At 74.9% G+C, this 55,544-nt stretch carries 49 protein-coding genes and 1 riboswitch (2 of these 50 running past the window's edge); of the genes, 26 read left to right on the plus strand and 23 right to left on the minus strand.

Going from position 1 to position 55,544, the window contains the following annotated elements:
* The 5 genes from A2CP1_RS08750 to A2CP1_RS08770 form a co-directional block, all read left to right on the plus strand.
* Nucleotides 1-861 carry the 3' portion of a PKD domain-containing protein gene (locus A2CP1_RS08750; RefSeq protein WP_012633011.1) on the plus strand. Its footprint begins 1,047 nt before the window's first position, so the window shows 861 of its 1,908 coding nt (coding positions 1,048-1,908); its start codon lies off the left edge, out of view; its stop codon occupies nt 859-861.
* 138 nt (nt 862-999) lie between these two features.
* Nucleotides 1,000-1,932 carry a DMT family transporter gene (locus A2CP1_RS08755; protein ID WP_174315304.1) on the plus strand — a complete coding sequence of 311 codons (933 nt, stop codon included), beginning with the start codon at nt 1,000-1,002 and terminating at the stop codon, nt 1,930-1,932.
* Nucleotides 1,933-1,944: 12 nt separating this feature from the next.
* Nucleotides 1,945-2,952, plus strand: coding sequence for a LysR family transcriptional regulator (locus A2CP1_RS08760; protein ID WP_012633013.1), 1,008 nt, complete (start codon nt 1,945-1,947; stop codon nt 2,950-2,952).
* Between the two features lie 55 nt (nt 2,953-3,007).
* Complete coding sequence (gene trxA, locus A2CP1_RS08765) at nt 3,008-3,340, plus strand: thioredoxin (RefSeq protein ID WP_012633014.1); 333 nt, start codon at nt 3,008-3,010, stop codon at nt 3,338-3,340.
* 157 nt (nt 3,341-3,497) lie between these two features.
* Nucleotides 3,498-6,050, plus strand: coding sequence for a hybrid sensor histidine kinase/response regulator (locus tag A2CP1_RS08770; protein ID WP_012633015.1), 2,553 nt, complete (start codon nt 3,498-3,500; stop codon nt 6,048-6,050).
* Between the two features lie 3 nt (nt 6,051-6,053).
* On the opposite strand, the gene A2CP1_RS08775 is transcribed toward A2CP1_RS08770, so the two are convergent.
* Nucleotides 6,054-6,254 (minus strand): hypothetical protein, encoded by a 201-nt coding sequence (locus A2CP1_RS08775; RefSeq protein ID WP_012633016.1) that lies wholly within the window; start codon nt 6,252-6,254, stop codon nt 6,054-6,056.
* Nucleotides 6,255-6,436: 182 nt separating this feature from the next.
* On the opposite strand from A2CP1_RS08775, the gene A2CP1_RS08780 reads away from it, so the two are divergent.
* Entirely contained in the window at nt 6,437-8,044 is a 1,608-nt protein-coding gene (locus tag A2CP1_RS08780; RefSeq protein ID WP_012633017.1) for an SDR family NAD(P)-dependent oxidoreductase, read from the plus strand.
* Nucleotides 8,045-8,540: 496 nt separating this feature from the next.
* Here A2CP1_RS08780 and A2CP1_RS08785 read toward each other — a convergent pair whose 3' ends face one another.
* Nucleotides 8,541-9,023 (minus strand): CBS domain-containing protein, encoded by a 483-nt coding sequence (locus A2CP1_RS08785; RefSeq protein ID WP_012633018.1) that lies wholly within the window; start codon nt 9,021-9,023, stop codon nt 8,541-8,543.
* A 163-nt stretch (nt 9,024-9,186) separates the two neighbouring features.
* Here A2CP1_RS08785 and A2CP1_RS08790 point away from each other — a divergent pair, with 163 nt between their 5' ends.
* From A2CP1_RS08790 to A2CP1_RS08815, 6 genes are all read left to right on the plus strand, one after another.
* Nucleotides 9,187-10,089, plus strand: coding sequence for a LysR substrate-binding domain-containing protein (locus tag A2CP1_RS08790; protein ID WP_012633019.1), 903 nt, complete (start codon nt 9,187-9,189; stop codon nt 10,087-10,089).
* Between the two features lie 67 nt (nt 10,090-10,156).
* Nucleotides 10,157-10,939, plus strand: a complete 783-nt coding sequence (locus A2CP1_RS23935) for a translation initiation factor 2 (RefSeq protein ID WP_280959889.1) — start codon at nt 10,157-10,159, stop codon at nt 10,937-10,939.
* A gap of 12 nt (nt 10,940-10,951) precedes the next feature.
* Nucleotides 10,952-12,205 (plus strand): RIO1 family regulatory kinase/ATPase domain-containing protein, encoded by a 1,254-nt coding sequence (locus A2CP1_RS08800; protein ID WP_012633021.1) that lies wholly within the window; start codon nt 10,952-10,954, stop codon nt 12,203-12,205.
* A gap of 214 nt (nt 12,206-12,419) precedes the next feature.
* The gene (locus A2CP1_RS08805) at nt 12,420-14,666 is read left to right on the plus strand and encodes a cytochrome c biogenesis protein CcsA (RefSeq protein WP_012633022.1); all 2,247 of its coding nucleotides are present in this window, start codon (nt 12,420-12,422) and stop codon (nt 14,664-14,666) included.
* 70 nt (nt 14,667-14,736) lie between these two features.
* Nucleotides 14,737-15,237: a rubrerythrin family protein gene (locus tag A2CP1_RS08810; RefSeq protein ID WP_012633023.1), complete on the plus strand. Its 501-nt coding sequence runs from the start codon at nt 14,737-14,739 to the stop codon at nt 15,235-15,237.
* A gap of 207 nt (nt 15,238-15,444) precedes the next feature.
* Nucleotides 15,445-17,979 (plus strand): hybrid sensor histidine kinase/response regulator, encoded by a 2,535-nt coding sequence (locus A2CP1_RS08815; protein ID WP_012633024.1) that lies wholly within the window; start codon nt 15,445-15,447, stop codon nt 17,977-17,979.
* 88 nt (nt 17,980-18,067) lie between these two features.
* Here A2CP1_RS08815 and A2CP1_RS08820 read toward each other — a convergent pair whose 3' ends face one another.
* The gene (locus tag A2CP1_RS08820) at nt 18,068-18,538 is read right to left on the minus strand and encodes a nuclear transport factor 2 family protein (protein ID WP_012633025.1); all 471 of its coding nucleotides are present in this window, start codon (nt 18,536-18,538) and stop codon (nt 18,068-18,070) included.
* A gap of 205 nt (nt 18,539-18,743) precedes the next feature.
* Here A2CP1_RS08820 and A2CP1_RS08825 point away from each other — a divergent pair, with 205 nt between their 5' ends.
* A complete protein-coding gene (locus A2CP1_RS08825; RefSeq protein WP_012633026.1) occupies nt 18,744-19,868 on the plus strand; it encodes a helix-turn-helix transcriptional regulator in 1,125 nt (374 codons plus the stop codon).
* A gap of 60 nt (nt 19,869-19,928) precedes the next feature.
* Here the strand turns inward: A2CP1_RS08825 and A2CP1_RS08830 are convergent, their stop codons facing one another.
* Entirely contained in the window at nt 19,929-20,486 is a 558-nt protein-coding gene (locus A2CP1_RS08830; protein ID WP_245530020.1) for a hypothetical protein, read from the minus strand.
* 316 nt (nt 20,487-20,802) lie between these two features.
* Between A2CP1_RS08830 and A2CP1_RS08835 the strand changes: the two genes are divergently transcribed.
* The 5 genes from A2CP1_RS08835 (at nt 20,803) to nifW (ending at nt 26,037) form a co-directional block, all read left to right on the plus strand.
* Nucleotides 20,803-21,657 (plus strand): MaoC family dehydratase, encoded by an 855-nt coding sequence (locus tag A2CP1_RS08835; RefSeq protein ID WP_012633028.1) that lies wholly within the window; start codon nt 20,803-20,805, stop codon nt 21,655-21,657.
* Nucleotides 21,658-21,798: 141 nt separating this feature from the next.
* Nucleotides 21,799-21,881: riboswitch (cyclic di-GMP riboswitch) on the plus strand.
* Nucleotides 21,882-21,989: 108 nt separating this feature from the next.
* A complete protein-coding gene (locus A2CP1_RS08840) occupies nt 21,990-23,306 on the plus strand; it encodes an acetamidase/formamidase family protein (RefSeq protein ID WP_012633029.1) in 1,317 nt (438 codons plus the stop codon).
* Between the two features lie 85 nt (nt 23,307-23,391).
* Nucleotides 23,392-25,053: a methyl-accepting chemotaxis protein gene (locus A2CP1_RS08845; protein ID WP_012633030.1), complete on the plus strand. Its 1,662-nt coding sequence runs from the start codon at nt 23,392-23,394 to the stop codon at nt 25,051-25,053.
* A gap of 8 nt (nt 25,054-25,061) precedes the next feature.
* A complete protein-coding gene (locus tag A2CP1_RS08850) occupies nt 25,062-25,637 on the plus strand; it encodes a chemotaxis protein CheW (protein WP_012633031.1) in 576 nt (191 codons plus the stop codon).
* A 142-nt stretch (nt 25,638-25,779) separates the two neighbouring features.
* Nucleotides 25,780-26,037: a nitrogenase-stabilizing/protective NifW family protein gene (gene nifW / locus A2CP1_RS08855; protein WP_012633032.1), complete on the plus strand. Its 258-nt coding sequence runs from the start codon at nt 25,780-25,782 to the stop codon at nt 26,035-26,037.
* A gap of 12 nt (nt 26,038-26,049) precedes the next feature.
* Here the strand turns inward: nifW and A2CP1_RS08860 are convergent, their stop codons facing one another.
* The 6 genes from A2CP1_RS08860 to A2CP1_RS08885 all read right to left on the minus strand — a co-directional run bounded on the left by A2CP1_RS08860 (nt 26,050) and on the right by A2CP1_RS08885 (nt 32,790).
* A complete protein-coding gene (locus A2CP1_RS08860; RefSeq protein ID WP_012525741.1) occupies nt 26,050-26,772 on the minus strand; it encodes a YebC/PmpR family DNA-binding transcriptional regulator in 723 nt (240 codons plus the stop codon).
* A gap of 183 nt (nt 26,773-26,955) precedes the next feature.
* Nucleotides 26,956-27,900 carry a DMT family transporter gene (locus tag A2CP1_RS08865; RefSeq protein ID WP_012633033.1) on the minus strand — a complete coding sequence of 315 codons (945 nt, stop codon included), beginning with the start codon at nt 27,898-27,900 and terminating at the stop codon, nt 26,956-26,958.
* Nucleotides 27,897-28,613 carry an ABC transporter ATP-binding protein gene (locus A2CP1_RS08870; protein WP_012525743.1) on the minus strand — a complete coding sequence of 239 codons (717 nt, stop codon included), beginning with the start codon at nt 28,611-28,613 and terminating at the stop codon, nt 27,897-27,899. Before A2CP1_RS08870 ends, A2CP1_RS08865 begins: the two co-directional genes overlap by 4 nt.
* A gap of 13 nt (nt 28,614-28,626) precedes the next feature.
* The gene (locus tag A2CP1_RS08875) at nt 28,627-30,585 is read right to left on the minus strand and encodes a branched-chain amino acid ABC transporter ATP-binding protein/permease (protein ID WP_012633034.1); all 1,959 of its coding nucleotides are present in this window, start codon (nt 30,583-30,585) and stop codon (nt 28,627-28,629) included.
* A gap of 12 nt (nt 30,586-30,597) precedes the next feature.
* Complete coding sequence (locus A2CP1_RS08880) at nt 30,598-31,476, minus strand: branched-chain amino acid ABC transporter permease (protein ID WP_012633035.1); 879 nt, start codon at nt 31,474-31,476, stop codon at nt 30,598-30,600.
* A gap of 81 nt (nt 31,477-31,557) precedes the next feature.
* Complete coding sequence (locus tag A2CP1_RS08885; RefSeq protein ID WP_012633036.1) at nt 31,558-32,790, minus strand: ABC transporter substrate-binding protein; 1,233 nt, start codon at nt 32,788-32,790, stop codon at nt 31,558-31,560.
* 304 nt (nt 32,791-33,094) lie between these two features.
* On the opposite strand from A2CP1_RS08885, the gene A2CP1_RS08890 reads away from it, so the two are divergent.
* The 4 genes from A2CP1_RS08890 to A2CP1_RS08905 all read left to right on the plus strand — a co-directional run bounded on the left by A2CP1_RS08890 (nt 33,095) and on the right by A2CP1_RS08905 (nt 37,514).
* The gene (locus tag A2CP1_RS08890; protein WP_012633037.1) at nt 33,095-33,868 is read left to right on the plus strand and encodes a sulfite exporter TauE/SafE family protein; all 774 of its coding nucleotides are present in this window, start codon (nt 33,095-33,097) and stop codon (nt 33,866-33,868) included.
* A gap of 185 nt (nt 33,869-34,053) precedes the next feature.
* Nucleotides 34,054-34,770 carry a PilZ domain-containing protein gene (locus A2CP1_RS08895; protein ID WP_012633038.1) on the plus strand — a complete coding sequence of 239 codons (717 nt, stop codon included), beginning with the start codon at nt 34,054-34,056 and terminating at the stop codon, nt 34,768-34,770.
* A 1,014-nt stretch (nt 34,771-35,784) separates the two neighbouring features.
* The gene (locus tag A2CP1_RS08900) at nt 35,785-36,615 is read left to right on the plus strand and encodes a 1,4-dihydroxy-6-naphtoate synthase (protein WP_012633039.1); all 831 of its coding nucleotides are present in this window, start codon (nt 35,785-35,787) and stop codon (nt 36,613-36,615) included.
* 185 nt (nt 36,616-36,800) lie between these two features.
* Complete coding sequence (locus A2CP1_RS08905) at nt 36,801-37,514, plus strand: hypothetical protein (protein ID WP_012633040.1); 714 nt, start codon at nt 36,801-36,803, stop codon at nt 37,512-37,514.
* 40 nt (nt 37,515-37,554) lie between these two features.
* Here the strand turns inward: A2CP1_RS08905 and A2CP1_RS08910 are convergent, their stop codons facing one another.
* From A2CP1_RS08910 to A2CP1_RS08935, 6 genes are read right to left on the minus strand one after another with little or no spacing between them, the layout of a single operon-like run.
* Nucleotides 37,555-38,982 (minus strand): NarK family nitrate/nitrite MFS transporter, encoded by a 1,428-nt coding sequence (locus A2CP1_RS08910; RefSeq protein ID WP_012633041.1) that lies wholly within the window; start codon nt 38,980-38,982, stop codon nt 37,555-37,557.
* A gap of 3 nt (nt 38,983-38,985) precedes the next feature.
* Nucleotides 38,986-39,669, minus strand: a complete 684-nt coding sequence (locus A2CP1_RS08915) for a respiratory nitrate reductase subunit gamma (RefSeq protein ID WP_012633042.1) — start codon at nt 39,667-39,669, stop codon at nt 38,986-38,988.
* Nucleotides 39,666-40,214 carry a nitrate reductase molybdenum cofactor assembly chaperone gene (locus A2CP1_RS08920; protein WP_012633043.1) on the minus strand — a complete coding sequence of 183 codons (549 nt, stop codon included), beginning with the start codon at nt 40,212-40,214 and terminating at the stop codon, nt 39,666-39,668. Before A2CP1_RS08920 ends, A2CP1_RS08915 begins: the two co-directional genes overlap by 4 nt.
* 4 nt (nt 40,215-40,218) lie before the next feature.
* Entirely contained in the window at nt 40,219-41,688 is a 1,470-nt protein-coding gene (gene narH, locus A2CP1_RS08925) for a nitrate reductase subunit beta (protein WP_012633044.1), read from the minus strand.
* 23 nt (nt 41,689-41,711) lie between these two features.
* Complete coding sequence (locus A2CP1_RS08930) at nt 41,712-45,338, minus strand: nitrate reductase subunit alpha (protein WP_012633045.1); 3,627 nt, start codon at nt 45,336-45,338, stop codon at nt 41,712-41,714.
* Nucleotides 45,335-46,051 (minus strand): hypothetical protein, encoded by a 717-nt coding sequence (locus A2CP1_RS08935; protein WP_012633046.1) that lies wholly within the window; start codon nt 46,049-46,051, stop codon nt 45,335-45,337. Before A2CP1_RS08935 ends, A2CP1_RS08930 begins: the two co-directional genes overlap by 4 nt.
* A 500-nt stretch (nt 46,052-46,551) precedes the next feature.
* Here A2CP1_RS08935 and A2CP1_RS08940 point away from each other — a divergent pair, with 500 nt between their 5' ends.
* Together A2CP1_RS08940 and A2CP1_RS08945 are read left to right on the plus strand one after the other, a co-directional pair.
* Entirely contained in the window at nt 46,552-46,986 is a 435-nt protein-coding gene (locus A2CP1_RS08940) for a PAS domain S-box protein (RefSeq protein ID WP_012633047.1), read from the plus strand.
* 2 nt (nt 46,987-46,988) lie between these two features.
* On the plus strand, nt 46,989-47,537 hold the full coding sequence (locus A2CP1_RS08945) for a hemerythrin domain-containing protein (RefSeq protein WP_012633048.1): 549 nt from the start codon (nt 46,989-46,991) through the stop codon (nt 47,535-47,537).
* A gap of 2 nt (nt 47,538-47,539) precedes the next feature.
* Here the strand turns inward: A2CP1_RS08945 and A2CP1_RS08950 are convergent, their stop codons facing one another.
* The 3 genes from A2CP1_RS08950 to A2CP1_RS08960 all read right to left on the minus strand — a co-directional run bounded on the left by A2CP1_RS08950 (nt 47,540) and on the right by A2CP1_RS08960 (nt 49,567).
* Nucleotides 47,540-48,061: a 1-acyl-sn-glycerol-3-phosphate acyltransferase gene (locus A2CP1_RS08950; RefSeq protein WP_012633049.1), complete on the minus strand. Its 522-nt coding sequence runs from the start codon at nt 48,059-48,061 to the stop codon at nt 47,540-47,542.
* 133 nt (nt 48,062-48,194) lie between these two features.
* Nucleotides 48,195-48,605 (minus strand): bactofilin family protein, encoded by a 411-nt coding sequence (locus A2CP1_RS08955; protein WP_012633050.1) that lies wholly within the window; start codon nt 48,603-48,605, stop codon nt 48,195-48,197.
* Between the two features lie 551 nt (nt 48,606-49,156).
* Nucleotides 49,157-49,567: a hypothetical protein gene (locus A2CP1_RS08960; RefSeq protein ID WP_012633052.1), complete on the minus strand. Its 411-nt coding sequence runs from the start codon at nt 49,565-49,567 to the stop codon at nt 49,157-49,159.
* A gap of 57 nt (nt 49,568-49,624) precedes the next feature.
* On the opposite strand from A2CP1_RS08960, the gene A2CP1_RS08965 reads away from it, so the two are divergent.
* Nucleotides 49,625-50,470, plus strand: a complete 846-nt coding sequence (locus tag A2CP1_RS08965) for a putative RNA methyltransferase (RefSeq protein ID WP_012633053.1) — start codon at nt 49,625-49,627, stop codon at nt 50,468-50,470.
* A 33-nt stretch (nt 50,471-50,503) separates the two neighbouring features.
* On the opposite strand, the gene A2CP1_RS08970 is transcribed toward A2CP1_RS08965, so the two are convergent.
* The 3 genes from A2CP1_RS08970 to A2CP1_RS08980 form a co-directional block, all read right to left on the minus strand.
* A complete protein-coding gene (locus tag A2CP1_RS08970; protein WP_012633054.1) occupies nt 50,504-51,391 on the minus strand; it encodes a hypothetical protein in 888 nt (295 codons plus the stop codon).
* A gap of 103 nt (nt 51,392-51,494) precedes the next feature.
* Nucleotides 51,495-52,727 carry a DUF4032 domain-containing protein gene (locus A2CP1_RS08975; protein WP_012633055.1) on the minus strand — a complete coding sequence of 411 codons (1,233 nt, stop codon included), beginning with the start codon at nt 52,725-52,727 and terminating at the stop codon, nt 51,495-51,497.
* Nucleotides 52,724-53,662 carry a ketopantoate reductase family protein gene (locus A2CP1_RS08980; RefSeq protein ID WP_041450478.1) on the minus strand — a complete coding sequence of 313 codons (939 nt, stop codon included), beginning with the start codon at nt 53,660-53,662 and terminating at the stop codon, nt 52,724-52,726. Before A2CP1_RS08980 ends, A2CP1_RS08975 begins: the two co-directional genes overlap by 4 nt.
* Nucleotides 53,663-53,752: 90 nt before the next feature.
* On the opposite strand from A2CP1_RS08980, the gene A2CP1_RS08985 reads away from it, so the two are divergent.
* A complete protein-coding gene (locus tag A2CP1_RS08985; protein ID WP_012633057.1) occupies nt 53,753-54,208 on the plus strand; it encodes a thioesterase domain-containing protein in 456 nt (151 codons plus the stop codon).
* A 216-nt stretch (nt 54,209-54,424) separates the two neighbouring features.
* On the opposite strand, the gene A2CP1_RS08990 is transcribed toward A2CP1_RS08985, so the two are convergent.
* Nucleotides 54,425-55,544 carry the 3' portion of an ABC-F family ATP-binding cassette domain-containing protein gene (locus A2CP1_RS08990; protein WP_012633058.1) on the minus strand. The gene runs 527 nt beyond the window's last position, so only the last 1,120 of its 1,647 coding nucleotides appear in the window; its start codon lies off the right edge, out of view — the gene reads right to left on this strand; its stop codon occupies nt 54,425-54,427.

The following is a 55,544-nucleotide window of genomic DNA, read 5'->3' on the forward strand; positions in this document are numbered from 1 at the left end:
GTCGCCGGGACGGAGACGTCGGTGGCGCTCCCGAAGGCGGCGCTCGCGGTGAGCGTCTCGCCGGACGGCCGCTACGCCGCGGTCGGCCACGACGCCCTGGTCTCGTACGTGAGCCTCGACGCGCCGCCGGCGCTGCTCGGCACGTTCACCACCAGCGTGATCCCGTCCGACGTGGTGCTGGCGGGCAACGGCTGGATCTACCTGTTCCCGACCACGTGGGACCAGATCCACGGCATCCGGATCTCGACCGGCGTGGACACGCCGAGCACCGGCTGGAGCCCGTTCGACGGCACGAAGGCGAGGCTGCACCCGGGCGGCGCCGCGCTCTACGGCGCCGACAACTTCGTGTCGCCCGCCGACATCCGGAAGTTCTCGATCGCGAGCGGGGTGGCCTCGTTCCTGTACGACTCGCCGTACCACGGCGACTACGCCATGTGCGGCGATCTCTGGATCACCGAGGACGGGCTGCGCATCGTGACGGCGTGCGGCAACACGTTCCACTCGAACACGACCCAGGGCTCCACCGCCGGCTCGGACATGACCTACGCCGGCGCGCTGGAGGGCACCGGGCAGGTGAAGTGGGCGGACCACTCGGCCGCGGCCGGCCAGATCCTGGTGGTGACCGGCCTGCCGTACTGGCCGGCGGATCCCGACGCGGACGCCGAGCTCCGGCTGTTCGGCGACGACTTCCTGGCGCTCCAGGAGACCATCCCGCTGACCCGCATCGGCGTGGGCGGCAAGGGCTACGTCTCCCACGGGCGCTTCGCGTTCTTCTCCGCCGACGGGACCCGCCGCATCGCGCTGGTCCAGGTGGACGCGAGCTCGGGCCTGCTCGCGCCCGACGCGGTGGTCGTCTACTGACGGTCGCCCCGGGCTTCGGGAGGCGCGAGAACGCCCACCCCCGGCGCGCGGATGCGCGCGCCGGGCGCTTGCCCTCGCGCGCGGCGCCGACTATTCGTGCGGCTCGCGCCGGACGTGGGCGGCGCCAAGGAGACCCGGGTGACCCGCCGAGGCTGGATCCTGTTCGTCGCGCTGGGCGTGCTGTGGGGCATCCCGTACCTGCTCATCAAGGTCGCGGTGCGCGACCTCTCGCCCGCCAGCCTCGTGTTCCTCCGGACCGCCGCCGGGGCGGTGCTGCTGCTCCCGTTCGTGCTCGTCCGCGGGAACCTGCGGCCGGTGCTGGCGCGCTGGCGCCCCATCGCCCTGTTCACGTTCGGCGAGATGGCGGTCCCGTGGCTGCTGCTCGCCGACGCCGAGCGCCACGTGACGAGCTCGCTCGCGGGGCTCGTCATCGCGGCCACGCCGCTGGTCGGCGCGGTCGCCTCGCGCCTGAGCGCGGGCCACGAGCCGCTCGGCGCGCGCCGCATGTCGGGCCTCGCCGTCGGCCTCGCGGGCGTGGTGGCGCTGCTCGGGCTCGACCTCGGCCGCGGCGACGCGCGGGCGGTGGCGGAGCTCGCGGTGGTCGTGGTCGGGTACGCGCTCGCGCCGCGGATCGTGGCGCGCCGCCTCTCGGATCTCCCCGCGCTCGACGTGGTGGCGGTGTCGCTCGCGATGTGCGCGCTCGCGTACGCGCCGTTCGGGATCGCGCAGCTGCCCGGCGCCTGGCCGCCCGCCGAGGCGGTCGGCGCGGTGGCGGGGCTCGGCGTGCTCTGCACCGCGCTCGCGTTCACGCTGTTCTTCCAGCTCATCGCCGAGGTGGGCCCGGTCCGCGCCACGGTGGTGGCGTACGTGAACCCGGCGGTGGCGGTGGCGGCGGGCGTGACGCTCCTCGGCGAGCCGTTCACCGTCGGCACCGCGGTGGGGTTCGCGCTGATCCTGGGCGGCTCCTGGCTGGCGACCTCCGGCGCCGCGCGCCGCGCGGCGTCCCCGATTCCGGCCCGGGGCTCCGCGCCGGGCGCGGTCGCGCCGGCCGCCGCCGAGCGGGCGGGGTGACGCCCTCGCGCCATGATCGCGGCTGACGCGAGCCTGGACGACCTCCGGCTGCTCGTGGAGGTGGTGGCGACCGGCGGCCTCACGGCGGCGGCGGCGCGCCTCGGCCTGCGCAAGTCCACCGTGAGCCGCCGGCTCGCCGCGCTCGAGGAGCGCCTCGGCGTCCGGCTCCTGGAGCGGAACGCGCGCCGGCTGCGGCTCACCGAGGCGGGCCGCGCGTACCACGCCCGCGCCGCGCGGCTCGTGGCCGAGGCCCGCGCGCTCGACCGGGAGACCGCCGAGGCCCGCGGCGCGCCGCAGGGCACGCTGCGGATCGCGACGCCGGCCCTGCTCGGCGAGCTGCTCGCGCCCGCGGTGGCCGAGCTGCTGCTCCGCCACCCGCGCCTGGGGGTCGAGCTCGCGCTCGCGCCGCCGCACGTGGACCTGCTCGCGGAGGAGCACGACCTGGCGCTGCGCACCGGCCCGCTCGCCGACTCCTCCCTGGTGGCGCGCCGCCTCGGGACCCTGCGCACCGGCTGCTACGCGAGCCCCGCCTACCTGGCTCGCCGCGGCACGCCGGCCACGCCGGACGCGCTGCGCGACGAGGCGGAGGCGCACGATTGCATCCTGCTCGCCGAGGCCGGCACCGACGAGATCTGGTTCTTCGGCGCGGGCGCCACGGCGCGGACGGTGCGCCCCGCCGGCCGCCTGCGCGTGCCCAGCGTGCACGCCGGGCAGCTCGCCGCCCGCGCCGGGCTCGGCGTGGTGCGCCTGCCGGCGGCGCTCGTCGCGGACGACGTGCGGTCCGGGCGGCTCGTGGCGGTGCTCGAGGCGGAGACGCCGCCGGGCATGCCGGTCCACGCGGTCTACCCGAGCGGCCGGCACCTCGCGCCCAAGGTGCGCGCCTTCCTCGAGCTGGTGTCGGGCGGCGCCGCGGCGCTGCCGTGGGATCCGCCGGGGCGCGCGCCGGCCGTGGGGCCGGGGGACGCCGCGGAACGCAGCGTTCCGGCGCGGCCGGTCGCCCCGGCGCGCCGCCGCGGGTAGATCCGGTCCGCGCGGCGGCCGGGCACTCCGCCCGGCGGCGCGGGCGGAGGCGGCCATGGCGAGCGGCGTGATGGACATCGGGGACGCGGAGTTCGAGCGCGAGGTGCTGAGCGCGGCCGAGCCGGTGCTGGTGGAGTTCACCGCGGCGTGGTGCGCGCCCTGCAGGGCGCTCGCGCCCACGCTGGAGGCGCTCGCGAGCGGCTACCGCGGCCGCGTGAAGGTCGCGGCGCTCGACGTGGAGCGGCACCCGGCCACCGCCGAGCGGTACGGGATCCGCGCGATGCCCACGCTGCTCTTCTTCAAGGGCGGCGCGGTGGCCCGGCAGCTCGTCGGCGCGGTGCCGCGCGCGCGCCTCGAGGACGTGGTGCGCGAGCTGCTGCCGCGGTAGGCGGGCGCACGGCCGGGTGGGAGCCCGAACCACCTCCCGCGCCGGGCGCGGGCCTGCGCGCGCCGGCGCAGGTCGGCGCTTCCGACGCCGGCGCCCGGAGGGTACTCTCGCTGCTCGACCGGGGGCGCGTGGCCCCCGGCGCCCCCGGAGCGCGAGCGTGAGCGGCGAAGAACAGCGGACCCCGGTCCCGGCCTGGGCGTCGTCGCGGGCGGCCCCGGCGCTGGTGGTGGCGGTCGCGATCATCGACCTGCTGGCCGTCCTGCTGGTCGGGTCCTCGGTCGAGCAGAGCCGGCTCCACCAGCACGAGCGCGCCACCGCGGCCACCCAGAACCTGGCCGCCGCGCTGGAGCAGTACCTCGGCGGCATCTTCGAGAAGGTCGAGCTGACGCTGCTCACGGTGGCCGACGAGTATGCGCGCGAGTCGGCCGCGGGCCGGCTGGACGCGCCGGTGTTCGACGACTTCCTGGCGCGCCAGCGCGGACGCATCCCGCAGGTCCACGCGCTCGAGGTCTTCGACGCGAACGGGGTGCTGGCGCACGGCCGCGACGCGCCCCCCGGGGTCATCAGCGACATCTCCGACCGCGAGTACTTCCGGCGGCTGCGGGACGACCCCGGCCTCGGCGTGCTCGTCTCGAGCCCGCTCGTGGGACGGCTCACCGCCCGCCCGCAGCTGGTCATGGCCCGCGCGCTCCGGCGCGCGGACGGCGGCTTCGCCGGCGTCGCGGTCGCGAGCGTGCTGCTGGAGGACCTGGCCCACGCGCTGGAGGGCTACGACGTGGGCGCGCGGGGCGTCATCGTGCTGCGCGATCCCGACCTGGGCGTGGTGGTGCGCCGCCAGAGCTCCGGCGCGCCCATCGCGCTCGGCGACCGCACCGTCTCGCCCGAGCTGCTGGCGCTGCTCCGCGACGGCCACCGCGCCGCCACCTACTCCGGCGTGGCGGTGGACGGCGTCGAGCGCACCTTCACGTTCCGGCGGATGGCGCGCACCGGGCACCTCGTCATCGTGGGGCTCGCGTGCGACGACTACCTCGCCGGCTGGCGCCGCTCCACGCTGCTCGCCACCGCCGTGCTCGCCGCCTTCGGCCTGCTCACCGCCGCCGCGGCCTGGCTGACGCTGCGCGCCTGGCGCCGGCACCAGGCGGCGGTGCAGGACCTCGCCGAGCAGGAGACCCGCTTCCGCCTGCTGGCCGAGAGCGCCACCGACGTGATCTGGATGGTGGACGCGGCGCGCCGCCTCACCTACGTGAGCCCGGCGGTGCAGCGCCTGGCAGGGTGGACGCCGGAGGAGGCGTGCCGCGTCCGCTGGCCGCGGCTCCTGTCGCGGCCGTCCATCGAGCGGATCCGCTCGGCGCTCGCCCGGCTCGGCGCGGTGGCGCCGCACGCGCAGCCGTTCGCCGATGCGCTCATCGAGCACGAGGTGGTGGCCAAGGACGGCCGGCGGGTCCACGCGGAGTCGCGCTTCAGCCTCCTGTGGAGCGCCGACGGGCAGGTGCTCGGCGCCATCGGCGTGACCCGCGACGTCACCGAGCGGCGGGAGATGCAGGCGCGGGTCCAGGTCGCGGAGCGCATGGCGTCGCTCGGGACGATGGCGGCCGGCGTCGCCCACGAGGTGAACAACCCGCTCACCTACGTGTACGGCAACGTGGCGTTCGCGCTGGAGCGGCTGCGGTCGGTGGACGTCGCGCGCGGCCGGCAGGGGCCGGTCGACGAGGCGCTCCAGGCGCTGCGCGAGGCGCTGGCCGGCGCCGACCGCGTCCGCCACATCGTGCGCGACCTGAAGGCGTTCTCGCGCGCCGAGGACGGCCGGCTCGAGCCGGTGGACGTGGGGCAGGTCATCGAGGGCTGCCTCAAGATGACCGCGACGCTCACCGGCGACCGGGCGCAGGTGAGCGTGCGGCTCGGGCCGGTCCCGCGGGTCCTGGCGAGCGAGGCGCGGATCGGGCAGGTGATGCTGAACCTGATCGTGAACGCCGCGCACGCCATCCCCGAGGGCGACCCCGACGCGAACCGCATCGAGGTCTCCACCGCGCTCGCCGCGGACGGGCGCGTCGAGGTGGTGGTGACCGACACCGGCACGGGCATCGCGCCCGAGGTGCTGCCCCGCATCTTCGACCCGTTCTTCACCACCAAGGGCGTGGGGGAGGGGACGGGGCTGGGCCTGTCGATCTGCCACGGGATCGTGAAGGGGCTGGACGGCGAGATCGACGTCGAGACGGCGGTGGGACGGGGGAGCCGGTTCCGCGTGCTGCTCCCGCCGGCGCCGGAAGGCGCCGTGGCCGCGCCGGCGGAGGCGCCCATCGCGCCCGCCGCGCCGCCCCGGCGGCGGGTGCTGGTGCTCGACGACGATCCGCTGGTGGCGCGCGCCATCGGCCGGACGCTCTCGCGCGACTGCGCGGTGGACGTGAGCACCGACCCGGTGCAGGCCCTCCGGCGCGTCCACTCGGGCGAGCGCTGGGACGTGATCCTCTGCGACCTGATGATGCCCGAGCTCGCCGGGATGGACGTCCACGCGTCCATCCAGGAGATCGATCCCGGCCAGGCGGCGCGCATCGTGTTCATGACCGGCGGCGCGTTCACCACCCGGGCGCGCGAGTTCCTGGAGCGCGTCCCGAACGCCCGGCTCGAGAAGCCCCTCGACCCGGCCACGCTGGCGCGGGTGCTCGAGGCGGGCGGCCGCGGAGCGCCGGGCGACGGGACGGCCGGACGCTGAGGCTCAGGCCGGGCGCAGTCGCCCGAGCAGCACCGGCGCGCACGGGGGCGGCGGGGCCCGCTGGTCCCGGCGCTCCGACTCCCGCTCCGCCAGCACGGCCTGGCAGGCGGGGCAGGACACGGTGACGGGCACGATGGTCCAGAACCGGCCGTTCTCCGCCCGGCACGCCGCGCCGCCCGCCGCCTCCTCGTAGAAGTGGATCATCGCGTCCCCCCTGGTCGGCTAGACCCTCGACCGTGCCCAGCGTCGCCCGCCGGCGCTCGCGGCGGAAGTCGCGCGAGCGCCCGACCCGCACCGCCGGGACGCGCGGACGGGGGACAGATGGGGCACGCCGCCACGCGGCGGGGGTGGGCACGCGCCCGCAGCCGGGGTATGGATGCGCCCCCATGGCGACCCCTGGCGACCGCGGCGGGCCCGACCTCGATCCGGCCGACCTCGCGGCGGCCCTCCGCGTGCTGGCGCGGGTGGCCGACGACCGCACCGTGCTCGCGCGCGTGGACGCGGACGCGCGCGTGGCGCTGCAGCGGCTCGCCGGCGAGGTGGCGCGGCCGGATCTCAAGGCCCGCAAGAAGCTGCAGAAGGCCCTGCTCAAGCAGGAGCACCGCGCGCGCCGCTCCCGGGACGCCGACCTGCGCCGGGACACCGGCATCCAGCGGCTCCGGCAGGCGCCGGTGTTCGTGGCGCCGCTCCCCGAGCTGCCGCCGCCCGGCGCCGACGCGTCCGGCTGGTGGCCGCGGCTGCCGGGCGCGGGCGACGCCGCCGCGGGCGCGGACACCGCCGCGGAGAACACCGGGCCGGAGCTGTCGGAGCCGCGCAAGTGCTACGTGTGCAAGGCGACGTTCCGCCGCCTGCACCCGTTCTACGATCAGCTGTGCCGCGCCTGCGGCGACGAGAACCAGGCGCGCCGCACCGCCGGCGTGGACCTGCGGGGCCGGGTGGCGCTCGTCACCGGCGCGCGCGTGAAGATCGGCTACCAGGCGGCGCTGCTGCTGCTCCGCGCCGGCTGCACCGTGGTGGCGCTGACCCGGTTCCCGCGCGACGCCGCGGCGCGCTACGCGCGCGAGGCGGACTTCGAGCGCTGGCGGGACCGGCTCTCCATCCACGGCGTGGACCTGCGCCACACGCCCAGCGTGGAGCTGCTCTGCCAGCGCCTCGACGCGACGCTGCCGCGGCTCGACTTCCAGCTCCACAACGCCTGCCAGACGGTGCGGCGGCCGCCCGGGTTCTACGCGCACCTGCTCGAGGCCGAGCAGGTGGCGCCCTCCGCGCTGCCGCCGGCCGAGCGCGCGCTGCTGCGCGACTGGGAGGCGCTCCGCGACGCGCTCCGCGGCCAGGGCGGCGCGGCGGGCGTGACCGGGCCGGCGCTCCTCTCGCAGGCGCGCAGCGACGCGGACCTGCTCCTGCCCGGGAAGAGCGCGTTGGAGCTGTTCCCGCGCGGCGTGCTCGACCAGGACCTGCAGCAGGTGGACCTGCGCACGCACAACTCCTGGCGCCTCCGGCTGCACGAGGTGCCCACGCTGGAGCTGCTGGAGGTGCTGCTGGTGAACGCGACGGCGCCGTTCGTGATGGCGTCGCGGCTGAAGCCGCTGATGACGCGGGCGCCCGGGGCGCCCGAGGGGACCGCCACCAGCGGCGACGCGGCCCGCCACGTGGTGATGGTGTCGGCGATGGAGGGGCAGTTCTACCGCGAGCACAAGACCGACCGGCACCCGCACACCAACATGGCCAAGGCGGCGCTCAACATGCTGGTGCGGACCAGCGCGGCGGACTACGCGAAGGACGGGATCTTCCTGAACGCGGTGGACACCGGCTGGGTCACCGACGAGGACCCGGCCCACCTCGCCGCGCGCAAGGTGGAGGAGCACGCGTTCTCGCCGCCGCTCGACGTGGTCGACGGCGCGGCGCGCATCGTGGCGCCCATCTTCGACGGCTTCCGCACCGGGCGGCATCCGGCCGGGCAGTTCTTCAAGGACTACCGGCCGGTGCCGTGGTGAGGTCGGGGCGGGGCGCAGCCCCGAGCGCGGCAAGGCCGCGCCCGCGGGGACGTCGTGCGAGCCCGCGCAGGCGGGCGCACGAGGTCACGGGACCCGCGCAGCAAGGTGGGGCGGGGCGCAGCCCCGTACGCGCGGCAAGGCCGCGCCCGCGGGGACGTCGTGCGAGCCCGCGCAGGCGGGCGCACGAGGTCACGGGACCCGCGCAGCAAGGTGGGGCGGGGCGCAGCCCCGTACGCGCGGCAAGGCCGCGCCCGCGGGGACGTCGTGCGAGCCCGCGCAGGCGGGCGCACGAGGTCACGGGACCCGCGCAGCAAGGTGGGGCCCCGCGGAGCTCCGCTCCGTGGGGCGGGGCGCAGCCCCGTACGCGCGGCAAGGCCGCGCCCGCGGGGACGTCGTGCGAGCCCGCGCAGGCGGGCGCACGAGGTCACGGGACCCGCGCAGCAAGGTGGGGCCCCGCGGAGCTCCGCTCCGTGGGGCGGGGCGCAGCCCCGTCGGATCAGTAGGCCGAGTTCGCCGCGTGGCTGAACATCGTGGTGATGGGCTCGCTCAGCTGGTGGGCGCGGCCGCCGCGGATGTAGCTCTCGAGCTGCTCGATGTCCGACTGCTTCTCCTCGACCACGAGGTCCACCAGGTCGAGCATCGAGATGACGCCGACCACCACGCCGCCCTCGCGCACCGCAAGGTGGCGGGTGCGGCGGGTGCGCATGAGCTGGGCGCACTCGGCGTCGGTGGCCTGCGGCGCGACGGCGGGGAAGTCGGGGCGCAGCACCGCGGCGAGCGGCGTCCTGGCGGGATCGACCCCGCGCGCGATGGCGGCGACCAGGTCGCGCTCGGTCACCAGGCCCGTGAGCGCCCCGCCGCGGCGCACGCCGACCGAGCCGATGCCGCGGTCGGTCATGAGGCGGGCGGCCTCGGCGCAGCTGGCGGTGTCGTCGAGGGCGACGACGGTGCGGGTGACGCGGGTCTGGATCGAGGCCATGTGCGGTTGCCCTCCGGGGCTGAGCGGCCGGGCGCGGCCCGGCGTGTTCCGGAGGCGATGATGCGCCCGCGGGCGCGCCGCGCCTCCACGCAAGATCGGATGGACCATAGGCAGAGCTGATGGCCGGCTCCCGGCCGCGCAGGGGATCTGATAGCCTGCGCGGGTGCGCCGCCTCGATCCCCGCAAGCTCGAGACCTTCCGCGTGGTCGCGCAGGCCCGGAAGATCTCCACCGCCGCCAAGCTGCTCCACCTGTCGCAGCCGGCGGTGACCGCGCAGATCCGCGCGCTCGAGGAGGAGTGCGGCCGCGCGCTGCTGGTCCGCTCGTCGAAGGGCGTCACCCCCAACGACTGGGGGCTGCGGCTGCTCGACACCGCGAAGCAGGTGCACGCCCTGCTCGGCGAGGTGGAGGGCGCGTTCCAGGACGAGCCGGGCGTGGGCGAGGAGGTGGTGCTCGGCGCGAGCATGACCACCGCCTCCTACGTCGTCCCGCCGCTCGTCGCCGGCTACCGGGCGGTGCACGGGCGCGCCCCGTTCCGGATGCAGGTCGCGAACACCGCGCGCGTGCTGGAGTGGGTGGCCGACGGGAAGGTGCCGCTCGGGATCGTGGAGGGCCGGCTGCGCTCGCCCCGCGTCCACCTGGAGCGATACCTGGAGGACGAGCTGGTGGCGGTCGCCGCCGCGTCCGCCCGCGATCTCCTGCGCATCTCCCGCGCGGCCGACCTCGCCTCGGCCCCGCTGCTGCTGCGCGAGCCCGGGTCCAACACCCGCGCGCTGGTGGAGGAGGCGCTGGCCGGCGTCCTCGGGGCTCGCTCGGTGCGGCGGTCGGAGCTCCTGTTCGGCTCCAACCAGTCGATCAAGATGGCCGCGGTGGCGGGGCTGGGCGTCGCGTTCGTCTCGCGCTGGAGCGTCCAGCTGGAGGTGGCCGCCGGCACGCTGCGCATCCTTCCGCTGCGCGACCTGCGGCTCACCCGGTCCTTCTCCTGGGCGACCGCCTCGCCCCGCCTCCAGGGGGCCGCCGGACGGTTCCAGGCCTGGGCCCGCCAGCACCCGCCGCCCAGGCCCTAGCCCGGCGCGGAGCCGGGTCCCCGCGGCGCTTTGTCGGCGCCGGCCGATGGTGTATGGCTACGGCCCCATGAAGACCCTGACCGAGCTGAGCGGCACCCTCATCCGGACGGCGGCGGCGGCGATCGCGGCCGCGCGGCGCAACCTCCCGGCCGAGCCCGAGCCCGTCGCGGCGGCGCCTGCCCCCGCGGCCACGACCGAGGCGGCGCCCGATGCCGCTCCCGAGGCGGCACCGGCCGAGGCGGCACCGGCCGAGGCGGCACCGGCCGAGGCGGCACCGGCCGAGGCGGCACCGGCCACCGACGCGCAGCCCGAGGCGGCCGCGGCGGCCGCTGCGCCCGCTGCGCCGGCGCCCCAGGGCGAGAGCGAGGCCGTGAAGGCCGCGCTCGACGCGGCGGTGTCCGGGGCGACCGGGGTGTCCGGCGATCGCCTGGCGCTCCTCCGCGCCGCGGTCGAGGTGGTGGGACGCCGCGCCGAGGACGTCCGGCTGGTCCGGGTCTTCGGGGTCGAGGAGCCCGTCGCCGGCGCCAAGACGCTCGGCGACCACCAGTTCCTGGTGGACCTGTTCCCCGCGAGCATGAAGCAGACGGCCGGTGGCGACCGCGACGATCGCGGCGGGCGCCGGGGTGGTCGCGGCGGCCGGGGCGGGGGAGGCGGCGGCCGCGGCGGTGGCGGCGGCGGCAAGGGGGCCGGGGCGGCGACCGGCGGCTTCTCCATGGACTCGCTGCGCGAGGACCGCCGCAACGAGCGCGGCGGCGGGCGCGGGCGGCCGGGCGGCGGCGGCCGGCGGCCGGGTGGCCCGGGCGGCGGGCGCGGTCCCGGCGGCCCCGGCGGCGGCGCGCCGAAGAAGTAGCGCCTCTCGCGCATGCACGACCCCCTCGCACCGCTCCTCGCCGACGGCGTGGTCGAAGCCGTCGGCGCGCGCCTGAAGACCGGCAAGGAGGCCGAGGTCTGGCTCGTCCAGTCCGGCGGCGAGGTGGTCGCGGCCAAGGTCTACAAGGCCCGCCAGACCCGCACCTTCCGCAACGACGCGGCCTACCGCGAGGGCCGCCGCGTCCGCGACAGCCGCACGCAGCGCGCCATGGACCGCGGGAGCCGCTTCGGCCAGGCGGCCGCGGAGGAGGCGTGGAAGGCGCGCGAGGCCGACGCGCTGCACGCGCTCCACGCCGCGGGCGTGCGGGTCCCGCGCCCGGTGCTGTTCTACGAGGGCGTGCTGCTCATGGAGCTGGTGGTCGGGCCCGACGGCCACCCCGCGCCGCGCCTGGTGGACGCGCGCGTGCCGCGCGAGCGCGCCGCCGCGCTCTACGCCGACCTGCGCGCGCAGGCGGTGCGCATGCTCTGCTGCGACCTCATCCACGGTGACCTGTCACCGTACAACGTGCTGCTCGGGCACGACGGCCCGGTGGTGATCGACTTCCCGCAGGTGGTCGGCGCCGCGCACAACGGGCAGGCGGAGGCGTTCTTCCGCCGCGACCTCGAGAACCTGCGCCGCTTCTTCGCCGCCCTCGATCCCGCGCTCCACGCCGCCGCCGGGGACGCACGGGAGATCTGGCGCGCGTATGTCCGGCGCGAGCTGACCCCCGACTTCGTCCCGTCCGGCCGCGCCCCGGAGCCCGCGCCCCGCGCGCCCGCGCACCCGTCCGCCCGCGCCGGGGGTCATGGACAGCCGCCGCGGCCGCACGCCGCGGCCCCGCGCGCCGCACCCGCGCACCCGGCGCCTGGCCCCGCGCACCCGACGCCCGCGCCCACGCACCCGGCGCCCCCGCGCGCTGCGCCCGCGCATGGCGACGCGCCGCAGCGGCGCGGGCCCGGGAACCGGCAGCGCGGACCGGGCGCCGGCGACCGCGGCGGCCGCCCGAGCGACCGCGGCGCCCGCCCTGCAGACCGCGGGGGCCGCCCAGCCGATCGCCGCGAGCACGGAGGGGATCGCGGCGGCGAACGGCGCCGCGCCGGCGCCGCCGCCGGACCCGAGGTGATCCGCGTCGAGCGCCTGCCGCTCGCCGCCCCCCGCGACCGGCCGGGCCACGCGCAGCCGCGCCCCGGGTCAGGGGCGCCCTCCCAGCACGGTCGCGGGCCCGGGCCCCGGCCCGGGGCCCCGCGGCGCGGTCCGCGGCGCTGACGGGCCCCTGCGTGCGGCGCGATGTCGCGCCCCGCCCACGCCCGCCAGAAGAGCCCTCGCCTCCGCCACTTACCCCTGCGCCGCGCCGGCCGTCGGCGGCGGGTTCGGTGCGCGTCCGGGACGCCCCTGGTGGTACCATGCCGCCGCTTTCCCCCGAAAGCGCCGCGCCGGCACACACCCCGGCCCGGAGCCCTTCCGCTGCAGAGGTCGTTCGATGCCGAAGCTCCTCGCCCTGCTGTCCTCCCTCAAGCTCGCCGTGATCCTGCTCGTGCTGCTGCTGCTCGGGCTGTCGGCGGGCACGATCATCGAGTCGCGGTCCGGCGTCGAGGTGGCGGGTCGGCTCGTCTACTACGCGCCCTGGTTCCTGGCGCTCCAGGCGCTGTTCACGGTGAACGTGGTCGCGTCGCTGGTCGCGCTGTTCCCGTACGGGAAGATGCGGATCGGCTACCTGCTCACCCATGGCTCGCTGGTGCTGATCCTGGTCGGCGCGCTCGTCACCTACTTCTTCAAGGTGGAGGGGACGCTCGGCCTGTGGGAGGGCCAGACCGGCAACGAGATCGACCAGGTGGAGAACGGCCAGCTGGTGGCGCGACACACGCTGCCGTTCTCGGTCCGGCTGATGGACTTCCAGATCGACCACTACCCGGGGACGATGCGCCCGGCGCAGTTCCGCAGCTACGTGGTCATCCTCGATGCGCAGACCGGGGCCGGCACGCCCGGCGCGCTCTGGATGAACCACCCGCTGGAGGTGGCGGGGTACACCATCTTCCAGTCGAGCTACCAGCAGGAGAACGGGCGCGAGGCGTCGGTCTTCTCGGTGTCGAAGGACCCGGGCCAGCCCATCGTCTTCGCCGGCTACGTGCTGCTGGTGCTGGGCATGTGCGTGGTGTTCGGCACGCGCATCGTGCAGCGCCGCCGCGCCGCCGCGCTGCTCGCGAGCCTGGCCGTGCTCGCGCTGGCGCGCCCCGCCGCCGCCGAGGATCAGGTGACGAAGGCCGATCTGGAGGCGCTGCGGCGCCTGCCGGTGCAGGCCGACGGGCGCCTCATGCCGCTCGACACGTGGGCGCGCGAGAACGTCTGGAAGATCACCGGCCGGCGGCAGTGGCAGGGCCGCGACTCGGTGGTGGTCGCGGCGGGCTGGCTGGCGAACCCGCAGGCCGCCGCGAACGAGCCGGTGATCGCGCTCGACGACGCGAAGCTCGCCGAGGCGATCGGGCTCCCCGGCGCCACGCACGCGGCGCTGGTGCAGGTGGCGCGCAGCCCGCAGTTCGGGCAGCTCATGCGGCAGGCCTCCGAGCAGGAGGCGCACAACGAGCCGCGCCGCGGCGTCCTCGCCGACGTCGAGAAGCTCTACGAGCGCGCCCAGCGCATGGGCGACCTCATCTCCGGCGGCGTGCGACCGGTGCCGGTGGGCGGGCCCGCCGAGGCGCGCTGGAACCCGGCGCCGCAGCCGGGGCTTCCGGGCCTGCTCGAGGTGGCCCGCGGGCCGCGCCTGGAGGGCTGGCCGTCGGCCGCCGCAATGGATCGCGAGGTCTCGTACAACGCCACGCGCCCGAGCCGCATCGCCTGGATCGTGCTGGTGGGTGCGCTGGTGGCCGCGATCGCCGGCTGGCGCACGCGGAACCGCACGCTCGACGCGGCCGCGGCGGTGCTGCTGGTGATCGGGTTCGGGGTGATGACCTGGGGCCTCGGCACCCGGTGGGCCGTCGGTGGCCGCGTGCCCGCGTCCAACATGTACGAGTCGATGCTGTTCCTGGCGTGGGGCGTGGGCCTGTTCGCGCTCGTCGCGCTCGTGTTCATCCGCAACCGGCTGGTGCTGGTGAACGCGAGCGCCGGCGCCACGCTCACCATGCTGCTGGTGGACCTGCTGCCCATGGACGGCTTCATCCACCCGATGCCGCCGGTGCTCACCGGCACGCCCTGGCTCGCCATCCACGTGCCCATCATCATGGTGAGCTACGCGGTGCTGGCGCTGGGGGTGATCATCGCGCACATGCAGATCGCGTTCGGCGCGCTGGCGCCCAGGCGCGAGGACCTCATCGAGAAGATGGCCGACCTGAACTACTGGTACACGATGGTCGGGTCGATCCTGCTCATCGCCGGCATCCTCACCGGCTCGATCTGGGCGGCGTCGTCGTGGGGCCGGTACTGGGGCTGGGATCCGAAGGAGGTCTGGTCGCTGGTCGCCTTCCTCGCCTACATGGCCATCCTGCACGGCCGCTCCGACCGGCTCCTCGGCCGGTTCGGCGTGGCGGCCTGGAGCATCATCGCGTTCCAGACCATCCTCATGACGTACCTCGGCGTGAACTACGTCCTCGGGACCGGGCTCCACGCGTACGGCTTCGGCGACTCGCCCATCGTGATCTGGATGGTGCTCATCGCGCTGGCCGAGATCGCGTTCCTGGCCTGGGGCGGGTTCGCCCAGCGCCGCGGCCAGGCGCGCACGCCGGCGGCCGGGTAGCGCGGGCCGCCGGGCAGCGTCCCCGGTCCCGACGCGCGATCGTCCACCCACACGCAGGAGGAGACAGCCGATGCCCACCACCGCGGAGAACCTCAAGGTCGCGTTCGCCGGCGAGAGCCAGGCCAACCGGAAGTACCTCGCGTTCGCGAGGAAGGCGGAGAAGGAGGGCTACCCGCAGATCGCCCGCCTGTTCCGCGCCGCGGCCGACGCCGAGACCCTCCACGCGCTGGCGCACCTGCAGAACATGGGCGGCGTCGGCTCCACGCTCGAGAACCTGCGCGAGGCGGTCGCCGGCGAGACCTACGAGTACACCGAGATGTACCCGCCCATGGTCGAGCAGGCCATCGCCGAGCAGCACAAGGCGAAGACCATGCTCGACTGGGCGAACCGGGTGGAGAAGGTGCACGCCACCCTGTTCAAGCAGGCGCTGGCGGCGCTCGAGTCCGGGCAGGACCTGTCGAAGATGGACGTGTACCTGTGCCCGGTCTGCGGCGACGTCGAGTTCGGCGTCCCCACCGACAAGTGCCCGGTGTGCGGCACGCCCGCGTCGCGGTTCGAGAAGATCGCGTGAGGGATCACCCGGGGTGGCGGCGCCGGGCGCCGCGGCCCCGGCGCCGCGCCGGCCGCGCACGGCGCGGTTCCAGAAGCGCCTAGTGCCGACGGGCGCCCCCCCGGAAGCTTCGCGCCGCGACGCGCGGAGCCCACCCGGCGGAGGCAGGACCCAGGGTTCGGCCCCCAGGGTCCTGCGGCGCGTCGCCACGCTGAGCAGATCGCAGGCATGCCCCGCCGCGAGGCAGAGCCGCCCGCCGGCAGCGAGCCCTCGCGCGAGGAGGCGACGGGCCCGACCCCGGCCGATCCGCAGGTGTCGCTGCGCGAGCAGTTCGCGAGGCTGGCCGAGAGCGTGCCGGGCGTGATCTGCTCGTTCCGGCTCCGGCCGGACGGCACCGCCTCGATGCCGTTCGCGACGCCCGCCGCGGAGGAGCTGTACGGCGTGTCGCGCGAGGAGCTCGCGCGAGACATGTCGGCCTGGGCGCGCAACGTCCACCCCGACGACCTGCCCGGCGTGGTCCGGCGGATCGCGGCGTCCGCCCGGACGCTCTCGCGCTGGCACGACGTGTTCCGATACCAGCACCCGACGCGCGGGCTGCGCTGGATCGAGGGCTGGTCGTCGCCGCAGCCTGAATCCGGCGAGGGGGTGATCTGGCACGGCTACGTGACCGACGTCACCGCGCACAAGCAGCTCCAGGAGCACCTGCGGGAGAGCGAGCGCAAGCTGAGGGAGGTCATCCGCGCCTCCGGGGCCGCCTACTTCGAGCACTCCGCCGATCTCTCCAGCGGCTTCGCCACGCCGCGGATGGCGGAGATCCTGGGCTTCGCGCCGGAGGCGCTGCCGGTCTGCCCGGCGCTCGTCCCCTGGCTGATGGAGCGGCTGCACCCCGAGGACGCGCCCGGCTTCGTGTCCGCGATGGCCGAGTACGCCACGGGCAAGGCCGCCGAGCTCGAGCGCGAGCTGCGGGTGCGCGGCCGAGAGGGCTGGCGCTGGGTGCGGCTGGTGATCACCGCGGTCACCCGGAGCGGGCACCGCCCGGACCGGAGCGCCGGGCTGGTGTTCGACATCACCGAGCGCATGGACGCGGAGGCGCGGCTCCTGGCCGATCGCTCCGCGCTGGAGCGGCTGCACGAGGTGTCCGCCCGCCTGGTGAGCGAGGACGCGCTCCCCACGCTGCTCGAGGCCGTGATGGACGCGGCGCTGGCGGTGGCGGGCGCGCGCATGGGGACGCTCCACATCCTGGAGGAAGGCTCCGCCGCGCTCCGGCTCGTGGCGCACCGCGGGTTCCCGCCGGACGTGGTGCGGTCGCTCGCGGACGTGCCCGACGATCCCATCGCTTGCCCGGAGCGGCTGCGCGGGAAGGAGCGGCACGTGGTGGAGGACGCGCGCGCCTGCGCGCACCTCGCCGGGACGCAGGCGCGGCGCCTGCTCGAGGACGCCGGCGTGCGGGCGCTGCAGTCCACGCCGCTCATCGCCCGCGACGGGCGGCCGCTCGGGATGATCTCCACGCACTGGCGCGAGCCGCACCGGCCCGACGACGTGACGCTGCGGATGCTCGACCTGCTGGCCAGGCAGGCCGCGGATCTCATCGAGCACCGCCAGCGCGAGCAGGCGCTGCGCGACGCGGATCGGCGGAAGACGGACTTCCTGGCGGTGCTCTCGCACGAGCTGCGCAACCCGCTCGCGCCGATCCGCAACGCGGTCTACCTGCTGCACCACGCGCCGCCCGGCGGACCGCAGGCGGAGCGGGCGCGCGCGGTCATCGAGCGGCAGGCGGATCACCTGGCCAAGCTGGTGGACGACCTGCTCGACCTCAGCCGCGTGAACTTCGGGAAGATCGCGCTGCAGCGCACGGTGCTCGACGCCCGCGAGGTGGTGCGCCGCACCTGCGACGACCTCCGGCCGCTGTTCGACGAGCGCGGGCCGGCGCTGCACCTCGACCTCGACGACCAGCCGGTGTGGGTGGACGCCGATCCGACGCGCCTCGGCCAGATCGCGGGCAACCTGCTCACCAACGCGGTGAAGTTCACGCCGCCCGGCGGGCGGGTCGGCGTGACCGTGCGCGCGGAGGGTGGGGCCTGCGTGCTGCGGGTCCGAGACACCGGCGTCGGGATCGATCCGGGCCTTCTCGAGGCGATCTTCGAGCCGTTCGCCCAGGCGGAGCGCACCCGCTGGACCGCGCGCGGGGGGATGGGGATCGGCCTCTCGCTGGTGCGCAGCCTGGTGGGCATGCACGGCGGGACGGTGGTCGCCCGGAGCGAGGGGGCCGGCCGCGGCGCGGAGCTGGTGGTGACGCTCCCGCTGGCGCCGCAGCGCGCCGGGGTCGCCGGGCGCGCCGCGGCGCCCGCCGTCCCGCGCCTCGACCTGGTGCTCGTGGAGGACGAGGCCGACGGGCGTGAGACGCTGGGCGAGATCCTGCGGATGCAGGGGCACGAGGTCCGCCTCGCCGCGGACGGACGCCAGGGGATCGAGGCCGTCCGGGAGCGGCTGCCGGACGCGCTCATCTGCGACGTGGGGCTGCCCGACCTGAACGGCTACGAGGTGGTGGCGCGCGTCCGCGCCGTGCCCGGAGGCGCCGCGACGTACGCGGTGGCGCTCACCGGGTATGCGCAGCCCGACGACGTGCAGCGTGCGCGCGACGCCGGGTTCGACGCCCACCTCGCGAAGCCGCCCGACCTCGATCAGCTCGAGCGACTGCTCGCGGAGGCCGCCGTGCGTCGGGCGCGCCGCGCGCCGGCGGCGGAGCCGGGACCGCCTCCCTGAGTCCCCGGGCCCCGGCAGCGCCGCGGGCGCGGCCGCGTCGATCGGCGGACCGCGCGGACGCGCCGGCTCGACGGGCGCGCGGCCCGGCTCACCCCAGGGTCGCGGCGTCGCGCGCCGCTGCCGCGTCGCCGCGCTGGCCGCGCACCGGCGGCGCGAGCTGCGCCCGGAGCGCGGCCACGTCGAACCACAGCTCCTCCCGCGAGATCCGGTCGCCGCGCAGCTCGAACACGTGCAGCATCCGGAACGTGGCGCGCCCGGACCATCCGGCCAGCCCGCAGAAGCTCGCGTCGGCGATCGTCCCGGTCCACTCGGTCTCGTCCACCAGGAACCCCTCGCCGTACCGGCGCGCGATGGGGCGCACGCCCTCGCCGCGCAGATCCTCGAACAGCTGGCGGTAGAAGCCCCGGACGGCCTCCTTCCCGGAGAGCGGCCCGCAGGTCGATCCCACGCAGCGGTGCTGCAGGTCCTCGGTGAACGTGGACAGCACGCCGTCGAGGTCGTCGTGCGCCTCCTGCTCGAAGTGCCGGTCCACCAGCCGATCCATCTCGTCCCGGGTCATGTCGCCTCCTCCGCCGGCGGCTCCGCCGCCGCGCCTGCGCCGAACCTCGCGCCGGCGTGGGGCGGACACCATCCGACGGCCGTCGGGGAATGGGCCGCGCCGCCCGGCGCCGAACCAGTTGGAGCGGGCGCTGGCGCCGCGGCGGGCGAGGCGGCTATGGGGACCGCCACCGGCGGCGCCGCGCGCCCCGGCGGAGGGGGCCGCCATGCCGGATCGCCGGGCGGGGACGGAGCGCGTGGAGCGGGACGTGGCGGCGCTGTGCCGGCGGGGCCTGCCCTGGACCACGCTGTGGGAGGCTGCCCGGGGCCGCGTCGCGGACGCGATCCCGTTCGAGGCGGCGGCGTTCGCGGCCACCGACCCGGCCACGCTCCTGCCCACCGCCGGCGTGCTCCACGAGCTGCCCGACCGCTACTGCGCCGCCATCCTCGACAACGAGATCCGCGAGGACGACTACGACAAGCTGTCCGCGCTCGCCCGCGGGCGGCGGCACGTGGGCGTCCTCGGCGTGAGCACCGCCGGCCGTCCCGAGCGGAGTGCCCGCTACCGCGACGTGCTCGCGCCCATCGGGCTCGGTCGCCAGGCGCGCAGCGCGTGCGTGGCCGGCGGCGGCTGCTGGGCCTGGCTCGACCTGTACCGCGAGCGCGGGCGGCCGGAGTTCACGGGGCCAGAGGCCGAGGCGCTGGGGCGCATCGCCCGGAGCCTCGCGGAGGCGCTCCGCGCGTCGCTGCTCCTGGAGGGCGCGTCGGCGCGCGCGCCGGAGGACGCGCCGGGGCTGGTGCTGCTCGGGCCCGGGCTGGAGCGGGTCGCGGCCGATTCGGCCGCGGAGCGTTGGCTGGAGGAGCTGGGCGGGGACGGGGCGGCGCCGCCGCTGGCGCTCCAGGCCGTCGCCGCCGCCGCGCGCCGGCGCGACGAGGCGGGGGAGGCGGCCGGGCCGCCGCGGGTGCGGGCCCGCGCGCGCTCCGGGCGCTGGCTGACCGTACACGGCTTCCGGCCCGCCGGCCGCGCGGGCGTGGAGCTCGCGGCGGTCATCGAGCCGGTTGCGCCGGTGGAGCTGGCGGAGCTGCAGGTCTGCGCGTTCGGGCTGACGCCGGCGGAGCGCCGGGTGCTGCAGCTCACGCTGCAGGGGCTCTGCACCAAGGAGATCGCGGCGGCGCTGGGCATCTCGCCCTACACCGCGCGCGACCACCTCACCCACGTCTTCGACAAGACCGGCGCCCGCAGCCGCGCGCAGCTGTTCGCGCGCCTCGCCGCGGCGCGCCCGCCCGAGCGCGCCCGCGCCGCCGGGCCCGGCGCGATCCTGGCCGGACCCGGCGCGCGCGAGGAGGCCTGACCGGCTGGGCCGAGCGCGATCCGCGCCTCCCGATGGTGATCGCGGATCGCGAACGGTCGCTCAGGGGCAGGACAGCGCCGGGTTCCACTGCGCGAACGTGCCCGCCGGGTTGTTGCGCCAGATCCAGACGTGCAGGTCGTAGTGCCAGGGCTCGCCGGGCCCATGGCCCTCCATCGGCCCCTGGAACGCCTGCCCGAACAGGCTGGGACGCGGCGGAACGTCGGCGGCGTCGGGCGGGGTGCTCCCGATCCACGGGGCGCCGTCGTGGAAGATGGGCAGGACGTACTCGACGCCCACCAGCGCGAGCCCGTCGGCGGTGGGCAGGTACAGCAGCGCCTCGGGCGCGTCCGCCTCGATCGACGGATCGAGCAGCCGCGCCAGGTTGATGTAGTGGATCCCCATGGCGCCGGCGGGCGACGCGACGCACGGGCTCAGCGGCGCGAAGCCCTCCGCCTCGGCGACCGCGACGTCGTGGTAGCGCGCGCTCGCGGCGCGCGCGGCCGCCAGCGCCTGGCCCTCCGACGCGGCGCGCGCCGCCGCCGAGGCCGCCGCCTCGTCCTCCGGTGCCTGCCCGCCGCACCCGGCGACCGCCGCCGCCAGCGCCGCCGCGCCTGCCACCGAACCGAACCTCGTCCGCATGCTCCTCGAGCCCATTCGTCGTCCCTCCGCGAGCTTTCGCCCGCACCGTTCGGCGCCGCCGCCGCCGTGCCCCCGCACGCGGCCGTCGTCGCACATGGGCGCGCACGCTACGCCGGAGGCGATGGCGAAGACATCCGACGTTCGTACGGATCGTGCGCGGCCGGAGAGGGCGTAACCGCGCGCTGGCGCCCGCCCAGGCGCCCGTCTCGCCGGCGGGGTGGTCGTGGCCGCCCCGGCCTCCCCGCGTCGGGGCCGCCGCGCGGGCCGCGAGGCCGCGGATCGGGTAAGAAGGGCCGTGCGCGTCACCCCGTCCCCCGGTCCCTGGACTGCTTACGCCCGCGCGCTCCTCTCGCGGAAGCCCCGCGTCGCCGCGCCGGGGCAGGGAGGGTTCGCGCTGGAGCGGCGCGCGGCAGGGATCCGCTGCGACCCGCGGCGGCTCGCGACCTACCGCGACGTGTGCGGGTTCGCCGCCGGCCCCGACCTGCCGGTCACCTATCCGCACGTGCTCGCCTGGCCGCTGCACCTCGCGCTCCTCACCGCGCCGGAGCTCCCGGTGCGGGCGCTCGGGCTGGTCCACCTCCGCAACCGGATCGACGCGCTCCGACCGCTGCCCGAGGGCGTGCCGCTCGAGCTGCGCGCGCGGCTCTCGGGCCCGCGCGAGGCAGGGCGCGGCCAGGAGCTGGACCTGGTGACCGAGGCATGGGCCGCCGGTGAGCTGGCGTGGCAGGAGGAGGCGGTGCTGCTCGCCCGCCGACCCGGCGCCGGCCGCGGTCCCCCTGCGCCGGGGGACGCGGATCCCGCCGGCGCGGACGAGCGCCGCTGGGAGGTGCCGGCCGCGACCGGGCGCCGGTACGCGCGTGCGTCGGGCGACTTCAACCCCATCCACCTCTCCGCGCTCACCGCCCGCGCGTTCGGCTTCGAGCGGGCCATCGCGCACGGCATGTGGTCGCTCGCGCGGATCGCCGCGGAGCTCGGCCCCGGGCTGCCGCCGGGGCCCGTCCGGCTGGACGCCTCCTTCAGGGCGCCGGTGCTGCTGCCGGCCGCCGTGACGCTGAGGCGCTGGGAGATCGCGGAGGGGCTCGGGTTCGCGCTGCGCGATCGGGGCGGGAGCCGCCCCCACGTGCTCGGCGCGCTCACGACGCGGCCCTGAGCGAGCGGTTCACGGTGAGCGGATGTGCGTGGGGCGGCGCGCCGCGCGCAGGCCCCCGCATGACTCCCGTTGGGTACACCGGCGGTACTGCGACGCTGAGTCTTGACCTCCTAGGGGGGAGTCTCTTACGGTGAAGGGCACCACGCTTCAGGGCAATTCACCCGCACTTAGGGTGAAGCGCAAAGCCGCGGGTCCGGCGACGCCGGACGGCCGTGGCCGCCGTGGCGAGACCGGTCCTCCGGCCCCAGCCCACGTCTGCCCAGAGCACGCGTGGGCTTCGTCGTTTCGACGGGGCGGACGTGGTGAGGACGGACCAGCCAGGAGACGCGTCAATGAGCGTGAAGCACGACAAGAGTCACGAGGCCGGGGCGACGCACGACTTCCACGGCGGCATCTGCGGCTGCTGCGGGCCGAGCGCGACGCGCGGGATGTCGGGCGCCGAGGTGGACCTCGCCGTCGAGCAGCGCGGCGAGCGCCTCACGCGGCTCGACGAGGTGCGCGGCGACGACGTGGACCACCTGCTCTCGGCGCGCAGCCGCCGCGGGTTCCTGAAGGCCGGCGGCCTGTTCGGCGCGCTGGCGGCGGCGGCGCCGGTCCTCTCCCGCGCCCGCGCGGAGGGCACCGGCGGCTTCAGCCTGTTCCAGCAGGGCGGCGGCCGGGTGCACGTGGTCGAGTCCACCTACGAGACCACGAAGTGGGGCATCTTCGACTCCAACCTGCCCGACATCGTCCAGATCGAGTCCGGGGACGTGGTCTCGTACCCGAACACCTGGAGCCACTTCCTCAACGACCTGCAGCCGGGCATGCCGATCGAGGAGATCGCGCGCCTGCGCCTCGCCCACCCGGGCGTCGGGCCGCACTCGATCATCGGCCCCGTCGGCGTGCGCGACGCCGAGCCGGGCGACGTGCTCGAGATCCAGTACCTGCGCGTCCGCCCCACCGACTGGGCGGTCTGCTTCAACAACCCGGGCGCCCTCGGCACCGGCGCGCTGCCCGACGCCTTCCCGCAGGGGCAGGCCAAGTACTTCGATCTCGACACCGCCAACAACACCTCCGAGTTCGCGCCGGGCATCCAGCTCCGGCTCGCGCCGTTCCAGGGCACCATGGGCGTCGCGCCGGCGAACGGCGTGTTCCCCACGCCCCCGGGCCACGCCTACGGCGTGATCAGCTCGGTGCCGCCGGGGCAGCACGCCGGCAACGTGGACTGCCGCGAGGCGGGCGAGGGCTCGCGCCTGTTCGTCCCGGTGTTCCAGCGCGGCGGCAAGATCTTCACCGGTGACTCGCACGCGCTGCAGGGCGACGGCGAGGTGACGCTCACCGCGATGGAGACCGCGATGAAGGAGATCCGCGTCCGCGTGATCCTCCACAAGCAGGTCGCGCTCGCCTGGCCGATGCACGAGACGCCGGACGCCTGGATCGTCCACGGCACGAACCCGGACCTCGACACCGCCTTCCGCATCGCCCTGCTGAACGCGATCGACTTCCTCGAGGCCCGCGCCGGCCTGACCCGCCTCGACGCCTACGCCCTCTGCAGCCTCGCGGTCAGCTTCCGCGTGACGCAGGTGGTGAACGGCCAGAAGGGCATCTACGGCGTCATCCCGAAGCGCATCTTCCACCCGCAGCTCCGCGCCGCGATGGGCGTGATCTAGCCCGCGGCCGGATCGCCGCTCCGCCGGGCTCCCGGCGGGGCGGCGGTCCACCCGTCACGCCCGCTCTTCTTCACCAGAGGTCACCATGCGGAAGTTCTCGATCGGCGTCCGCCTCACCTTCGCCTTCATGCTCGTCACCGCCGCGTTCGTGGCGGTCGGCTTCTTCGCGCTGTCGCGCCTGGCCCAGCTCGACCAGGGGCTGGACGAGGTGGCGCGCCAGCGCCTCCGCTCGCTCGAGATGGCGATCCGCGGGCTCCACGTGACGGCGCAGCAGGCGAACCACGTCGGCGTCATGCTCTCGACCGACGATCCCGCCGAGGCGCTCCGGCGCATCGAGACCATCCTCGAGCTTCGCAAGGAGGCGCAGCGGGCGAACGAGGAGGGCGACAAGCTCGCCGCGATGGAGGGCGGCATCACGGTGGTGGACAACGAGCGCACCAAGCAGGTGCTCGCGGAGCTCGCGGTGCGCCGCGCCCACCTGGGCAAGACGTTCCAGAAGACGCTCGAGACCGCCCGCACGCTGAACCTGGCCGAGACCAAGCGCGTGACGCGCGACGACCTCGTGCCGGCGCTGACCGCGGTCGAGTTCGGCTGGTCGGACTACACGAAGGCCCAGGGCGCGCAGATGCAGGAGGCGGCCGAGGCCGGGCACGCCATGTACGAGTCGGCCCGGGTGCTGGTGGTGGCGGTGCTGCTCTCCACCGCGGCGATCGCGATCGTGCTCTCGTTCTGGGTGACGCGCACCATCGTCCTGCCGCTCGGCAGCGCGGTGAAGGCCGCCGACCGGATCGCGGCGGGCGACCTGCGCGACGCGGTGGAGGTCTCCGGCCGCGACGAGCTGGGCAAGCTGCTCGCCGCGATGAAGACCATGGGCGAGAAGCTGGCGCAGGTGATCTCGGAGGTGCGCGCCGGCGCCGACGCGCTGGCGGGCGCCTCGTCGCAGGTCTCCTCCACCGCCCAGACGCTCTCGCAGGGCACCGGCGAGCAGGCCGCCAGCGTGGAGGAGACGACCTCCTCGCTCGAGGCGATGCACGCCTCCATCACGCAGAACGCGGAGAGCGCGCGCCAGACCGAGACCGCCGCGAAGGCGCAGGCGGGCAGCGCGGGCCGCAGCGGCACGGCCGTCACCGAGACGGTCGCGGCCATGCGCTCCATCGCGGAGAAGATCTCGATCATCGAGGAGATCGCCTACCAGACGAACCTGCTGGCGCTGAACGCGGCCATCGAGGCCGCCCGCGCCGGCGACCACGGCCGGGGCTTCGCGGTCGTCGCCACCGAGGTGCGCAAGCTGGCCGAGCGCGCGCAGAAGGCCGCCGGCGAGATCGGCACGCTGGCCGAGAGCTCGCTCTCGGTGGCCGAGGAGAGCGGGCGGCTCATCACCGACCTCGTCCCGGCCATCCAGAAGACGGCCGACCTGGTGCAGGAGGTGGCGGCGGCGTCGCAGGAGCAGAGCGACCGCGTCTCGCAGGTCAGCAAGGCCATGGGGGTGGTGGACCAGGTCACGCAGCGGAACGCCACCGCGGCCGAGGAGCTCAGCTCCACCGCCGAGGAGCTGGCGTCGCAGGCCGAGGGCCTGCAGCAGCTCATGGGCTTCTTCACGGTCCGCGAGGAGCGGAGGAGCGCGCCGCGCCACCTCCCCCTGCGCGCGCCGGCCCCCGCGCCGCTGCCGGCGCTGGACCGTCCCTGGCCGCAGCCCGAGCCGCGCAACGGCAAGCCCGCCGCAGCCGGCGAGTTCAAGCGGTTCTAGGGGCGGCCATGCGCGACGCGGTCGAGGCGGCGGGCGAGCAGGCGCAGTACCTGTCGTTCCGGATCGACGGGATCGACTACGCGGTCCCCATCCTGAAGGTCCGGGAGATCCTGCAGCACGAGGAGATCACCCGGGTGCCGGGCACGCCGCCCTCGGTCCGCGGGGTGCTCAACGTCCGCGGGGCGGTGGTGCCGGTGGTGGACCTGGCCGTGAAGTTCGGCGGGTCCGCTTCCCGGCCCGGGCGCTTCACCTGCGTGCTGGTGGTCGAGGTGGAGGTGACGGGCGGCCGCCTCACGCTCGGGGTGCTGGCCGACGCGGTCAACGAGGTGGTGGCGCTCCGCGCCGACGAGGTCGAGCCCTCGCCGTCGTTCGGGACCGGCGTGAGCGTCGAGTACCTGGTGGGCATGGGCAAGGTGGGGCGCGGCTTCGTGCTCCTGCTCGACCTGGACCGGGTCCTGGCCGCGGGCGATCCCGAGCCGGAGCGCGCCGGCGACGCCCGGGCGGACGTGCCGGGCGACGCCTCCGAAGAGGGAGCGCAACCGCCCGAGGCGGTCGCGGCGGAGGGCGCCGCCGCGCCGGCCTGACGGGCGCGCGCTGCCCGGAAATCCGGCATCCGGCGTCGCCGAGGCGACGCCGGCGCGTCGGCCGCGGCCGCATCGCGCGGTTTCGCGGGCTGGGCCGCGCTGGCACGCACCGCGCATCTCCGGCGCGCGGAGGTGCCAGGCGATGGGACGAGCGCTGGAGGCGGTGCGGACGCTGGACCTGCCGCGGCTGTTCGCGTACTTCGGGGTGGAGGCCGACCTGCAGCGGGTCGAGGCCAGCCGGCTCGCCATCGCCACCCGGTTCGACGCGGAGGTCCGGGAGCTGATCCGGCTCTGCCCGGCGCTGCGCGAGCGGGAGCGCTTCACGGTGCTCCGCGAGGCGCTCCGGCTCGCGTACGAGGTCGGGACGCGGGCCGTCGAGGGCGCCGGCGCGCCCCGCTGACCTGCCGGGAGCCTACGCCAGGTTGTGGAAGACGTGCTGGACGTCCTCGTCCTGCTCGAGCGCGTCCACCAGCTCGAGCACCTCGCGCGCCTGCTCCTCACCGAGCTGCACCGGCGTCTGCGCCACGTACTCGGACTCGGCCGAGAGCACGTTGAGCTTCCGCTCCTCCAGGGCGGCCTGGAGCTGGCCGAAGCTCTCGAACGCGCAGCGGATGACGAGCAGCTTCTCGCCCTTCTCGCCGGTGCTCTCGCCCATCTCCTCCAGGCCGTGGTCGATGAGGTCGAGCTCGAGCGCGTCCTGGTCGATCCCCTCGGGCGCGAGGCGGAACACGCCCATGCGGCGGAACTGGAACGCCACGCTGCCTGTGTTCCCCATGTTGCCGCCGTTGTTCTTGAAGTGCATGCGCACGTTCGCGACGGTGCGGACCACGTTGTCCGTCGCGGTCTCGACCATCACCGCGACGCCGTGCGGCGCGTAGCCCTCGTAGACCACCACCTCGTACGCCTGCTGATCCTGGCCGCTGGCCCGCTTGATGGCGGCCTCGACCTTGTCCTTCGGCATGTTGAGGTGGCGGGCGTTCTGCAGCACGCGGCGCAGGGCGGGGTTGTTGTCCGGGTTCGGGCCGCCCCCCTTCACCGCGATGGCGATGTCCTTGCTGATGCGCGTGAAGGCCTTCGCCATCTTGTTCCACCGGGCGAACATGGTGGCCTTGCGCGTCTCGAAGATGCGACCCATGGGCTGTCCTCGCTCCGGGGACCGGCGTCCAGCCCGTCGTCCCCGCGCCCGGCGGATATCTCACCCCCGGCCCCGGACGCAACACCTTCCCGCAGCGGCCCGCGGGCGGCGCCCGGCGGCCGGGCGGGCCGGCGCTGGCCCGGGCCGGCCGATCGGTCCGGACCGGCCGGACCGGCGGCGCGGTCAGGCGGTGGCGCGCCCCCGGCGCCCGGAGGTCCCGGCGAGCGTCACGCCGCCGAGCACCAGCGCCAGGCCGGCCAGGTGGAAGGGCCGGAACGCCTCGCCGAGCAGCGCCACCGCGAGCAGGGAGCCGAAGGCCGGCATGAGGTGGATGAACGGGCCGGCCCGGTTCGCGCCCACGCGCGCGACCCCCTCGTTCCAGAGCCGGTAGGCCAGCACCGAGGCGAACACCGCCACGTAGGCCACGCTCGCCACCGTCACCCCGTCGAGCGCCATCCGCGCGCCCGAGGCCAGCTCCCAGGCGTAGAACGGCGCGATCCAGGCGACGCCCACCGCCACCAGCGCCGCGAGCAGCGCCAGCGGGTCCACGCCGGCGGGCCGGCGCGCGAGGAGCAGGGTGTAGAGGGCCCAGCTCAGCACCGCGGCGAGCACCCACAGGTCACCGGGGCCGAACGCGAGCCCGGCGAGCGCCGACAGCGTCCCGCGCCCCAGGATGACCAGCACGCCGGCGAGCGAGACCGCGATGCCCGCCACCTGCCGCCGCCCCGGGCGGCCGCCGCCCAGCAGCGGCGAGAGCGCCGCGATGAACGCGGGGCAGGCCGACTGGAGCAGGAGCGCGCTGGTGGCGGTGGTGCGGGTGAGGCCGAGGTAGACGAACAGGTTGAAGTTGCCGACGCCCAGGATGCCGAGCGGGATGACGATCCGCCACGCGCGGAGGATCGTCGGCCACTGCGCCGTCAGCGGGCGCCGCGCCAGCGGGAGGAGCAGCGCGAGCGCCACCGCCCAGCGCCAGAACGCGAGGCCGACCGGCGGCACGCGGCCGTGCACCGCCCGGCCCACCACGAAGTTGCCGGACCAGGACGCGGCCGCGAGCGCGAGGAACAGGTAGGCGGCGGCCGCGCCTCGCGCGCGCGGGGCCACGGCGGCCGCGGCCGGGGGCGCGCTCACCCGAGGTAGGCCGCGAGCACGCGCTCGTCGCGGGCGAGCTCGGCGGGCGTCCCCTCGATGGCGATGCGGCCGCGCTCCATCACGTAGGCGTAGTCGGCGACCTCGAGCGCGGTCTTCGCGAACTGCTCCACGAGCAGCATGGTCATGCCCTCGGCCTTGAGCCGGCGGATGGTCCGGAAGACCTCCTGGACGATCACCGGCGCGAGCCCCATCGACGGCTCGTCGAGCAGCATCACCTTGGGCCGGGCCATGAGCGCGCGGCCGATGGCGAGCATCTGCTGCTCGCCGCCCGACAGCGTGCCGGCGGCCTGCCGGCGCCGCTCCTTCAGGCGGGGGAACAGCTCGTAGACGTGCTCCAGGTCCGCCGCGGCCCGGCCGTGGAAGCCGAAGAAGCGCGGCAGCCGCCGGTAGGCGCCGAGCAGCAGGTTGTCCTCCACCGAGAGCGGGCCGAACACCTTGCGCCCCTCCGGCGCGTGGGCGAGGCCGAGCCGCGCGATCCGCGAGGCCGCCTGCCCCTGCACCGGCGCGCCGTCGAGCAGCACCCGCCCGCGCGCGGGCCGGAGCAGCCCGGACACCGCCCGCATGGTGGTGGTCTTCCCGGCGCCGTTCGCGCCGATGAGCGCGACCACCGAGCCCGGCTTCACCTGGAGCGAGGTCCCCACCAGCACCTCGCTCAGCCCGTATCCCGCGTAGAGATCCTCGACGACCAGCATCTGGGGCTCCGTGTCAGGCCGGCGCGCCGGCGGCGGGCTGGGGCGCCGGTTCGGGCGCCACGTTGCCGAGGTAGGCCTCGACCACCCTGGGGTTGCGCTTCACCTCGTCCGGCGTGCCCTCGGCGATGGGCCGGCCGCCGTCGAGCGCGGTCACGGTGCTGCAGAGCGAGGTCACCACGTCCATGTGGTGCTCGATGAGCACCACCGTGATGCCGCGCTGGTGGATCCGCCGGATCAGCTCCACCTGCTTCACCACGTCGGGGTGGGCCAGGCCGGCCGCCGGCTCGTCGAGGATGAGCACCTCCGGGCGCCGCGCCAGCGCGCGGGCGATCTCGAGGAAGCGCTGCGCGCCGTAGGTGAGGTCCCTGGCCGGCGTGCGCGCCTGGTCGGCGAGCCCGACGAAGTCGAGCAGCGCGAGCGCGTCGGCCTGCGCCCGCCGCTCCTCGGCGCGGCCGAGGCCGAGCAGCACGAGCGGGAGCGGCGCGCGGTAGACGCCCTGGAGCGCCACCATCACGTTCTCGAGGGCGGTGAGCCCGACGAACAGCTGCAGGTTCTGGAACGTGCGCGCGACGCCGGTGCGGGCGGTCTGGAACAGGCTGCCCGCGGGGAGCGGCCTCCCGCGGAGCGTCATCTCGCCGGAGCTGGGCGTGTACAGGCCGGAGACCACGTTGACGAGCGTGCTCTTTCCGGAGCCGTTCGGGCCGATGAGGCCGTGCACCGCGCCGGCGCGCACGGTCAGGCTCACGCCGTCCACCGCCTTCACGCCGCCGAAGTGGCGCTTCAGGTCGCGCAGCTCGAGGATGGCGGCGCCGTCGGCGGTGCGCGGCGGCAGGACGTGGTCCAGCGGGGCGGGGGCGGGGAGCGGCGGCGGGGCGACGCGGAACAGCCGCGCCAGGAACTTGCCCGCGAAGCCCATCAGCCCCTCGGGCAGGCCCACCACCACCGCGAACAGCATCAGCGCGAAGATCGCCTTGCGCCAGTCCTCGGTGTTCTCGACCACCATGCCGCCCACCACCAGCGCGCCGGTGGCGACGGCCGGGGCGATGGCCTGGAACGGCCGCAGGGTGCGCCGAGCCAGGCCGCGGCCGCCGGCGACGAGCGCCACCGCCAGGCCGAGGCCCGAGAACACCTGGAACAGGACGCGGTTGGAGAGCAGGTTCGGGAGCAGCGCCACCAGCGTCGCGCCCACGAACGCGCCCCACAGGCTCTTGCGCCCGCCCAGCACCACCCCGAGCAGCAGCGTGATGGTGAGCTCGTACACGAACGACTGCGGCTGCAGGTACTCGAAGTTGAACGCGTAGAGCGCGCCGGCCAGGCCGCCCAGGCCGGATCCGAACGCGAACGCGGCCACCTTGTGGCGGTACGTGCCGACGCCCATGGCGTCGGTGGCGATGGGGCTGTCGCGGAGGGCCTCGAACGCGCGGCCCCACTGCGAGGAGAGCAGGTTGCGCATGGCCCACCAGACGGCGGCGAGCAGCACCATGCACAGCCAGTAGAAGTCGCGCGGGCTGAGGTCGTGCCCGAGCAGCGGCGGCCGGTCGAGGCTCAGCCCCTGCGCGCCGGCGGTCAGCCACTCCAGCTCGTTCAGCGCGGTGGTGGTGAGCGCCAGGAAGCTGAGCGTGGCGAGCGCGAACTGCGGGCCCTCCAGGCGCAGCGAGGGCAGGGCCAGCAGCGCGCCGATCACGAACGCGACGGTGGGCGCGAGGAGGAGGACCGGCACGAGCCCCAGGCCGAGCTTCGTCACCGCGATGCCGGCGGTGTAGGCGCCCAGGCCCAGGAACGCGGCGTGCGCCAGGTTCACCTGGCCCAGGTAGCCGACGGTGACGTCGAGGCCGATGAGCAGGATGCCGTAGATGGCGAGCAGCGTGAGCAGGCCGAGCGCGTACGGGTTGTGCACGGCGAGCGGCACCGCGGCGAGCAGCGCGAACAGCACCACCTCGGCGCCGCGGACCAGGAGCAGTCGTCTCAGCATGGGCGGCTCCGGTCAGACCTTGCGGATGGCGGCCTTGCCGAACACGCCGGTGGGGCGGACGGCCAGGGCCAGGATGAGGAGGGCGAGGCCGGGCGCCTCGCGCCAGCCGCTGCCCACGTAGAAGCTCGCCAGGCTCTCCAGGGCGCCGAGCAGCACGCCGACGAGCACCACCCCGAAGCCCGAGTCGAGCCCGGCCACCACCGCGACCGAGAACGCCTTCAGCACCAGCGCGGACGCCATGGTCGGCCCGACGGTGGTGATGGGCGAGACCAGGATGCCGGCGAGCGCCGCGACGGTGCCGGAGAGCGCGTAGGACAGCATCACGGTGCGGGTGGCGGAGATGCCCATCAGCTCGCCCGCGTCGCGATCGGCGGACACCGCCTCGAACGCCTTGCCGAGCAGCGTCCGGCGCTTGAACACCTCGATGAGCGCCATCACCGCGAGCACGCCCACCGCGACGGACAGCTCGAGCGGCGTCACGTCCACGCCGAGCACGTGGATCGGGTCGGACGAGATGGGCGTGGGGAACGGCCGGTCGTCGCGGCCCCACACGTTCTCGGCGGCGGAGAACAGGAACAGCCCGAGGATGATGGTGAGGAGGATCCAGCCCTCGCTCCTCTGCTCGAGCGCGAGCCGGACCCCGGCGCGCTCCACCGCGAGGCCGAGCAGCGCGCCGAAGACGAGGCCGCCCGGCACCATGAGCCAGTACGGCACGCCCAGGTCGAGCAGCGTCAGGCTGAAGAAGGCGGACACCATCACCAGCTCGCCCTGGCCGAAGTTGAGGCTCTTGCTGGTGGCGTAGGTGAGCTGGAAGCCGTAGGCGATGAGGGCGTAGACGAGCCCCATCAACGCCCCGCTGATGGCCATCTGCGCGATGATCGACGCTGGCACGCGGGTCTGGTCCTCGGGGAGGCGGGGGAGAGGCCTGCGGGCGCGGGGAGGAGGGGGACTCCTCCCCGCGCACCCGCGCGGCTACATCTTCTTCTGGGCGCCCTGCGCGAGGCGGGCGCGGTCGGACTCGTTCGCGAACACCACGCGCCCGTCCTTGACCATGCCCATCACCACCTGCCCGCGGCGGAACGCCTCGTGCGTCTCGACGTTGGACGGATCCCACTTCGTGTACGGGTGGATCCAGGTCGCGATCACGCCCGGCACCGGCTCCTTCAGGTCCTCGAGCGCCTCGGCGATCTTGCGGCTGTCGGTGGTGCCGGCCTGCTTCACCGCGGCGGCGAACAGGTGGACGGCGTCGTAGCCCTGCGCGGCGGAGACGGGCGACGGGATCCGGGTCACGCCGTACGCCTTGTGGTACGCCTCGATGAACGCCTTCGCCTTCGGCGTGACCGGCTCCTCGATGAACGTCTGCGGCATGAGCGTGCCGTTGCCGTTCTTCCCGGCGTTGTCGATGTAGTTGGACATCGACAGCGTCCAGCCGCCGATGAGCGGCGCCTTGATGTTCAGCTTGGCCATGCCGTTCGCGGCCACGGCGAGCTCGGGCCCGATGCCCCAGATCAGGATCGCCTGCGCGCCGCCGGCCTTGGCGCGGAGCAGCTGCGCGGTCATGTCCTTGTCGCCGATGTTGAACTTCTCGGTGGCGATCACCTGGAGCTTGTCGCCCTGCAGCTTGATCTGCCGGAGCAGGTCGTCGCGGCCGGACACGCCGTAGTTGGTGGAGTCGTGCAGGAGCGCGACCTTGGTGAACTTCCGGTTGATCGCCTCCTCGACCACCATGGCGGCCTGGATGCCGTCGTGCGCGGCGAAGCGGAAGATGGAGAGCGTCTTCGGCCCCTCGGCGCCCTTCGCCCACTGGGTCATCGAGGCCGAGCCGGCGGCGGGCGTGATGATCTTGGTGATGCCCTTCTCCTGGAGGTGCTTGTCGCCGGCCATCACCACGCCGGTGTTGACCGAGCCGATCACGCCGGCGAGGTCGGCCATCGAGGCCAGCTCCTGGCCGATGAGCGCGCCGCGCTCGTTCTTGGCCTCGTCGTCGCGCTCGACCACCTCGATCTTCAGCTTGCGCGCGCCGACCTGGACGCCGCCGGCGGCGTTGATCTCGGCGACGGCGAGCTTCGCGCCGTCCCGCATCGAGGCGCCCATGGGCGCGGACCCGCCGCTGAACGGCCCGGTGACGGCGATCTTGACGGAGTCGGCTGCCCCGGCGGGCAGGGCAAGTGCACAGAGAAGCAGGGTACCCAACAGCTTGGTCATGGATGGTGCTCCGTGGCTGGTGACGCGGAGTGAACGCAAAAAATACCTTGCGGGACACGCAAAATAAGCGCGAGCGCGCTACGCTAGCACGACGAATCGGTCACCCTGCTGGGGCCGGTCGATCCGAACCCGCCGGACTCCCCGTTCGCTGGAGCGAGAGAATGCCTGTGTCGTCAGAGGGATGTGCCCAGGACTCGGAGGGGCGGGCCGGGCGGCGCCCTCGGACGCTGGGTGAAGTGATCGGCGATCTGGGCGCGCCAGCCGTGCGCGTTCGGCCTGCGCGGGCTCGCGCGGAGGTGGGGGAATGACCCTCGCCGAGGCGGCGCTGCTCTCGGCCGCGGCCTTCGGGGCGGGCGCCCTCAACGCGGTCGCGGGCGGGGGAAGCTTCCTCACCTTGCCGGCGCTGGTGGTGGTGGGCGCCTCGCCCATCGTGGCGAACGCGACCGGCACGGTGGCGCTCCTGCCCGGCTACCTGTCGGGCACCTGGGGCTTCCGCGAGGACATCCGGCCGCCGCCGGGCCTCTCGCTGCGCGCGCTGCTGTTGCTCGGCCTCGCGGGTGGCGCGGCCGGCGCGGCGCTGCTGCTCCTCACGCCGGCGCCAGCCTTCCGGCGGCTCGTCCCGTGGCTGCTGCTCGCCGCGACCGCGCTGTTCGCGCTCGCGCCGCGCCTGCTCCGGGCCGCGCGCGGCGAGGCCGCGCACGCGGCGCACGACGCGTCCGGATCCCCGGCCCGCTGGGCGGCGGCGGGCGTGCTCGCGGTGAGCGCCTACGGCGGCTACTTCAACGGCGGGCTGGGCGTGCTCCTGCTGGCGCTGTTCGCGCTCCTGGGCCAGAACGACCTGAACGCGATGAACGGCCTGAAGAACCTGCTCTCGGCCGCGCTCGCCGCGATCGCGGTGGCGCTCTACGCGGCGGGCGGGCTGGTGCGCTGGCCGGAGGCGGCGCTGATGACCGCGGGCGCGACGGCGGGCGGTTACCTGGGGGCACGCGCGGCGCGGCACATCCCCGGGGCGTGGCTCCGCCGTGGGATCGTCGCCACCGGCCTCGCCCTGGCGGCAGTGTTCTTCGCGCGGGGTTGATCCCGTTGCCTCTTGCCCCACCGGCGTGGCGACTCGCCCCGGAACGTGGGGCGCACTCACCGTGCGCCCGACACCGTCCCACCGCCGCGATCCGGTGACACCGCACCGCGATATGCCGCGGCGCCGCGGAAGCTGAGCAAGTGGAGCGAGGGCCGGAGGGCCGGCGCCGCGTGCGAGGAGGCGGGATGGCATCGGGCAACGACGAGCGTCGCCGGCTGGCGCGGATCCCGCTCGCCTGCCGGGTGGTCGTCACCGAGAAGCTGGCGGAGTGGACGGGCGAGACGCTCGACATCGCCGCCCGCGGCTGCCGCCTGACGGCGCGGCGGCCGGTGAGCCCGGGCGCGCTGGTGCAGATCGCGATCGAGACGGGGGGCTCGCCGCTGCTGGCGCTGGGCCAGGTGGTGTGGGCCCGCCGGACCGCGCCGCTCGAGATCGGCGTGGCGTTCGCGGGCGACGTGCGCGGCGGCCCCTCGCCCGAGGCCGGGCACGGCGCCTGGCTCGACGCCCTGCTGGCGGAGCGGCTCCGGACGGTGCTGCGGCGCGGCGGGCGCCTGGGCGCGCTCGGCGCCGTCCAGCTGCAGCTCGGGGCGCCGCCGGGCGTGGCGCTGGGCGACGCGGAGACGGCGGTGCTGCGGCGCGTGCGCCGGGGCGATCCGCTCGGCCTGATCGCCTGCTCGCAGTCCGGCGCGGACGCGGTGCTCGCGTTGCTGGCCGCGGGCACCGTCACGGTCGCGCGGCCGACCGCCGATCCGGAGGGCTGGCGGCGGGCGTTCGCGGTCCTCACCGACTTCGCGCGCGAGGGCGCGCCGCAGCCGCCCGCGCCGGTCATCGTGCTCGACGCCGGACGCCGCACCGAGGCGATGGACGAGCTCATCCGCGAGTACCTGCGCGACACGGCCTGAGCCGGCGGCGTTCCGAGTTCTGCCGGCTCGGGTCATTCGCTCGCCCTGTGCATGTCGACGGGTAAGCGGGGGCCGCGTCCTCTCGAAGCCGGGTGGCGGTGGGTGCGGGTCCTCGTGGGCGCTCCCGCCCTCGCCCGCTCTCGCGACGTGGAGCCGGAATGCTCGGCGCGGGACTTCAGTCGTAGGACGCGCGCGGACGGCGTCCGACGCGGCTGGGCGCGCTCGCAAACTCGGCCGCGTGTATCGCTTCGCGACACGCGGCCTCAGACAGTGCTCGCCGCGCACGCCCGGCTGCGGCACGCGCGCGTGAGGTGAGCGTCGCGTGCTGCGCCTGCGCTGACAGTCGCGGTCGCGGGCGAGGGCGTCCGCTTGGCGGACGGGGGCCGTACTGGCGGCTTCGAATGTTTCGAGGGCGCTGTGCGCGAGATCCGCTGCGCCCACGCCCCCCATCCACGTCAGGCCGCCACCGGAGGCGATCTGGGCGTTCGCGCCGGAGCACAGCGCAGCAAGCCCACGGCACGTCCCCAGGATCCTAGAAATGCACCGCCGTGGACAGCCGCTGCGCTGGCACCGGATCCGCCGGTGCCGGCCCCGAGTGCGCGGCTGGCCCGTCCGGTGCGTCGGCTCGACCGATCCCACGGCCCCGGTTCCGGCCATCCCTCCACGTCCCGGGCCTTGCGGAGCGAGCACCGCCGCGAATGCCCGGAGCGCCGACCTAGCGGCCCGCCTCCAGAACAGGGCCCGCTGGACGCAAGGGCCCGCTGGACGCAAGGACCCGCCGGACGCAAGGACCCGCTGGACGCAAGGACCGCTGGACGCAAGGACCCGCTGGACGCAAGGACCCGCTGGACGCAAGGACCCGCTGGACGCAAGGACCGCTGGACGCAAGGACCGCTGGACGCAAGGACCGCTGGACGCAAGGACCGCTGGACGCAAGGACCGCTGCACGCCCGCGCGCCGGGGCGTATGATGCCCGGCCCGCGGCCGCGCCGGCCGCGCGGAGGACCGCGCCGCATGAGGCTCACGCTCGGCTTCTCGCCCTGCCCGAACGACACGTTCATCTTCGACGCCCTGGTGAACGGGGCCGTGGACGCGGAGGGGCTCGACCTGGACGTCCGGCTCGAGGACGTGCAGACGCTGAACGAGTGGGCGCTCGCCGGGCGGCTCGACGTCAGCAAGATCAGCTACGGGGTGCTGCCGCTCGTCGCGCGCGAGTACGCGGTGCTCGCGTCGGGCGGCGCGCTCGGCCTCGGGGTCGGGCCGCTGCTGGTCGCGAGGCCCGGCCTGGGCGCGTTCGACCCGGCGCGGATGCGGGTCGCCATCCCGGGCCGGAACACGACCGCGCACCTGCTCTTCTCGCTCGCGTACCCGGGCGCCGCGCACAAGCAGTTCATGGTCTTCTCGGAGATCGAGCGGGCGGTGCTCTCCGGCGCGGTGGACGCGGGCGTGATCATCCACGAGGGCCGCTTCACCTATCGGGCGAAGGGGCTCGAGCGGCTGATGGACCTGGGCGAGCACTGGGAGTCGCGGACCCGGTCTCCCATCCCGCTGGGCGGCATCGTGGCGCGCCGGACGCTCGGGCCGGAGGTGCTGGGCAAGCTCGAGCGCCTGGTGCGTGCCAGCGCCGAGCACGCGCTGGCCCGGCGCCCGCTGGTCACCGAGTACGTCCGGTGCCACGCGCAGGAGATGGACGAGGCGGTGATGCGCCAGCACATCGACCTGTACGTCAATGCGTTCTCGGTGGATCTGGGCGAGGCGGGGCGGCGCGCGGTGGGGACGCTGCTCGACGTGTACCGGCAGGTGAACCCGGGCGCGCCGGCGCTGCCGGGCGACCTGTTCGTCTGAGCGCCCTGTCGTGGCGCGGAGGCCGGGCCGGTCCGCGGTAGCATGCGGCCATGGCGCGGCGGCGGGCGCGGGGCTCGGGGAGGACGGGGCGGCGGCGGTCCGGCCGCGGACGCGGGTCTGCGCGGCGCGGCGTCATCGCGCGCGCTCGCGCCTGGCTCGCGGCGCGGCGCTGGGCGGAGCTGCCGGTGGCCGCCTGGGCGCTCCTCGCCGTCGCGCTGCTCCTCGTGGTGAACCTGGCCGTCCAGGTGGTGCGCAAGCCGACCGAGCTGCTCGGCGCGGTCGTGCCCACCTCGCCGAAGGCGCCCGCCGAGACCTGGGCCGAGTACGGCCCGCTCTTCGAGGCGCACGCCACCGACCTGGTGCGGCCCGAGGTGCTCGCCGCGCTGGTGCAGCTGGAGAGCGCGGGCGACCCGCTGGCGCGGACCTACTGGCGCTGGCGCTGGACCACGGATCCGCTGCGCGTGTGGGCGCCCGCCTCCAGCGCGGTCGGGATCCTCCAGATCACCGACGGCACCTACGCGCAGGCGCGCCGGCTCTGCATCCACGATCACCGGGTGGCGCGCGACGGCGCCTGGTGGGACCCCGACGCCTGCTGGTTCAACGCGCTCTACCTGCGCACCGTGCCGAGCCACGCCGTGGAGATGACCGCCGCGTGGCTGCACGTGTGCGCCGCCGACGCGCTCGCCGGGTCGGGCACCGCCGGGCCCGCCGAGGCGCGCCGGCTCGCCGCCGTGATCCACCTGTGCGGCCGCGAGCGCGGCGCCGCGTTCGCGCGGCGCGGGTTCGCCGCGGCGCCCGGGGAGCGCTGCGGCGATCACGAGCTCGGCGCCTACCTCGCCCGCGTGGACGGGCTCGCGGCGGCGTTCGCGCGGATGGGGGCGCAGGGCGGCCGGCGGTGAGCCGGGGCGCGCGGCGGCGCGTCGCCCCGGCACGGCACCGTCACGCCGGGATCTCGGCCCGCGGCCGGGCGTAGTACCACCACACCAGCGCGATGCAGCCCGCGTAGTAGGCCACGAACGCCAGCACCGCGCCGTGCGGCGCGCCGGTCAGCTCCACCGACATGCCGAAGGTGCGCGGCACGAAGAACGCGCCGTAGGCGGCGATGGCGGAGACGAAGCCGACCACCGCGCCGCCCTCGCGGAGCGCGTCCTTCTGCGCCTGGGCCAGCGCGACCGGATCGGTGCCGGCGCGCCGCTGGTGGAAGGTGGAGAAGATCACCGGGATCATCCGGTACACCGAGCCGTTCCCGATCCCGGTCGCGGTGAAGAGCACCACGAACGCCGCGAGGAAGCCGCCGAAGCTGCCGGGCCCGCCGCCGCGGGGCAGCGCCAGGAGCACGCCCACCGCCGCGAGCCCCATCACCAGGAACGTGACCAGCGTCACCCGGGCGCCGCCCAGCCGGTCCGCGAGCCACCCGCCCACCGGCCGCGCCAGGCCGCCCACCAGCGGCCCCACGAACGCGTACCGGGTCGGGTCCACCGCCGGGAAGGACGCCTGGGTGAGCAGCGCGAGGCCGGCGGAGTAGCCGATGAACGAGCCGAACGTGCCGAGGTACAGCAGCGACACGAGCCAGTTGTGCTTGCGCCGGAAGATCACCGACTGCTCGCGGAAGGAGGCCTTCGCGCTGGCGAGGTCGTCCATGCCGAACCAGGCGAGCACGGATGCGACCACGATGAGCGGCACCCACACGAACGCGGCGTTCTGCAGCCAGACCTGCTTGCCGCCGGGCAGCGCCTGCGGCCCGCCCGCGAGCGGGCCGAGCAGCGCGGCCGCCACCACCAGCGGGACCGCGAGCTGCACGCCGGAGACGCCCAGGTTGCCGAGGCCGGCGTTCAGGCCGAGCGCGGTGCCCTTCTCCGCGCGCGGGAAGAAGAAGCTGATGTTGGACATGCTCGAGGCGAAGTTCGCGCCGCCGAGGCCGGTGAGGAGCGCGAGCACCAGGAACGTCGAGTAGGAGGTGTCCGGGTCCTGCACCGCGACGCCGATGCCGATCGCCGGCAGCAGCAGCGAGGCGGTGGAGAGCGCGGTGAAGCGGCGGCCGCCGAAGACCGGGACCGCGAACGCGTAGAAGATGCGCAGCGTCGCGCCGGAGAGGCCGGGGAGGGCGGCCAGCCAGAAGAGCTGGTTGGTGGTGAAGCGGAAGCCGATGGCGGGCAGCTTCACCGCCACCACGCTCCACACCATCCAGACCGCGAACGCGAGGAACAGGGCGAAGATCGACAGCCAGAGGTTGCGGCGGGCCACCCGGCGGCCCGCGGCGCTCCAGAAGGCGCGGTCCTCCGGGTCCCACTGCGTGATGAGGCGCGCGCGGCGGCGCGGGGGCGTGACGGGCTCGGGAACGGGCGCCGGGGCGGGGACGGGGCTCATCGGTCACCTCGCGTCATGGGACGCCGCGGAGGGCGCTCGGCGCCACACCACCCGCTGCGGCGCGCGCCAGAGGTATGTGAGCGGCAGGCTGGTGGCGTGGACCAGGCGCGACACCGGCACGAGCGCGAGCAGCAGGAACGCGTTCACCACGTGCACCTTCACCAACGGTGGCAGCACCGCCATCGCGTCCACCCGCGGCGAGAGCGTCGCGAGCGAGGCGAGCCACGGCGCCGCGGTGTGCAGGTACCAGAGGCCGCCCCAGCGGAGCGCGTAGGCGATCCACAGCCCGGTCGCGGCCTGCAGGAGCAGCAGCGAGAGCACCACCCAGTCCATCGGCGTCGTCAGCCGGGCCAGCGCGGTGCGCCGCACGAGCAGGAGCGCGATCCCGAACACCGCCAGCATCGCCAGCGCCATCCCGGTGATCTCGAGCGCGTACAGCCGGGCCGGCGCGCCGAGCAGCCGGCCCCAGGCGCCCGGCGCGACCGCCGCGAGCAGGTGGGCGGCCAGGATGGCGAGGATGCCGTGGTGCCACGCGATCGAGCCCCAGCGCAGCGCGCGCCCCTCGATGAGCTGCGACGAGCGGGCGCTCACCGAGCCGCCCAGCGCCCGCCGCCGGTAGATCGCGCCGCCGACCGCGAAGACGGTCGCGAGGTAGGGGAAGACCGCGAACAGGAACGTGTCGCTCATGGCCTCGCCTCCGCGCCGCGAGGCCGGGCGGCGGCCGGCGCGGCGAACACCGCGCGCACCGCCACCAGCAGCTCGCGGTAGGGGTTCGCGCGATCCGCGAACGCGTGGATCATCTTGTCGAGGGCCGGCGCGAGGCCGTCCTGGACCAGGTCGTCGCGCACCGGGCCCGGCCGCGCCACCGCGAGGAACCCGAGCACCTCGGCCACGTGGTCGGCCAGCTCCTCGCGCGGCCGGTAGCCCTCGGCGGCGTAGACCTCCGCGAGCTTCGCGAGCAGCGGGCCGCGCACCGGGCTGTCCTCGGCGAGCAGCTGCGCGCCCAGGTACGGCGCGCAGGCCGGGCGCAGGTCGAACGCGGCGGTGTACAGCTCCTCCAGCCCCTCGCGGCCGGCCTCGCGGGCGGCGCCCTCGAAGCGGCCCAGCGCCGCGGCGGCGGGGCCGGGCCCGGCGAGGCCCCGCGCCTCGTGCGCCAGCGCGGCGGCGTCGCCGGTCGGGTAGGAGAGCAGCGCGGAGAGGGTGCGGCAGAGCTCGGCGTGCGTGCGTTCCATCGGCTCACCTCCCCAGCGGGCGCAGGAAGCCGAGCCCGCTCGCCGAGCGCGACTGCGGCTCCACGGTCGGCTCGGTCTCCGCCTCGCGCGCCATCGGCGGGATGACGATCCGCTCCTCCATGGGCGCGAGCGTGGTCATGCGGTGGATCTCGTCCGCCTGCTCGGCGCGGAGCCCGGCCGCCTCCAGCGCGGCCGCGGCCTGCGCCGGGCTCACGTCGCCCACCTGGCCGGCGCGGCGGTGCACGCGCACCGAGATGAGCCGGCGGTAGGCGGCCTCCACCACCGCCTCGTTCCCGCCGCCGAACAGGCCGGCCAGGTAGCGGAGCGGGAGGCGCGCCGACTCGAGCGAGGTGAAGAACCTGCCGTCCGGATCGGACGCCGAGCGCGCGAGCGCCGGGAGGAGCGGCGGCACGTAGAACAGCATGGGCAACGTGCGGTACTCGGGGTGGAGCGGCAGCGCGATCTCCCACTCCTTCACGAAGCGGTACACCGGCGATCGCCGGGCGGACTCGACCATCGCGTCCGGCACGCCGCTGGCGCGCGCCGCCGCGATCACCGCCGGGTCGGAGGGATCGAGGATGAGCGATCGCTGCGCCGCGACCAGGTCCTGGTCCGGGCGCGACGCGGCCTGCGCGATCCGGTCGGCGTCGTAGAGCAGCACGCCGAGGTAGCGGATGCGGCCGACGCAGGTGTGGAAGCACGCCGGCGCCTCGCCCGCCTCGAGCCGCGGGTAGCACAGGATGCACTTCTCGGACTTGCCCGTCTCCCAGTTGAAGTAGACCTTCTTGTACGGGCAGGCCGAGACGCACATGCGCCAGCCCTTGCAGACGTCCTGCGAGATCAGCACCACGCCGTCCTCCCCGCGCTTGTAGATCGCGCCGGAGGGACAGGCGGCCACGCAGGCCGCGTTCAGGCAGTGGTTGCAGATGCGCGGCAGGTAGAAGAACACCATCCGCTCGAGGTCGAACAGCTGCGTCCGCTCCGCCTCGGTGAGCACGGCCAGGCCGGGGTCGTTCGCGGCGTAGGTGCCGGAGCCGCCCAGGTCGTCGTCCCAGGCCGGCCCGGAGGCGATGTCGATGGGCTTGCCGTCCACCAGCGACACCGGCCGCGCGGTGGGCTGCACGTCGCCGGCGGGCGCGGTGAACAGGTCGTCGTACTTGTACGTCCAGGGCTCGTAGTAGTCCTGGAGCACCGGCAGGTTCGGGTTGTGGAACAGCCGGCCCAGCGAGGCGCCGGGGCTGGCCTGGCGGAGCGAGAGCTCACCGCCCTCGACCTTCCAGCCGCCCTGGTGGCGCTCCTGGTCCTCCCAGAGCACCGGGTACCCGGTGCCGGGCCGGGTCTCCACGTTGTTCCACCACGCGTACTCGACGCCCTTCCGGTCGGTCCACTGGTTCTTGCAGGCGACGCTGCAGGTGTGGCACCCGATGCACTTGTCGAGGTGGAACACCGACGAAATCTGCGCGCGGACGTTCATGGGGGTCCTCGGCCGGGCCGCCGTCACCACTGCGGCTCGCCCTCGAGCTTGGTGACGCGGACGTAGGTGTCGCGGTTGTTGCCGGTGGGCCCCCAGTAGTTGAGGGCGAAGGAGAACTGGCCGTAGCCGCCCATCATCAGCGTGGGCTTCAGCCGGACGCGGGTGAGGCTGTTGTGGCTCCCGCCGCGCAGGCCGCCGCGCGAGGGCGACCGGGGGACGCCGATGGTGCGCTCCGGCGCGTGGTACAGGTAGCAGACGCCCCGCGGCATGCGCGCGCTCACCACCGCGCGCGTCACCACCGCGCCGTTGTCGTTCACCACCTCGACCCAGTCGTTGTCGGCGAGCCCGATCTCGGCCGCGTCCTCGTCGTTCACCCACAGCGGGTGGATGCCGCGGGACAGCGTGAGCATCCGGAGGTTGTCGCCGTACGTGGAGTGGATGCCCCACTTGCCGTGCGGGGTCAGGAAGTTGAGCGTCAGCGCCTGGCCCGCGTCGCCGGTCGGGGCGGTGAGGTCTCGCACCGCGTCGCGCTCCGGCTTCGGCTTGTAGGTGGGCAGCGCCTCACCGAACGCGATGAAGCCGGGGTGGTCGAGGTAGAAGTGCTGCCGCCCGGTGAGCGTCCGCCAGGGCACCAGCCGCTCCACGTTCAGGCAGTACGCCGAGTACGTCCGCCCGCCCCCGGTGATCCCGGTCCAGCACGGGCTGTCGAGCAGCCGCCGCGGCTGGCGCGCCAGCTCCTCGAACGTGATGCGCACGCCGCGGGTCTTCTCGGCCAGGTCCGCGAGCGGGAGCCCGACCTTCTTCTCCTCCGCATGGTACGCCCGCCAGGCCGACTCGCCGTTCGTCTCGGGGGCGAGGTGCAGGATGGCGTTGGCCGCGTCGCGCGCCTCGGCGATGGACGGGTAGCGCGCGCCGCCCCACTCGACCGTGGGGCGCGTGCGCACCAGCTCGTCGTACAGGTCGTCCACCGGCCAGCTGATCCCGTGGGCCGAGAGGCCGGCGGTGCGGATCGTCGGGCCGAGCGAGACGAAGCGGTCGTGGAGGTGCACGTAGTCGCGCTCCACCACCGCGAGGCCGGGCATGGTCTTGCCCGGCACCGGCTCGCACTCGCCGCGGCTCCAGTCGAGCACCTCGCGCTGCGCCAGCTCCGCCGGCGTGTCGTGCATGAGCGGCGTCGCCACCAGGTCGCGCACCTTCTCCGGCAGGTGCGTGCGGGCGAGCGCGCTCACCTTCTCGGCGAGCGCCTTGAAGATGTCCCAGTCGCTCCTCGACTCCCAGCAGGGCGGCACCGCCGCCTGCAAGGGGTGGATGAAGGAGTGCATGTCGGTGGTGTTGAGGTCGTCCTTCTCGTACCAGCTCGCCGCCGGCAGGATGACGTCGGAGTAGAGGGCCGTCGTGTCCATCCGGAAGTTCAGGTCCACCACCAGGTCGAGCTTCCCCTCCGGCGCCTGATCGCGGAACGTCGCCTCGGAGACCGCGCCCTTCGCCACCTCCGGCGCCACCGTGCCATGCCGCGTGCCCAGGTAGTGGCGCAGGAAGTACTCGTGCCCCTTCGCGCTCGACATGAGCGCGTTGCCGCGCCAGATGAACCACAGCCGCGGCCAGCTCGCCGGCGCGTCCGGGTCCTCCACCGCGAAGCGGAGCTTCCGGTCGCGGAGCTCGCGCACCGCGTGCTCCACCACCTCGGCGTCGCTGCGCGCCCCGGCCGCCTCGGCCTCGCGCACCACCTGCGCCGGGCTCCGGTCGAACTGCGGGAAGAACGGCAGCCAGCCGCGCCGCACCGCGCGGACCTGGTGGTCGAGCGTGTGACCCTGGGTGAGGGGGTGGCCGTTCCGCGCCGGGTCGAGCTGGCCGAGGTCGGCGGCGCCCTCGTAGCGCCACTGATCGGAGTGGACGTAGTGGAAGCTGGGGGCGTTCTGGAGGCGCGGCGGGCGCGACCAGTCCAGGCCGAACGCGAGCGCCTGCCAGGGCGCGACCGGCGCGAGCTTCTCCTGGCCGACGTAGTGGTTGAGGCCGCCCCCGTTCCGGCCCACGCAGCCGCACAGCACCAGGCCGGTGATGGCGGCGCGGTAGGCGAGGTCGGCGTGGAACCACTGGTTCACGCCGGCGCCGATGATGATGGAGCACTTGCCCTTGGTGCGCTCCGCGGTGCCGGCCCACTCGCGCGCGAAGCGGATCACGTCGCGGCGGTCCAGGCCGGTGTGGCGCTCCTGCCAGGCGGGCGTGTAGGCGGCGTCCGCGTCGTCGTAGCTCGCCGGGTAGTCGCCCGGCAGGCCGCGCGACACGCCATGTCGCGCGAAGAGGAGGTCGTGGACGGTGGTGACGGTCACGGTGCCGCGCGCGGTGGGGATGCGCCGCACCGGCACGCCGCGCCGGGAGACCCGGCCGGTGGCGTGATCCACGAACGACACCTGCGCCACCTCGTCGTGCGCCTCGAGGAGGCCGAGGCGCGGCGAGAGCGCCGCGCCGTCCACGCCGTCCTTCATCTCCAGGTTCCACTGGCCCTTCTTCTGCTGCCAGCGGAAGCCGAGCGTGCCCTGCGGCATCCGCGGCGCGTCCGCGGTCTCGTCCCATACCAGGAACTTGAAGTCTCCGTGCTCCTCGCCGGCGTAGCGCTCCAGCCGGCTCGCCGGGAGCATGCGGCCCGGGGTCACCTGGCCGTCCTGCTCCTCCAGCTCGACGAGGAACGGCGCGTCGCTGTAGCGGCGCAGGTAGTCGGCGAAGAACGGGACCTGCCGGTCGGCGTGGAACTCCTTCAGGAGGACGTGGTTCACCGCCAGCCAGAACGCGCCGTCCTGGCCGGCGTGGACCGGCAGCCACTCGTCCGCGTACTTCGAGGTCATGCTGTAGTCGGGCGAGAGCACCACCACCTTGGCGCCGTCGTGGCGCGCCTCGGCCAGGAAGTGCACGTCCGGCGTGCGGGTCATCCCGACGTTGGAGCCCATCGAGACGATGTACTTGGAGTGATACCAGTCGGCGCTCTCGGCCACGTCCGTCTGCTCGCCCCACACCTCGGGCGACGCGTTGGGCAGGTCGCAGTACCAGTCGTAGAAGGACAGGTTCACCGCGCCGAGGAGCTGCAGGAAGCGCGAGCCGCCGGCGAAGGACAGCATCGACATGGCGGGGATGGGCGAGAACCCGACGATGCGGTCGGCGCCGTGGCGCTTCAGCGTGTGGATGGTGGAGGCCGCCACCAGCTCGAGCGCCTCCTCCCAGCTCGCCCGCCGCAGGCCGCCCTGGCCGCGCGCCTGCTGGTAGGCGGCGCGCGAGGCGGGGTCGTCCACGATCGAAGCCCAGGCGTCCACCGGGTCGGCGTGCGCCTTGCGCGCGGCGCGCCACAGGTCCATGAGCGTGCCGCGCAGGTACGGGTGCTTCACGCGCAGCGGGCTGTAGAGGTACCAGGAGGCGGAGATCCCGCGCTGGCAGCCGCGCGGCTCGTAGCCCGGCACCTCGCAGGAGAAGCGCGGGTAGTCGAGCGCCTGCGTCTCGAGCGCGACGATCCCGTTCTTCACGTGGATGTTCCAGGAGCAGCCGCCGGTGCAGTTCACGCCGTGCGTGCTGCGGACGACCTTGTCCACCTGGTGGCGGCTCCGGTACAGGTCCTCCCAGGTGCGCTGCGACGGGGCGATGACGTCCTCGATCCAGCTCATCGGACTCCTCCCTGCGCGCGCGTGGCCTTCGCCGGCGCGGTCGGTGCGGCCTCCGTGGCAGACGCCGCGGGCCGGGTGGGCTGTGAAGGCCGCGTCCGCCGGGGCGGCGGCGCGAGGCGGGCGCGGGCGACCAGCTCGGCGCGGGCGGAGCCCGGGATGCGGCGCGCGCCGAGGCCGATGCCGGCGAGGCAGGCGAGCGCGATCAGCGCGGCGATCCACCCGGCGCGTCCGGCGCCCGGCTCCAGCTTCCCCGCCGCGCCGAGCAGGAACGCGGAGAGGTGGGCGCGCTCGTCCGGATCGATCGGGTGGCCGGCGTAGACGGGGACCATCGAAGGGAAGGGCGGGTCGGACAGCAGGCCGTCCAGCGCGGCGGCGTCGAGCCCGTCGAAGCTGGCGCGCAGGCCGGGGCCGAACGACGCGGCGAACGCGGAGCCCTCGCCGCCGATGGCGTGGCAGGCGCCGCAGGGCGCGCCGCCGTTCCGGAGCGCGCGCGCGCCGATGAAGAGATCGCGGCCGATGGCCGGGTCGCCGGGCGGGGCGGTGGGTTCGGGCGCGGCGGCGTCCGGGGCGGCTGCGGCGGCGGGCTCGGCCGGCGCGGGGGCGGCGGGCGCCGCGGCGGGCGCCGCGGCGGGCTGCTGCGCCGCGAGCCACGGGGACGGCATGGCGAGCAGGAACGCGAGCGCCCCGGCGCGGAGCAGGTGCTCGGAGGCCATGAGGCAGTCCTTTCGACGTCTCTGGGCAGCGGGTGCGCGGCAGCGTTCGGCGGGGCCTCGGCCTCGCCGTAAGCGGACGTTCGAACCATTTACGCGCCGTGTGCCAACGACGGCGGCGCGCCCCGCTGCGGGCTGCGTCCGGCTGGAAATCCGCCGTGACGCTGCTCGCTTCCGCAAGGGAAGCGCCTCCCGCCTCCGAGGCGCCACGGCCCGGATGGAGCGCATCGGCGCACCCGCCGGCCGTTTGAACACCGAATGATGGGTCGCAGTTCACCGAACAATGGGTGGCTCAATCGGGGATGGTGCGTTAAGTCCGCGAAATTGGACTGGTCCGGTCGATGGCAGGGCGCTGGCACTGCTGGACCACTGCCCGCGCTCCCAACGACTCTCGGTCGTCTCCACCCTGACCCCTCCACCCTGACCCAGAGTCGTTTGGCGGGCCGCCATGCAGCCCCTTCCGGACGGGTGCCCGAGCGCCCGCCCGCCCGCAGAGGAGCCGAATGACCGACCCCGCCATCTACCAGCAGATCGTCGACGGCAGCCCGGACGCGTTCATCCTCGGCGATCGCGAGGGGCGCATCCGCATCTGGAACGCGGGCGCGGAGGCGATCTTCGGCTTCACCGCCGCCGAGGCGCTGGGCCAGTCCATGGACATCATCATCCCGGAGCGGCTCCGCGGCCGTCACTGGGACGGCTACATGAAGACCATGCAGACCGGCAAGAGCCGCTACGGCGCGGGCGACGTGCTCGCGGTGCCGGCCATCACGAAGGATGGCCGGAACATCTCGATCGAGTTCACGATCCAGATGCTGCGGACGGCGGGCGGCGAGCTGCTCGGGCCGCTCGCCATCATCCGCGACGTGACGAAGCGCTTTCAGCGCGAGCGGGAGCTCGCGCGGCGCGTGAAGGAGCTGGAGGCCAAGGCAGGGGCGTGACCATGCTGAACGTGATCGGAAAGCGGGCGGCGCCCGCGGACGCGGTGGACCTCCTGCTCGAGTGCCACGACCGCATCCGGCAGTTCCTGGCGCTGGGGCGCCGGGTGGCCGAGGCACGGCCGGACCAGCTCGCGGAGGTGCCGGAGGCGGCGTCGCGGGTGCGCCGCTACTTCACGCAGGCGCTGCCGCTGCACGCTCAGGACGAGGAGCAGTCGATCCTGCCGCGGCTGCGCGGGCGTGAGGCCGAGGTGGACGCCGCGCTCGCGTCGATGGCCCATGAGCACGCTGAGCACGAGGAGCCCCTCGGCCGGCTGGTCGCCGCGTGCGAGGCGGTCGCCCGCGAGCCGTCCCGCCACGCGGCGCTCGCCGGCGCGATGGGCGCCGCGGTGGGCGAGCTCGAGCGTCACTTCGAGATCCACCTCCGGCGCGAGGAGGAGATCATCTTCCCGGCCATGCGGCGGCTGCTGGCGGGCGCGCTCGACGCGGAGATCGTGCGCGAGATCCGGGCGCGCCGCGGGGTGGCCGAGGCCTCCGGGCAGACGCCGCCCTGACTTCAGGGCGCGGCGCCCGGACGGAAGCGGATCTCGCTCGCCTGGGCGGGATGACGTCCGATCTTGCCGGCATACGCAGCCCGGATCTCCGCCAGATCGATGGCCTCGTCGCCGCTCAGGTCGAGGTACCGCGACATGCCGATGGTGCGGCTCCGGTAGTCGATGAACGCGAGCCCGACCGGCACGCGCGCGGCCAGCGCCAGCCGGTAGAAGCCGGATTTCCAGTGATCCGTGCGCGCGCGCGTGCCCTCCGGCGCGAGCGCCAGCCACATCCAGGGCGCCTCGGCCAGCTCCCGGCCGAGCTGGGCGAGGAAGCCCGTGGGCGCACGACGATCCACGGGGATGCCGCCCATGCGCCGCAGCAGGGCGCCGAACGGCGGACGGAACAGGGAGTGCTTCCCGACCCAGCGCACCGGCAGCGCCGCCGCGACCTTCGCGAGGTAACCGAGCACGAAGTCCCAGTTCGAGGTGTGCGGGTAGACGACGATCACGCAGCGCGGGCTGGAGGGCCAGGGCAGATCCACGCGCCATCCTGCGGCGCGGAGGACGGCCCGGGCGCAGCGCTGGGCGAGCGACGGGTGGGCGGGCGGACGCGGAGCGGGGGAAGGGGAGCCGGACATTCGCCCGGATGCTACACCCGGGGGCCCGGCCGAGCGGCTACGGTGTGCCCGCGGGCGTCACCGGCTTCACCGCTCCGCCGCGCTCCCCGCCGGCGCCCGGCATCCGGGTGGAGCCCTGGAACACGACACCCTTCTCGATGGAGAGCGACGGGGTCTCGATGTCGCCGCGGACGCGTGCCGTGTGGTGCAGCTCGACGGAGGTCTTCGCCTTGATGTCGCCGTTCACCTCGCCGTGGACGATGACCGTTCCGCAGGTGATCTGCGCGTCGATGCGCGCCTGCTCGCCGACGACCAGGACATCCTCGGTGGTGATGGAGCCCGTGAACTTCGCGTCGATGCGGACGGTGCCGGCGAAGGTGAGCTTGCCGTCGAACTCGACCCCCTTGCCGAGCAGCAGGTCTCCGGCCGGCGCCTGCATGGGGTCGTCGCGCTTCTGGATCATGGCCATGGGTGGTGCTCTCCTGACGCGGGCGGTCGGCCGGGTCACCCGGCCGCGCTGTGAGTTAGCCACCCGCCGCCGGCGCGGCCAGCCGCGAACCCCGAAGCAGGCGAGGCCCCGCCCGGCGGCTGGCGCGAGCGCGGGAGTGCGCCGCCGTCCCGTTCGGCTACACTCCCGATACGTCCCGACCCAGAGTCATTTCGCCGGATACAGGACCCCGGACACCTGCCCCAGAGTCGTTTCGTCTGTCACCGGTCCTGCGCCGGCGGTAGTCGTGCCGGATGGATCATCCGATGGAGGGGGCTTGAGCTCCTGGAGTTGCCGCTACGAGTTGAAAGGCATCTGCAAGAAGGTCGTGGGCGCGTACTGCCGCCCCGGCATGAAGGGATGCATCCTGGTCGGGAAGGTGAAGTTCCAGGACGGCCAGGTGCCGGCTCCCATATGGCCACCCGGAGCGAAGCCCGGACGGGACCCGGATGAGGCCGCGCCGAGGGAGCCGGGGGACGCGAGCGCTCCCGAGGACGCCGAGCCCTGAGTCGCGGCGCGAGGACCGCGCGCCCTCACGGCGCAGTGCGCGGGGACGCTTCGTTCGGCGGCGGCGCCACCGTTCCGGTGGCGGGCGACACGCCGGCGCGCACCGGCGGAACCTGGCCCGAACCATCCTTCTCGCGGGTCATGCCTCGGACCGACACCGGCACGCACCGCATCCCGCCCCCCGGCGCCTCCTGGCACACCTGCTCCGCCGCCGCGGCCTCGCACATGCCGTTCACCGGGTTGCACACGGTGCCGCCGGTGCAGGTCGCATAGCAGCCGCCGCTGGCGCGCTGGCCTGCAGCGACCCCGAGCGCGAGCGACGTGTTCACGGCTGCGGCCCCGAGCGTGTACGGCGCGGACGAGGAGCACGCCGCGAGGCCCGCGGCGGCGCTGAGGAGCACGACGAGGCCGATGGCCGGGCGGGAGGCGAGAAGCATGCGAGAAGCGTAGCGCGTCCCGGCGCGGGGGTGGGATTCGCGTATCATCCGCCACCGGTGCTCCCCGAGATCCTTCGACATCTGCGCTGCCCCGTCTGCCGGGCACCGCTCACCGCGGTTCCCGGAGCCGTGCGCTGTCCGGCGGGGCACGCGTTCGATCTCGCGCGCCAGGGCTACGTGAACTTGCTTCGCGGCCGCTCGCCGGGCACCGGCGACGACGCTGACATGGTCGCCGCCCGCGAGGCGTTCCTCGGCGCGGGACACTTCGCGCCCCTGGGGGCGGCGCTCGCGCGCGCGGCCCAGGCGCACGCCGGCCCCGACGGCATCGTGCTGGAGGTCGGCGCGGGGACAGGACACCATCTCCGCTCCGTGCTCGAGGCGCTTCCGGATCGCTTCGGACTCGCCCTGGACCTCTCCCGCCACGCCGCGAGGCGGGCCGCGCGGGCACACCCGCGCCTGGGCGCCGTGGTCGCCGACGCCTGGGAGCCGCTGCCGATCGCGGATGCGTGCGCGGCGCTGGTCCTCGACGTCTTCGCGCCCAGGAACGTCGCGGAGTTCCGGCGCGTTCTCGCGCCGGGCGGAGCGCTGCTCCTCGTCACCCCCGCGCCCGCGCACCTCGCCGAACTGCGTAAGCCGCTCGGGCTGCTCGAGGTCGACCCCGACAAGGCGCGCCGGGTGTCGGAGGCGCTGGAGGGCCGCTTCGCACTCGCGGCCTCGGAGTCGCTCGAGTGGACCCTCTCCCTCCCGCGGACCGACGTCCTCGCCGCGGCTCGGATGGGCCCGTCCGCCCACCACACCGCCCTCGACGTCCTCGCTGCGCGCGTTGCCGGGCTCGACGAACCGGTGCGTGTGTCCGCCGCGGTCCAGGTGCAGGTGTACCGGCCGGCGGCGAGCGCGGCGTGACGGCTGCGATGACGGCCACCGCGCCTCGACGCCCTACGAAGGGGCCTCGCAGCGCACGCCGTGCAGGACGCGGAGCAGGTACGTGCCCGCCGGGAAGAGCGCGTCGCGTACCCCGGCGCTGAAGCGCGCTCGGGCTTCGCGGTAGGCACTCTGAAACGACCGCAAGCGCGCGAGCGCCTCCATCCTTTTCCACCGATCTCGCGCGGCGACCCGCGGGCTCAAGTTGCGGCGCGGCTCGTGGGTCCTGGGGGAGGAGGTCGGGTCCTGCGCGAGCACGCGCCGGACGCCGAGGAAGCCGCGCCCGCTGGACGAGACCGCCGCGCGCGCCTTCTCCTCGGATACCGCGAGCTCCGCCTCGACGCGTGTGCGGTACTCGTCCGCGGTGAACCCAGGCGGTGGCGTCAGCGTGAGCTGAGCGGACTCCGGCAAAGGGCCGTGCGCGCGGAAGAACGCGGGCCGCTCGAAGACGAGCGGCGTCCCGATGTGCTTCGGCCCCAGCCACAGGCCCGGCCACTCACGCCCCGAAGGCACGAGCCCCGCCTTGACCGGGTTGGCGAGCGCGTACGCCGTCTCGGCCACGACGCTCTCGGCGGTCTCGAGCTGGACGGCGCTGTAGCTGGAAGGCGCCCACAGCGACTCCCACCGCCCCAGCGACGCGTTGAGTGCGCGAGCGACGAGTGACCACAGGTACTGCGAGAACTCGGGGAGGCGTGCTTCGGGATCGGTGAGCACGAGGTGCACGTGGCTCGACATGACGATGCACGCGTGGATGAGGACACCCGTTCGTGCCGCGGCGACCGCGAGCACGTAGCCGAACAGGGCGGTGGACTCGGGTGACGGGCGGAGCAGGAACTGGCGCTGCGTGCAGCGGCGCGTCACGAAGTACGTCTTCCCGGGGCAGATCTGGCGGGGCGCGGTCATGGTGGGTCGCCCATGGCACCGGGCGTGCCACGTCCAAGCCACGTCCTGACGCGCCTTTCGGCGCGGTGAACGGTCCGCGCGACGGACCTGCGTCCGAGAAAAACTACTCTGGGTCGGGAGGAGGAGGAGAAGGAGGGCGAGCCGCGGGCGGCGGGAAGCGCCGCAGCCAATCCTCCAGGGCGGCGTCGAAGCCGACGTCGCGGCGGGCGCGCTCGGACAGGTACCACTTGTGCTCCAGCAGCTGGCAGTACAGCTCAGCGGGATCGCTGCCGGGGCGCGGTGCGAGCTTGCGGATCGCCGGCAGCCAGCGCTCGTTGAGCCAGCGGTACGCGGCGACCGCGAGCGCGACGCTCCGGTTCTCGCGCCGCACCAGCGTGGCGCGCAGCTCCTGGATCTCGTTCACCATCAGCGCGGCTTGCCGGTCCTCCGCCACGAGCCCGGTGAGCGCGTGCAGGAGGTCGCGGTGGTAATCGCGGTCGGTCACCACCGCCCGCATTCGGAGGCGGCTGCCGTCGCCGGTCGGCTCCAGCTTCACCTCTCCCACGGTGAACCCCAGCGCATTGAGCGAACGGATGCGCTCGTGGATGCGCCAGCTCTCGCCGGCGGAGATGAGCTCCTCGCGCGTGATCTCGCCCCACAGCTGCTCGTAGCGAGCGCGCAGCGCGGCGCCGGTCTCGTACAGCCAGGGCGGCGGAGCCACCCCCAGCATGGCGGCGACGTCGAGGAGGTCGCCGGTGACGTTCTCCTCCAGGATCTCGATGTCGTGCCGCCGCTGGCCGTCGGAGAGGGGGTCGTGCATCTCCGCCGTCTCGGCATCGACGAGGTACGCGCGCAGCTCGCCCGCGTCCCTGCGGAACAGCGTGTTCGAGAGCGAGCAGTCGCCCCAGTAGAAGCCGCCGAGGTGGAGCCGCACCAGCAGCCCGGCGATCGCGTCGAGCAGGCGCGCCCGGTACGTTTCCAGGCCGGCGTTCTCGAACAGGGTGCGAAAGGGCAACGACCGGTCGAGGAACCGCGTGATGAGCACGCTCGCGTCGCCCTCGCCGGTGCGAACGTGGGCGTGTCCCGCGGCGACGACCGCCGGGAGCTCGCGGTCCTCGAGCCAGCGCAGCGCGCCGTACTCCCGCTCGCCCAGCGCCGGCGGCAGCTCCTTCACGACGTACAGCGCCCGATCGTACTGGAGGAACAGCACGTCGTGCCGCGAGACGCCGCGCGTCACCTCCACGATGCGCGCGCAGCGCTCGCCCCAGCGGGAGAGCGGGAGATCCCATGGCAGGTCGAGGAAGTCCGGGTGGCCGGGCCGGACCTGCAGGCCGACGAGCCCGGGACCCGCGGTCATGCGACGCCCCCGGCCCCGCGCGCGGCCGCGATCGCGTCGAGCGCCGCGATGGCCTGGCCCAGGAATGCGTTCGTGGGGGTCGCGACCGCGTGCCGGCGGCCGAGCTCGACCACCGCACCCGCGAAGATCTCCACCTCCGTCTTCCGGCCCGCCTCCACGTCCTGCAGCATCGACGTCTTCCCCGCGGGCGCGAGCCCGGCAATGACCGGGAAGATCCGCTCCACGTCCTCGGCCACCAGCCCCACGCCCTCGTGCCGCGAGACCGCGACCACCTCGAGCGCCGCCCGGCGGGCGAGCGCGCGGACCTCCTCGAGCATGAACGCGCCGTAGGGCGCGCGCAGCAGCGCCGAGACCTGGTTCACGCCCACGTTCAGCATGAACTTCCACCACTGCTCGCGCCGGATGTCCGCGGCGACCTGGCACGGGATGCCGGCCCGGTCGAGGAGGTGCTTCACCGTGAGGACGCGCGGGTCGGCCGGGTCGTTCGAGGGCGCGCCGAACACCAGCCGGCCGATGTTCTGGTAGCGGACGTGCGTCCCCTCGCGCACCACGTCGTTGCCGACGAGGAACGCCGGGAGCACCTTGTCGGCGCCGTACGCCTCGGCGAGCGTCGCCTCGCTGGAGATCCCGTTCAGCAGCGACATGACGACCGTGCGCGGACCGACCGCGCGGCGGGCATCCTCGACCGCGGCCGTGAGGTCGCCGTGCTTCACGCCGACGAGGAGGAGATCCGCCGGGGTCAGCGCCGACGGCGCGGCCACGCGCGGCGAGAACCGTCGGCCGTTGACGGTGAGCCCCTCGCGCTCCAGGCGCTCGCGGCGCGCGCCGTCCGCCACCACCGTCACGCACGCTGGATCCATGGCGTGCAGCCGCTCGACCGCGGCCGCGCCCACCGCCCCCACGCCGCACACCACCACGCTCTCGATGCTCCGCATGCGTGCATCGTAACCGCGGAGCGCGGCCCGCGCGGCGCAACCCGCACGGAAGCGCAGCACCTCGCCGCCTCCCGCGGTATCCAACCCGGCATGCGCCACGACGAGATCACCGAGTACCTGCACGCGCACATCCCGATCACGCAGGCGCTGGGCGCGCGGGTGGAGGCGTGGGATGGCGGCGCCATCCGGCTCTCGGCGCCGCTCGTGCCCAACCTGAACCATCGCGGCACCGCGTTCGGCGGCAGCCTCTCGGCGCTCGCCATCCTCGCAGGGTGGGCCGTCCTGCACCTCGCGTTGCGCGAGCACGGCCTCGAGGTGCGGCTCGTGATCCAGCGGAGCGCACTCGACTTCCTGGAGCCGATCGAGGGCGACTTCACCGCTTCTGCGCGGCTTCCGCCCCCGGCGCAGTGGGACCGCTTCCTCGCCACGCTCGCCCGCCACTCCCGTGCCCGTATCACCGTCGAGGGCGAGGTGGCCAGCGGCGGCCGCGCCGGCGGCCGCCACGAGGGCGTCTACGTCGCGTTGCGGGGGTCCGACCGGGGCTAGTCGCCGGTGGCGGCCCCCGACCCTCCCGGCCGGCCCCGGCCCCGACCCGGCCCCGGCCCCGACCCACAGTCATCGTCGTCCTGACCCAGAGTCGTTTATCCGCCCCGATGGCGTGGCGAACGTTTCGCGCGTCGTGAACCCATCCCGAGTGGTTTCGAGCGCTTCCAGCGCGAGCGCCGGACCCGGCAAATGACTCTGGGTTCGGGGCAGGGCGGGCTAGGCTCGCGCGGCGCGGCCGGGGGCGGCCCGCAGGCCGGGGGCCTCGCGGCCGGTCCGGGCGACGTACTCGGTGTACCCGCCCCCGTACGGGACGGGCCCATCGGGCCCGAGCTCGAGGACGCGGTTCGAGAGGGACGCCAGGAACCGGCGGTCGTGCGAGACGAACAGGAGCGTTCCCTCGTAGCCGGCGAGCGCCCGCACGAGCATCTCGCGGGTGGCGGCGTCGAGGTGGTTCGTGGGCTCGTCGAGCACGAGGAAGTTGGGCGGGTCGTAGAGCAGCGTCGCGAGCACGAGGCGCGCCTTCTCGCCGCCGGAGAGCACCTTGCAGCGCTTGTCGATCTCGTCGCCGGAGAACCCGAAGCAGCCGGCCAGCGTCCGGAGCGATCCGACCGACGCGCGCGGGAACGCGCGCTGCAGCGCGTCCCACACCGTCTCCTCGGCGCGCAGCAGCTCCATGGCGTGCTGCGCGAAGTACCCCATCTTCACGCTGCCGCCGACGGTCACCGACCCGGCGTCGGGCGTGGACTCCCCGGCCACCATCCGCAGCAGCGTGGACTTGCCGGCGCCGTTCGCGCCCAGCACGCACCAGCGCTCGCCGCGGCGGACGAGGAAGTCGAGGCCGCCATACACGGTGCGCTCGCCGTACCGCTTCACCACGCCCGCCAGCTTCGCCACGTCCTCGCCGGACCGCGGCGGCGGCCGGAACTCGAAGTCGACGGTGCGCCTCACCTTGGGCGGCTCGACCTTCTCGATCTTGTCGAGCTTCTTCACCCGCGACTGCACCTGCGCCGCGTGGGAGGCGCGCGCCTTGAACCGCTCGATGAACGCGAGCTCCTTCTTCAGCATCGCCTGCTGCCGGTCGAACGCGGCCTGCTGGTGCTGGTCGGCGACGGCCCGCTCCCGCTCGTACAGGTCGTAGTCGCCGGAGTAGGTGGTGAGCGTGCCGGCGTCGATCTCGATGATCTTCCCGACCACGCGGTTCATGAACTCGCGGTCGTGCGAGGTCATGAGGATGGCGCCCTCGTAGCCGCGCAGGAACTCCTCCAGCCAGATGATCGACTCGAGGTCGAGGTGGTTGGAGGGCTCGTCGAGGAGCATGGCGTCGGGCCGCATGAGC

Source organism: Anaeromyxobacter dehalogenans 2CP-1, from assembly GCF_000022145.1.
GTDB classification, from domain to species: Bacteria; Myxococcota; Myxococcia; order Myxococcales; family Anaeromyxobacteraceae; genus Anaeromyxobacter; species Anaeromyxobacter dehalogenans.

What these genes read in the sequence shown, in the direction of transcription:
- A2CP1_RS08885 (WP_012633036.1), bottom strand. Translation starts at nt 32,790, where the DNA reads ATGACCAAGCTGTTGGGTACCCTGCTTCTCTGTGCACTTGCCCTGCCC.
- A2CP1_RS08940 (WP_012633047.1), top strand. Translation starts at nt 46,552, where the DNA reads ATGACCGACCCCGCCATCTACCAGCAGATCGTCGACGGCAGCCCGGAC.
- A2CP1_RS08930 (WP_012633045.1), bottom strand. Translation starts at nt 45,338, where the DNA reads ATGAGCTGGATCGAGGACGTCATCGCCCCGTCGCAGCGCACCTGGGAG.
- A2CP1_RS08870 (WP_012525743.1), bottom strand. Translation starts at nt 28,613, where the DNA reads ATGCTGGTCGTCGAGGATCTCTACGCGGGATACGGGCTGAGCGAGGTG.
- A2CP1_RS08975 (WP_012633055.1), bottom strand. Translation starts at nt 52,727, where the DNA reads ATGACCGCGGGTCCCGGGCTCGTCGGCCTGCAGGTCCGGCCCGGCCAC.
- A2CP1_RS08775 (WP_012633016.1), bottom strand. Translation starts at nt 6,254, where the DNA reads ATGATCCACTTCTACGAGGAGGCGGCGGGCGGCGCGGCGTGCCGGGCG.
- A2CP1_RS08935 (WP_012633046.1), bottom strand. Translation starts at nt 46,051, where the DNA reads ATGGCCTCCGAGCACCTGCTCCGCGCCGGGGCGCTCGCGTTCCTGCTC.
- A2CP1_RS08760 (WP_012633013.1), top strand. Translation starts at nt 1,945, where the DNA reads ATGATCGCGGCTGACGCGAGCCTGGACGACCTCCGGCTGCTCGTGGAG.
- A2CP1_RS08785 (WP_012633018.1), bottom strand. Translation starts at nt 9,023, where the DNA reads ATGGCCTCGATCCAGACCCGCGTCACCCGCACCGTCGTCGCCCTCGAC.
- nifW (WP_012633032.1), top strand. Translation starts at nt 25,780, where the DNA reads ATGGGACGAGCGCTGGAGGCGGTGCGGACGCTGGACCTGCCGCGGCTG.
- A2CP1_RS23935 (WP_280959889.1), top strand. Translation starts at nt 10,157, where the DNA reads ATGAAGACCCTGACCGAGCTGAGCGGCACCCTCATCCGGACGGCGGCG.
- A2CP1_RS08980 (WP_041450478.1), bottom strand. Translation starts at nt 53,662, where the DNA reads ATGCGGAGCATCGAGAGCGTGGTGGTGTGCGGCGTGGGGGCGGTGGGC.
- A2CP1_RS08845 (WP_012633030.1), top strand. Translation starts at nt 23,392, where the DNA reads ATGCGGAAGTTCTCGATCGGCGTCCGCCTCACCTTCGCCTTCATGCTC.
- A2CP1_RS08820 (WP_012633025.1), bottom strand. Translation starts at nt 18,538, where the DNA reads ATGACCCGGGACGAGATGGATCGGCTGGTGGACCGGCACTTCGAGCAG.
- A2CP1_RS08895 (WP_012633038.1), top strand. Translation starts at nt 34,054, where the DNA reads ATGGCATCGGGCAACGACGAGCGTCGCCGGCTGGCGCGGATCCCGCTC.
- A2CP1_RS08915 (WP_012633042.1), bottom strand. Translation starts at nt 39,669, where the DNA reads ATGAGCGACACGTTCCTGTTCGCGGTCTTCCCCTACCTCGCGACCGTC.
- A2CP1_RS08805 (WP_012633022.1), top strand. Translation starts at nt 12,420, where the DNA reads ATGCCGAAGCTCCTCGCCCTGCTGTCCTCCCTCAAGCTCGCCGTGATC.
- A2CP1_RS08960 (WP_012633052.1), bottom strand. Translation starts at nt 49,567, where the DNA reads ATGCTTCTCGCCTCCCGCCCGGCCATCGGCCTCGTCGTGCTCCTCAGC.
- A2CP1_RS08900 (WP_012633039.1), top strand. Translation starts at nt 35,785, where the DNA reads ATGAGGCTCACGCTCGGCTTCTCGCCCTGCCCGAACGACACGTTCATC.
- A2CP1_RS08815 (WP_012633024.1), top strand. Translation starts at nt 15,445, where the DNA reads ATGCCCCGCCGCGAGGCAGAGCCGCCCGCCGGCAGCGAGCCCTCGCGC.
- A2CP1_RS08945 (WP_012633048.1), top strand. Translation starts at nt 46,989, where the DNA reads ATGCTGAACGTGATCGGAAAGCGGGCGGCGCCCGCGGACGCGGTGGAC.
- A2CP1_RS08850 (WP_012633031.1), top strand. Translation starts at nt 25,062, where the DNA reads ATGCGCGACGCGGTCGAGGCGGCGGGCGAGCAGGCGCAGTACCTGTCG.
- A2CP1_RS08840 (WP_012633029.1), top strand. Translation starts at nt 21,990, where the DNA reads ATGAGCGTGAAGCACGACAAGAGTCACGAGGCCGGGGCGACGCACGAC.
- A2CP1_RS08955 (WP_012633050.1), bottom strand. Translation starts at nt 48,605, where the DNA reads ATGGCCATGATCCAGAAGCGCGACGACCCCATGCAGGCGCCGGCCGGA.
- A2CP1_RS08825 (WP_012633026.1), top strand. Translation starts at nt 18,744, where the DNA reads ATGCCGGATCGCCGGGCGGGGACGGAGCGCGTGGAGCGGGACGTGGCG.
- A2CP1_RS08875 (WP_012633034.1), bottom strand. Translation starts at nt 30,585, where the DNA reads ATGCTGAGACGACTGCTCCTGGTCCGCGGCGCCGAGGTGGTGCTGTTC.
- A2CP1_RS08780 (WP_012633017.1), top strand. Translation starts at nt 6,437, where the DNA reads ATGGCGACCCCTGGCGACCGCGGCGGGCCCGACCTCGATCCGGCCGAC.
- A2CP1_RS08800 (WP_012633021.1), top strand. Translation starts at nt 10,952, where the DNA reads ATGCACGACCCCCTCGCACCGCTCCTCGCCGACGGCGTGGTCGAAGCC.
- A2CP1_RS08810 (WP_012633023.1), top strand. Translation starts at nt 14,737, where the DNA reads ATGCCCACCACCGCGGAGAACCTCAAGGTCGCGTTCGCCGGCGAGAGC.
- narH (WP_012633044.1), bottom strand. Translation starts at nt 41,688, where the DNA reads ATGAACGTCCGCGCGCAGATTTCGTCGGTGTTCCACCTCGACAAGTGC.
- A2CP1_RS08985 (WP_012633057.1), top strand. Translation starts at nt 53,753, where the DNA reads ATGCGCCACGACGAGATCACCGAGTACCTGCACGCGCACATCCCGATC.
- A2CP1_RS08970 (WP_012633054.1), bottom strand. Translation starts at nt 51,391, where the DNA reads ATGACCGCGCCCCGCCAGATCTGCCCCGGGAAGACGTACTTCGTGACG.
- trxA (WP_012633014.1), top strand. Translation starts at nt 3,008, where the DNA reads ATGGCGAGCGGCGTGATGGACATCGGGGACGCGGAGTTCGAGCGCGAG.
- A2CP1_RS08860 (WP_012525741.1), bottom strand. Translation starts at nt 26,772, where the DNA reads ATGGGTCGCATCTTCGAGACGCGCAAGGCCACCATGTTCGCCCGGTGG.
- A2CP1_RS08890 (WP_012633037.1), top strand. Translation starts at nt 33,095, where the DNA reads ATGACCCTCGCCGAGGCGGCGCTGCTCTCGGCCGCGGCCTTCGGGGCG.
- A2CP1_RS08920 (WP_012633043.1), bottom strand. Translation starts at nt 40,214, where the DNA reads ATGGAACGCACGCACGCCGAGCTCTGCCGCACCCTCTCCGCGCTGCTC.
- A2CP1_RS08910 (WP_012633041.1), bottom strand. Translation starts at nt 38,982, where the DNA reads ATGAGCCCCGTCCCCGCCCCGGCGCCCGTTCCCGAGCCCGTCACGCCC.